Source organism: Xanthobacter luteus (assembly GCF_040049235.1).
Classification (GTDB): domain Bacteria; phylum Pseudomonadota; class Alphaproteobacteria; order Rhizobiales; family Xanthobacteraceae; genus Xanthobacter.
Window position 1 is genome coordinate 277,549 of record NZ_JBDZDO010000003.1, and the last position, 53,967, is coordinate 331,515.

Here is a 53,967-nt window from a genome sequence, read left to right on the forward strand (position 1 = left end):
TTCGACGCCGATCCGGAGGAGGTGCGCGACATCCTCGTGTCGTGCGCCTGCGACCATCCGCAGGTGCTGCCGAGCCCGCCGCCGCGCGTGTTCCTGTCGAAGTTCGCCGATGCCGGCATGGTGTTCGAGCTGCGCTGCGTGGTGGCGAACGTGGACTACGGCCTGACCGTGAAGAGCGACCTGCACTTCCAGCTGCTCTCAAGGTTCCGCAAGGCCGGCGTGGTGATCGCGTCGCAGCCGTGGGCGGCGCTCGCCCGCGCGCCGGCGGACATGGTGCCGCTCCCGCCCCCGCCGCCGCCGGCGGCCTGAGACGGCGCTAACCCTTCCTCAACCCGGACGGCGCCAGATGACCGCCCGCGAACCCTTTCCGGAACCCGCCATGCGCGCCCCCCTTGCCGGCCTTTGCCTCGTCCTCGCGCTCGCACTGGCGGGCTGCGGGACCACCGAGGACCTGTCCCAGCCGGCCTTCTACGTGAACCTCGCCCAGACCGGCCGGCCGGTGGACGCGGCGGCCGCCGCCTCGCTGCTCTCCGACTACCGCACCGCCCGCGGCCTGCCGGCGGTCAGCGTCGACCCGGCGCTCTCGCGCCTCGCCCAGGACCAGGCGAACGCCATGGCCAAGGCCGACAAGCTCGACCATGCGGTGGGCGGGCGCGACTTCATCTCGCGCATGAAGGCCTCCGGCTACGACGCCAAAGGCGCGGTGGAGAATGTCGGCGCGGGCTACCACACGCTCGCCGAGGCGTTCTCCGGCTGGCGCGATTCCCCGTCCCACAACAAGAACATGCTGGCGCCGGGCATGACCCGCATCGGCATCGCCACCGCCAATGCGCCGGGCTCCAAGTACAAGGTCTTCTGGGCGCTGATCCTCGCCGACCCCGACGCGCCGCCGGCGCGCTGAGCCGGATCGGCGCCGGTCGAACCGCCCGGGCGGTTCGCCGTCTCTATGGGCCGATCGCACGCCAAGCCGGCCTGCGTCGGCAAACGATCCCGTGGACCGCCGCTGCCGCCGGGGATAGCCTGCCGCCCGTCCGAGGGAGAGGTGGTATCGGGATGCTTCCGAACGTCGCCGACTATGACGGTCTCGTGCGCGCCTTCCGCTGGCGTCTGCCCGAGCGCTACAACATGGCGCGTCACGCCTGCGACGACTGGGCGGCGCGCGAGCCCGCCCGCCCCGCGCTCTACCGCCAGGCGGCGCAGGGGTGGGAGGCGGTGTCCTACGGCGCGCTGGCCGCGCTTTCCAACCGGCTCGCCCATGCGCTGGCGGCGAAGGGGATCGCCGCCGGCGACCGGGTGGCGATCCTGCTGCCGCAGTCGGTGGAGGTGCTGGCCAGCCACTTCGCGGTCTACAAGCTCGGCGCCATCGCCGTGCCGCTCGCCGGCGCGTTCGGCGTCGAGGCGATCGCCTACCGGCTCGAGGACAGCGGCGCCAAGGCGCTCGTCACCGACGACGCGGGGCTCGCCAAGCTCGCCGACCGCCCCGAGCGCCTGCGCCTCGTGGTGTGCGTGGACGGGCCGCGCGCCAGCGCGGACGGCCTCGCCGAGCTCCTCGCCGCCGCCAGCGACCGGCCGCACGCCGCCGGCACCGGCCCGGACGATCCGGCGCTGATGATCTACACCTCCGGCACCACCGGCCAGCCCAAGGGCGCGCTGCATGGCCACCGGGTGCTGCTGCCGCACGTGAGCGGGGTCGGCTTCACCCACGACTTCTTCCCCCGGCCCGGCGACCGCATGTGGACCCCCTCGGACTGGGCCTGGGCGGGGGGCCTGCTCAACACCGTTTTGCCGGCGCTCGCCTCGGGCGTGCCGGTGGTGGTGCAGCCCGCGGGCCGGTTCGATCCCGAGGCCGCCTTCGCGCTGATCGCCGCTGCCGGCGTGCGCAACGTCTTCATCCCGCCGACCGCGCTCAAGATGATGCGCGCGGTCGAGCGCCCCAAGGAACGCTTCGGCTTCGAGCTGCGCACCGTCGGCTCCGCCGGCGAGGCCTTGGGGGCCGAGACCTTCGAATGGGGCCGCGCGGCGCTGGGCGTGGCGGTGAACGAATTCTACGGCCAGACCGAGTGCAACTACGTCATCGGTTCCAACGCCGCGCTCGGCGTCGCCCGGGCCGGGGCCACGGGCAAGGCGGTGCCGGGCCACCAGGTGGCGGTGCTCGACGCCGACGGTCAACCCTGCGCGCCGGGCGTGATGGGCCAGATCGCGGTGCGCGCGCCGGATCCGGTGATGTTCCTCAACTACTGGAACCGGCCGCGGGACACCGCCGCCAAGTATGCGGGGGAATGGCTGCTGACCGGCGACCTCGCGCGCCAGGACGAGGACGGCTACTTCCACTTCCTCGGCCGCGACGACGACATCATCACTTCGGCCGGCTACCGCATCGGACCGGCGGAGATCGAGGACGTGCTGCTGCGCCATCCCGCGGTGCAGATCGCCGCCGCGATCGGCAAGCCGGATCCGCTGCGCACCGAGATCGTCAAGGCCTATGTGGTGCTGCGCCCGGGCTTCGCGCCAAGGGAGGCGCTGGTGGCGGAGATCCAGGAGTTCGTGCGCACCCGGCTTGCGGCCTACGAATATCCGCGCGAGATCGCCTTCGTCGAGGAGCTGCCGCTGACCACCACCGGCAAGGTGATCCGCCGCCTGCTGCGCGATCAGGGGTAGGGGGTCTCAGGAACCCCCGCGTCGGTCATCGTCACGTTCACTCCCGTCATGCCCCGGCTTGTCCGGGGCATCCACCGGCCCACCTGCGCCGTGCTGCGGGATCTGGACGCCAGCCCGGCCGCGAGGTGGATCCCCCGGACAAGCCGGGGGATGACGGCAAAGCCGCGCACCGGAACTTTCGCGGCGCTCCTTTGCCGCGTCGATTTGCGGTAAGCTCGCCGCGCCCCATCACGCGAGGAGCCGCAAGCTTGTGAGCCCGCCCCCCCGCCGTTCCCGCGGCCCGCGCCCGCTCGCCGACTTCGTCGCGCCGGGCATCGCCGAGATGTGCGGCAAAGCGGGCATCTCGGTGGTGGAGGTGGTCACCAATTGGGACGAGATCGTCGGCCCGGACCTCGGCCCGCGCTCGGTGCCGCTTAAGCTGCAATGGCCGCGCCGCGGCCCCGACGGCACGCCGCCCGAGCCCGCCACCTTGGTGGTGCGGGTGGAAGGCCCCTACGCCATCGAGATGCAGCACGCCGCGCCGGTGGTGCTGGAGCGCATCAACGCCTATTTCGGCTGGCGCTGCGTCGGCCGCATCGCGCTCCGGCAGGGTCCGGTGCCGGCGCGCGCCGCCCGCGCGCCCGCTCCCCCGCCGCCCGCCGCCGAGGCGGTCGCGGCGGTGCGCGGCGAGATGGGGCGGTTCGAGGACGAGGACCTCGCCGCCGCCCTCGCCCGGCTCGGCGCCCTGGTGCGGCGCGAGCGGCGGGGCTGAGCATCGGCCGGCCCGGCCGTTGACCAAGCCGTGATCGGCACCGCGTTTGCCGCCATGGATGCGCCATGCTAGAGGCCGAACATCCCATCCCGGAGCACACAGCGGCTCCCGAACCATGCTGAATTCGCCTCCAGGCCGCAGATGGAACGCCCCTCCCGATCCGCGGCCGGTGGCCGGCCGGACGGGGCGCCCGCCTTCGCCGCGTGCCCGGACCTGCCGGAGACCTGCCCGATGATGCTCACCCGCCGTCGCCTGCTCACCGGCGCCGCCGCCCTCGCCCTCGCCGCCGGCCTCGGCCTGCCGCTCGCGCCGCGCGGCGCATCCGCCCAGTCCGCGGAGGGGCGTCCCGTCGACCTGGCCAAGGTGATGGCGCCCGACGCCAGCGCGCTGCCGGTCAAGGCGCTCGGCGCGGCCAACGCGCCGGTGACCATCATCGAATACGCCTCCATGACGTGCAGCCACTGCGCCGCCTTCCACACCACCACCTTCCCGGAGCTGAAGAAGAAGTACATCGACACCGGCAAGGTGCGCTTCATCTTCCGCGAGCTCCCGTTCGAGCCGGTGGCCACCGCCGCCTTCATGCTGGCGCGCTGCATGCCGGACGACAAATACTTCCCCATGATCTCGACCCTGTTCGAGACCCAGAAGGTCTGGGCGTTCGGCAACGACCCCGCCGCCGGCCTGCTCCAGGTGGCGCGCCAGGCGGGCATGAGCCAGCAGGAATTCGAGAAGTGCCTGACCGATCAGGCGCTGGCGGAGAAGGTGCAGGCGAGCGCGCTCTACGCCAACAAGGAGCTGGGCGTGAACGCGACGCCGAGCTTCATCATCAACGGCAAGGTCTATTCCGGCGCGCTCTCGGTGGCCGAGATGGACAAGATCCTGGAGCCGCTCGTCGCTGCCAAGTGAAGCCGCGGGTCGGGCGGGCCGCTGGCGCCTCAGCTGAGCCGGCCGGCGCCGGCGTGCCGCAGGCGCCGTCTCCCTCGCCCGCGCTCGCGCTTGCCTCCTCGCCCTTCCCTCTCCCCGCCGGGAGAGGGTTTGTCCAATGCGCGCCGGGGCTCCCGGAGGGCGAGGGGCGGGGTGAGGGGGCGCCGCCGGGCGCAGTGCCGCAAGCGGACGCCGGCCGCGAGCTCAGGCCGCCGCCGCGCCCGCCGCGAGGCGCGATGCCTGATAGCGTGCCTCCTGGGTGCGCCCGCCATAGCCGTAGGCGTCGGCCTTCACCTCCCGCACCAGCACGTAGCTTTCCGCGTCGAGGCCCGGGACCAGCCGGCCCATGGCCGCGTGCACGGCCGCGAGATAGGCCGCCTTCTCGTCCTTGGTGTTGGTGCCATCGGTGACGATCACGTCGAGGGCGAAGGAGCGCGTGCCCTTGTCGGCGAGCGCGCGCCCGGCCGTGAACCAGTGCGCCTCGCTCACGAACGCGATCTGGACCGCGGTCACCGCCGGGTCCTTGTGGAGGATGTCGCGGGTGAGGGCGGCAAGGCGGCTCGCCACGGCGTGGGCCAGGGCGTCGTCCGGCGCGCCGGACAAGGTGACGTTGAGAAGCGGCATGGTGGGCTCTCCGTTGGGGCCGGGGCGTCGCCGCCGGCCGTCTCCCATTCCTACGCCGCAGGAACGCATCAGAAAAATTGAATTGAAGAATAGAAATATTTTGCAATACTCATAAAATGATCCGCAATCTCGACCTCGACCTCGTGCGCAGCTACCTCGCGGTGGCCGATCTCGGCTCCATCTCGGCGGCGGCGCGGCGCGTGGGCCGCACCCAGTCGGCGGTGAGCCTGCAGATGGACCGCCTCGCCGCGGCGCTCGGCTTCCAGGTGCTGGAGCGCAAGGGCCGCACCGTGGTGCCGACCCAGCGCGGCGGCGCCTTCCTCGACGACGCGCGGCGCCTGCTCGACCTCAACGACCAGGTGCTGGCGCAGCACGTGCACGGCACCTTCGCCCAGCCGCTGCGGCTCGGCTTCGTCCAGGACGTGGGCGAGGACGTGCTGGAGCGCATCCTGACCCGCATCAGCGCCCACTTCCCGCAGGCGCCGGTGTCGGTGCGGGTGTGCGCCACCTCGTCCATCCTGGATCAGCTGCGCGCCGAGGAGCTGGACGTGGGCGTCGGCTTCCGGATGGAGAGCGATCTGCCGGCGCGCCGGTTCCTGCGCGAGCCCATGCTGTGGATCGCCGCCCGCCACCTGCGGCTCGACCGCGACGCGCCGGTGCCGCTGGTGCTGTTCGAGCAGCCCTGCGTGTGCCGCAGCGCCGCCATCGCCGCGCTCAGCGCCGTCGGCCGCTCGTCTCGCGTCGCCTTCTCGAGCCCGAGCCTGCCCGGGCTGATGGCGGCGGTGGGGGCGGGCATGGGGGTGACGGTGCGCTCGCGCCGCGCGCTCCGGCCCGGGCTCGCGGTGATGGGCGACCTCTGCAGCGCGCCATTGCCGGATCTGGAATTCATGCTCTACGGCCGGCCCGGCGTGCGCCCGGCGGCGCTCGCCAAGGTGGAGGAGATCCTGGAGGAGGAGATCGCCCGCGAGCACCAGCTCCACGTCGCGGCCTGAACGGCGGCCGGCGCCGCGCCTGGCGCCATCTCGCCGCCTTGCGCGGCGGCGGGGACGGGGCTAAGCCTTGACCCCCTCCCGCGATCAGACCCGCCCGCCGCCTTGTCCCTCACCGTCTGCACCTGGAACATCAATTCGGTCCGCATCCGCCTTCCCATCGTCCGCGCGGTGGTGGAGCGGCTGAAGCCGGACGTCCTGTGCCTGCAGGAGACCAAGTGCCAGGACGACAAGTTCCCGCTCGGCGCCATCCGCGACATGGGCTTCGACCACATCGCGCTCAACGGCCAGAAGGGCTGGCACGGGGTCGCGACCTTCTCGCGCCATCCCTTCCTCGACATCGCGCGGGGCGAGTTCTGCGGCAAGGGCGATGCGCGCCATGTGAGCGTCACGCTCGGGCCGGAGGCCGGGCTCGGCAAACCGGTGACGATCCACAATTTCTACGTGCCCGCCGGCGGCGACGTGCCGGACCCGGAGCTGAACCCCAAATTCGCCCACAAGCTCGCCTTCCTGGACGAGATCACCCAGTGGCCGGCCCTGCGCGCCGACGCGGCCGACGCCGGGCGCCACGCGGTGGTGGTGGGCGACCTCAACATCGCGCCGCTGGAGACCGACGTGTGGAGCCACAGGCAGCTGCTCACCGTGGTCAGCCACACGCCCGTGGAGGTGGAGCGGCTCGGCGCCTTCCAGGCCTCCGGACCCTGGGTGGACGTGATGCGGGACATCGTGCCGCCGGCCGAGAAGCTGTTCACCTGGTGGAGCTACCGCTCGCCCGACCCGACCGTGAACGACCGCGGCCGCCGCCTCGACCATGTGTGGGCGAGCCGCAGCCTCGCGCCTTATGCCCGCGCCATGACGGTGCTGAAGGAGGCGCGCGCCTGGGACAAGCCCTCCGACCACGTGCCGGTGGCGCTGACCTTCGGGTGAAGGGGAAGCCCCTCAGCGCCGGCGCGGGCCGAGGCCCTCGCTCTCCAGCCGCTCGGCCACGCCGCCGAGGGCGCTGAGGGTCTCCTCCAGGCGGTCGGCGAACATCTTGCGCATGCGCTGCGCCACGTCCGGAAAGCCTTCGAGGGTGCGCACGAAGGTGGAGCGCGACAGCCGGATGAGGACGCTCGGCGCGGCGGCGATCGCGGTCGCGGGCCGCGTGTTGGCGAGGATCAGCGAGGTCTCGCCGATCAGCGCCACCGGTCCCACCTCGTGCAGCAGCTCCGGCGCGGCGTCCGGCTTCTCCTTGACGAATTGGATCCGGCCCGACGCCAGCACATAGCCGCAATCGGCCGCGTCGCCGGCCTTGAACAGCACCTCGCCCTCGGCCAGCACCTTCTGCTCCGAGCTGATGGCAAGGATCCGCAGCGCCTCGCCGTTCAGGATGTCGAAGGTGGGCACCTGCCGAAGCAGGGCGATGTCCGTCTCCAGGCTCAAGGGATGGTCTTTCGGCGGGCGGGCATCACGGGCGGCCTCTGCTCACGGGACGAGCTTGTACCCCCCGGCCTGGGTGGCGAGAAGCGTGGGGTTCGAGGGATCGGGCTCGATCTTCTGGCGCAGGCGGTAGATGTGGGTCTCGAGCGTGTGGGTGGTGACCCCGGAATTGTAGCCCCAGACCTCCTGGAGCAGGGTCTCGCGCGGCACCGGCGTCTTCCCGGCGCGGTAGAGATAGCGCAGGATCGCGGTCTCCTTCTCGGTCAGGCGGATCTTCGAGCCGCGCTCGGTGAGCAGCAGCTTGGCGCCGGGCCGGAAGGAATAGGGGCCGATGGCGAACACCGCGTCCTCGCTCGCCTCGTGGGAGCGCATCTGGGCCCTGAGGCGCGCCAGCAGCACCGCGAAGCGGAACGGCTTGGCGATGTAGTCGTTGGCCCCGGCCTCCAGACCCATGATGGTGTCGCTGTCGGTGTCGTGGCCGGTGAGCATCAGGATCGGCGCCTTGAAGCCGTTGCGGCGCATCTGCCGCACCGCCTCGCGGCCGTCCATGTCGGGCAGGCCCACGTCCATGATGACGATGTCGATGGCGCCGTTCCGCGCGGCGTCGATGGCACCCTGGGCGGTCTCGACCTGGACCGGCTCGAACTCTTCCTGGTGCGTCAGCTGCTCGACCAATGCGTCGCGCAGCTCCGGGTCGTCCTCGACCACCAGGATCTTCCAGGCATTGGCCATGACACTCCTCCTGCGCCCTTTCGGGCGCGCGAATCGCGCAAGTACAGCATGCCGGCGCGGGCATGCAAATTTCTCGACCCCCGCGGCGAGCTTTACAGGTAAATTGATGGGGCATGAAGGGTGAAACACCTGTGGGCATCTCCCGTATCCAGGTGCGCCGCCGTCCGGGCGGGCGCCATCGCGGCCTGCTGATCGCCGGCGGGCGGGCCATTCCCGTGGCGCTGGGCCGCGCCGGCCCGGGCGCGCGCAAGCGGGAGGGGGACGGCCGCACGCCGGTCGGCCGCTATCGCATCCTGAGGGCGCTCTACCGGCCCGACCGCATGGCGCGGCCCAAGACGCGCCTGCCGCTCGCCGCCATCCGCCCCGACGACGGCTGGAGCGACGACCCCGCCGACCGGCGCTACAACCGACCGGTCAAGCTGCCGGTTTCCACCTCCCACGAGCGCCTGTGGCGCGGCGACGCGCTCTACGACCTGGTGCTGGTGCTCGACCACAACACCCGCCCGCGCGTCGCGGGCCACGGCTCAGCGGTTTTCATCCACGCGGCGCGGCCTGGCTTGCGGCCCACCGAGGGCTGCGTGGCGCTCGGGCCGGCGGACCTGAAGCGCCTGGTGGCGCGCCTTGCGCCCGGCGCGGTGATCGAGATCGCCCCCTGACGGCGGCGCCGCTCGCTTTCCGCCGGCCGCCCTCCGGTGCTATAGGATCGTTCTAAGGAGCGGTCTGCCGCGCCGCAGCCGCCGCGCGTGTCTCCGGTCCGGCCTCAAAGGTCCCAGGTCCCCATGCATCCAGCTTCCCCGACCGAGACGGACGCAGGCAAGGCGCCCCGCGTCGGCCTGTTCTGCACCTGCCTCGTGGACACGCTGCGGCCGTCGGTGGGCTTCGCCGCGGCCAAGCTGCTGGAGGATGCCGGCTGCGAGGTGGACGTGCCGCGCCAGACCTGCTGCGGCCAGCCGGCCTTCAATTCCGGCGACCGCGCGACCGCCCGCGCGCTCGCCGAGCAGGTGATCGCCGGCTTCGAGAGCTTCGATTACGTGGTCGCCCCCTCGGGCTCCTGCGCCGGAATGATCAAGGTCCACTATCCCGAATTGTTCGTCGGCGACCCGGACTGGATGGGCCGGGTGGACCGCTTCTGCGCCAAGGTGTTCGAGCTCGTCTCCTTCCTCGTGGACGTGCGCGGCGTCACCGCCGTGGCGGCCGCCCATGAGGGCGCGGTGACCTATCACGACAGCTGCTCGGGCCTGCGCGAGCTGGGCGTCGAGCGCCAGCCGCGCGCCCTGCTCGCCTCGGTCGAGGGGCTGGCGCTGGTGGAGATGGAAGAGGCCGACACCTGCTGCGGCTTCGGCGGCACCTTCTGCGTCAAGTACCCGCAGGTGTCCGACGCCATCGTCGGCAAGAAGGCCGACCACATCGCCGCCACCGGCGCCGGGACCCTGCTCGCGGGCGACCTCGGGTGCCTCATGAACATGGCCGGCAAGCTCCAGCGCATGGGCAAACAGGTGCGCGCGCGCCACGTGGCGGAGGTGCTCGCCGGGATGGGCGACGGCCCCGCCATCGGCGAGCCGGCACCGGCCGGAAAGGCGTGACCCCATGAGCGTCGAGATCACCTCGCCCGCCTTCAAGGCCAACGCCGCCCACGCTCTGGCGGACGAGAACCTGCAGACCGCGCTCGCCAAGGTCGGGCCGGGCTTCACCGGCAAGCGCCGCGCGGCGGCGGACAAGCTGCCGGAGTTCGAGGCCCTGCGCGACAGCGCGCGGGACATCAAGGACCACACCCTCGCGCACCTCGACCTCTATCTGGAGCGCTACGAGGCCAAGGTGAAGGAGATGGGCGGCCACGTGCATTTCGCCGTGGACGCCGCCGAGGCGCGCGACATCGTCACCGGCATCTGCGAGCGCCTCGGCGCGCGGACGGTGACCAAGGGCAAGTCCATGATCTCCGAGGAGATCGGCCTCAACGACCACTTGGCGGCGCGCGGCATCGAGCCGGTGGAGACCGATCTCGGCGAATATCTGATCCAGATCCGCGGCGAGGCGCCGTCCCACATCATCGCTCCCGCCATCCACCTCACCAAGGCGCAGGTGGAGGCGGACTTCCGCCGGGTGCATTCTGATCTGCCGGCCGGGCGCGATCTGTCCGAGCCCACCTCGCTGCTCGCCGAGGCGCGCGGCAAGCTGCGCCAGCGGTTTCTCGCCGCCGACGTGGGGGTGACGGGCGCGAACTTCCTGGTGGCGGAGACCGGCACCTCCATCATCGTCACCAACGAGGGCAATGGCGACCTCACCCAGACCCTGCCCAAGGCCCACATCGTGCTCGCCTCGATCGAGAAGCTGGTGCCGACGCTGGAGGACGTGAGCCAACTCCTGCGCGTGCTGGCGCGCTCGGCCACGGGACAGGAGATGAGCGTCTACACCACCTTCTCCTCGGGCCCGCGCCGCGCCGCCGACGCCGACGGGCCGGGCGAGTACCATGTGGTGATCCTCGACAACGGCCGCTCCGGCATGCTCTCGGGCCAGCTGCGCGAGATGCTGCGCTGCATCCGCTGCGGCGCCTGCATGAACCATTGCCCGGTCTATCACGCCATCGGCGGGCATGCCTATGGCTGGGTCTATCCCGGCCCCATGGGCGCGGTGCTCACCCCCTCGCTAATCGGCATCGAGAAGGGCGCGAACCTGCCCAATGCCTCCACCTTCTGCGGCCGCTGCGAGCAGGTGTGCCCGGTGCGCATTCCGCTGCCGAAGCTCATGCGCCACTGGCGCGAGAAGGAGTTCGAGCGCCACCTCACCCCGGCGCCGCAGCGCTTCGGCCTCGGCGTCTGGGGTTTCTTCGCGCGGCGCGGCTGGCTCTACCGGCCGGCGACGCGGCTCGCCATGGGCGCGCTTTCGCTGCTCGGCCGCGGCAAGGGCCGCTTCACGACGCTGCCGCTCGCCGGCGGCTGGACCAAGTATCGCGACTTTCCGGCGCCCGAGGGCGACACCTTCCAGGCCCAATGGCGCCGCAGGAAGGAGCGCGAGGCGCTGGCGCGCGCCGAGGCCGCCGCCGGCCACGCTCCGGCCGAGGGAGGCGCGGCATGACCTCCTCGCGCGACACCGTCATCGCCTCCATCCGCCGGGCGCTGGGCGTCACCTCCCAGGAGGCGCCGCGCCGCTTCGAGGTCAGCCAGCGGCTCGCGGCGCATCCGCGCGGCGTGGTGCCGGCGCGGGCCCAGCTGCCGCCCGCCGAGCGGATCGCCCTGTTCAAGGAGATGGCGCTTTCCGCCGCCGCGAGCGTCGATCATCTGCCGACGACCGACGCGGTGCCCGCGGCCATCGCCGCCTATCTGCGGGCACGCAATCTGCCCGCCACCATCCTGCGCGGCGCCGACCCGCGCCTCGCCGATCTGCCGTGGCAGAACGAGCCCAATCTCGACGTCTGGATCGGCGCCTCGGACGGGCGCCAGCTGGTGGGCCTGTCCCACGCTTTTGCCGGGGTCGCCGAATCGGGCACGCTGGTGATGCTCTCGGGCGCCGACAATCCGAGCACGCTCAACCTCTTGCCGGACCACCATCTGGTGGTGCTCGACGCCGCGGACGTTGAGGCGGACTATGAAAGCGTGTGGACGCGCGTGCGCGCGCGGTTCGGGGAGGGCGCCATGCCCCGCACGGTGAATTGGATCACCGGCCCTTCGCGCTCGGCCGACATCGAGCAGACGCTGCTGCTGGGCGCCCACGGACCGCGGAGCCTGCACATCCTCCTGGTGGGCTGAGCGCCGCTCCGGCGGATCGGGCGCCCGCCGACCGGCGCTCCCTCGCGCGCGGAGGAGCTTTTCATGACTTTCCGCGCGCCGGTACCCCGGCGGCGTGCCAATGATGCAGAAGTGCCACGCCGCCGGTCGAAAATCGCGCTGCCGCAGGGGATTGTTGCGCCCGGCAAACACTCGCCTGTTGCCCCGCGCCCGGTTTGCCGGCAGAACTCGGACGCCATCTGGAACGGTGACCTCATGATGTCAGCCCTGCGCTCCGCCACCGCGCTGCTCGTCGCGCTCTTCCTTTCGGCCGGCCTCGCGGCCGGTCCCGCCGCGGCTCAGCACGTCGGCCACGTCTATCTGCTGCGCGGATTGGCAAACGTGTTCTCGTTCGGCATGGACGACCTCGCCGAGAAGCTCAACGCGCGCGGCATCACCGCCACGGTGCACGAATACGGCGTGTGGCCGCAGCTGGCCGACCAGGCCGCCGCCGAAAGCCGGGCGAACCGCAACGCGCCGATCATCGTCGTCGGCCATTCGCTGGGAGCCGACGCCGCCATCGAGATGGGCGAGCGCCTGACCGCGCTCGGCGCGGCACCGCGTTTGGTGGTGACGTTCGATCCGGTGGGAGTCACCGTGATCGGCAAGGCGGCCGGGCGGTACGTGAACTATTATCAGTCGACCAACGGCTACGGGAAGCGCCTCACCACCGGCCCGGGCTTCAAGGGGCGGCTCGACAATCGCAACCTCGACGCGGCGGGCGCCATCGACCATTTCAACATCGAGAAGTCGCCGCGCCTGCATGCCGAGGTGATTTCCGCCGTGCAGGCCATCACCGCCAAGCCGAAGCCGAAGCCGCGGCCGGTCGCGCCCGCCGCGACGCCCGAACCCGGCGCGGCGGCGCCCGCCCAGGCCAAGCCCGAGCCGGCCACTCCCGGCTCCGCCAACGCCAACGCGCCCACCGTGACCGGCAGCGCCAAGCCGCTCTGAAGCCGGCTCCGACGCCGGAGCGGGGCGGCGCGGCGCGCCAGGGGAACCGCCGTGCTCGAGACCGTCGTCCGCATCCTCGCTTATCTGGCGTCCTTCGGCGCCCTCGGCGGCGTGGTGTTCGCCGCCGTCGCCGCCGGTGCGCGCGCCAAGGCGCGCCGCGTCGCCGACTGGCCGAGGGTTCGGGGCCGCGTGGTCCAGCTGCCCGCGGCGCCGCGCCCGTTCGGCACGCTGGCGCCGGGGCTGCGCTACCGCTACCCGGTGGATGGCCGGCTCCATGAGAGTTCCCGGCTGACGCTGCTCGACTGGCCGGCCGGCGTGTGGCCCGACCCGGGCGCGTTCGCGCGGCGCTACGGCACGCCCGGCGACGTGGAGGTGTTCGTCAATCCCAAGCTTTCCGACGACGCGCTGCTGGACCGCGCCGTGCCGCCGGCGCGGGCGGTGCATCTCGGCCTCGCGGTGGCGCTCGCCTGCACCCTCCTGGTCCTGGCACGGCGGCTGCTGGCCTGAGGCGGCGGATCGGCCGCCGGAGCGCCGCGCTTGGTCAGTGGAAGGCGCGGATCGCCGCCGCCACCGCCATGGCGGCGATCACCGCCAGGAAGTCGCTGCGGGTGAGCTTGGCCACCGCCAGCGCCGCGGCGAGGCCGGACAGCATGGCGGCATCGCCTTTGACCGCGCTGGGCACCAGCAGCGCCACCAGCACCGCGCCCGGCAGCGCGTCCAGCACCCGGCGCACGCGCGGCGTCACCGGGACGAGGCGCATCAGAAAGAAGCCGGCGGTGCGGTTGAAGATGGTGGCGGCCGCCATGACGCCGATGGCGAGCAGCGTTCCCGGATCAATTGCGCTCATCGGTGAACCCGCCGACTAATGCGCCCGCCACGGCCCCGACGGCGATGAACCACCAGCCCGGCAGCACATAGGAGGCGACGAGCGAGGTCGCCGCCGCCGTGCCCCACCCCACCGCCTCGCGCCGGCCGCGCCAATTGGGCAGCAGCATGGCGATGAAGAAGGCGGGCACCACGAGGTCGATGCCGATCGCCTTGGGGTCCGGCACGCCGCCGCCCACCAGGTGTCCGGCCGCGGTCGAGACCACCCATAGCACCCAGGTGATGGCGCCGGCGCCGACGAAATAGCCCGCGTCCGCTCCGCCTTCGGCGCGGTAGCGCATGGCCGCCGCCCAATTGTTGTCGGCCAGCAGCAAAAGCGAGCCGTAGCTCTGCCAGGCCGGCAGCTGGCCGAGCCAGGGCCGCAGGGAGGCCGCCATCAGCACATGGCGCAGATTGATGGTGAAGGTGAGCAAGCCGAGGGCGAGCAGCGAGGAGAAGGTCCAGCTCCGCGTCCAGCCTTCGAGCGCCACCATCTGCGCGAGGCCGGCGAAGACCAGGCCGCTCGACAGGGCGGCCTCGGCCAGCGTCAGCCCCTTCTGCCCGGCGGCGGCGCCGAACGCCATGCCGAACGCCGCAAGGCCCGGCATGAAGGGGATGGTCTCGCGCGCGCCCTGCAGGGCGCCGGACCAGGTGAGGGTGGTGGGAGCTTTGGCGGCAGTCATGAGGACCGGCTTGTGAAAGAGCCTCCTTATGGCCGAGCGGCGGGAAAGGACCAACCCGATTTCCGCTGCGGTGCCCGCGCCTGCCATGCGTCCAGCGCAGGGCCGTCTCCCGGCCTTCCCGCCCCCCTCACGCCGCCGCGCGCGGGTCGAACAGGTGCTCCAGCCCCTCGTCCCAGGGCGGCACCGCGCCGTAGAGGCCGGCGAGGTGGTCGATGAACACGCGCACCTTCTGCGGCAGGAAGCGGCGCGAGGGATAGACCGCGAACAGCCCCACCCGGTGGGAGGCGCGCCAGCGCGGCAGCACCACCTTCAGCGCGCCCGAGCGCAGCTCCGGCCCGACGTCCCAGGTGGAGCGCAAGGCGATGCCGATCGAGGCGAGCGCCGCCTCGCGCACCACCTCGTTGGAATTGGTGCGCAGCGGCGAATGGGTGCGCAGGGTGATCGGCCCCTCCGGCCCCTCAAGGCGCCAGGGGTCCTGGCTGTGGGTGGCGAGCAGGGTGTGGCGGGCGAGGTCGGCGATGGTCTTCGGCTCGCCCGCCTCAAGCAGATAAGCGGGCGTCGCGCACAGCACCCGGTGCACCGGCGCGAGGCGGCGCGCCACCAGGCTCGAATCGTCGAGGTCGGCGATGCGCACCGCCACGTCGAAGCCCTCGCCGACGATGTCGACGAAGCCGTCGGACAGTTCGAGGTCGATCACGAGGTCGGGATTGGCGGCGAGCAGCGGGCCGAGATGGGGGGCGATGTGCATGCGCCCGAACGAGGTGGGCGCCGCCACCCTGAGCAGGCCGCGCACCTCGGAGGACTTGCGGGCGAGCTGGCTCTCCGCCTCCTCGAGGGAGGCGAGGATGGTGACCACCCGCTCGTAGAAGCCCTGGCCGGCCTCGGTGAGCGTGACCTTGCGGGTGGTGCGCTGGAACAGCCGCGCGCCGAGGCGCCCCTCCAGGCGCTGGATGCGCTTTGACACCACCGGCGGGGACAGGCCGAGCTCGCGCCCGGCGGCCGACAGGCTGCCCGCGGTGACGATGCGCGCGAAGATTTCCAGATCGCCCAGATTGCCGATCATCGCTCAGGTCCGCACGGGCCGGCCGCTTCCGCAACGCCGATCCTTTCCAATTTCGAAACGACTTTATCCCAACAGGCAACAATGAGCGACAGCTTTTGCCTCTGAACCGATTATAGTGGCGCCGAATAGAACCGTTAAAGGATGCCGCCATGACGGGCCTCAGGCTGCCGGAAGCGGATGAACGGGTGCTGGCCCGCCGGGAGGAAATCGTCGCCGATCTTCGGGCCATCGTGCCCGGCGAAGGGGTGATCGCCGGCGCGCGCGAGATGCGCCCGTACGAATCGGACGCGCTCACCGCCTACCGCCAGCTGCCGCTGGTGGTGGTGCTGCCCTCCACCACGGCGCAGGTGGCGGCGGTGCTCAAATATTGCCACGACAACGAGATCCGCGTGGTGCCGCGCGGCGCCGGCACGTCGCTCTCCGGCGGGGCGCTGCCGCTCGAGGACGCGGTGCTGCTCGGCATGGGCAAGTTCAACGCCATCCTGGAGGTGGACTACGCCAACCGCTGCGCCGTGGTGCAGCCGGGCGTCACCAATCTCGGCATCACCCGCGCGGTGGAAGCCGACGGCTTCTATTATGCCCCGGATCCGTCCTCGCAGATCGCCTGCACCATCGGCGGCAATGTGGGCGAGAATTCCGGCGGCGTGCACTGCCTGAAATACGGCCTCACCACCAACAACGTGCTGGGCGTCGAGCTGGTGCTGATCACCGGCGAGATCGTGCGGCTCGGCGGCAAGCATCTCGATGCCGGCGGGCTCGACCTGCTCTCGGTGGTGATCGGCTCGGAGGGCCTGCTCGGCGTCGTCACCGAGGTCACCGTGCGCCTGCTCAAGAAGCCCGACACCGCCCGCGCGCTGCTGGTGGGCTTTCCGACCTCCGAGGATGCGGGCGATTGCGTGGCGCGCATCATCGGCTCCGGCATCATTCCGGCCGGCATCGAGATGATGGACAAGGACGCCATCGCCGCCGCCGAGGCGTTCGTGAACGTCGGCTATCCGCTGGACGTGGAGGCGCTGCTCATCGTCGAGCTGGACGGGCCGGAGGCGGAATGCGCGCACCTGCTCGGCGAGGTGGAGGCGATCGCCCGCGACTGCCGCGCCTCGACCCTTCGCGTCTCCACCAGCGAGGAGGAGCGGCTCGGCTTCTGGGCCGGGCGCAAGGCCGCCTTCCCGGCGGTGGGGCGGCTGTCGCCCGATTATCTGTGCATGGACGGCACCATTCCGCGCAAGGAGCTGCCTTTGGTGCTGGCGCGCATGCGCGAGATGTCGGCGCGCTACCGGCTCAGGGTCGCCAACGTGTTCCATGCGGGCGACGGCAACCTGCACCCGCTGATCCTCTACGACGCCAACCAGCCGGGCGAGCTCGACGCCGCCGAATCCTTCGGCGCCGACATATTGCGCCTGTGCGTGGAGGTGGGCGGCGTGCTCACCGGCGAGCACGGCGTGGGCATCGAGAAGCGCGACCTGATGCCGGTGATGTTCAACGAGGTCGACCTCGCCCAGCAGCAGCGCCTCAAATGCGCCTTCGACGACAAGGGCCTGCTCAATCCCGGCAAGGTGTTCCCGACGCTGCACCGCTGCGCCGAGTTCGGCCGCATGCATGTGTCGGGCGGCGCATTGCCCTTCCCCGATCTGCCGCGCTTCTAGCGCGCGGCGTCCCTGCCTTCATCGAACCCCGGACGGCGCGGCTCGACCATGAGCGACACCAGTGGCGACATCATCACCCCCTATGACGAGGCCGGCGTCGCCGACGCGGTGCGCGCCGCGCGTGCCGAGCGCAAGAGCCTGGAGATCGCCGGGCGCGGCACGCTGCGCAGCCTCGGCCGCCCGGTCCAGACTGCGCGCACCCTCGATTTGTCGCAGCTCGCGGGCGTCACGCTCTACGAGCCGGAGGAGCTGGTGCTCTCGGCGCGGCCCGGCACGGCGCGCGCCGAGATCGAGGAAATGCTCGCCGCGCGCGGGCAGATGCTGGCCTTCGAGCCCGCCGATCTCGGTCCGCTTTTGGGCGGGGACGCAGGCGCCGGCACGTTCGGCGGGATGTTCTGCGTGAACCTTTCCGGCCCGCGGCGCATCAGCCACGGCGCGGTGCGCGATCACGCGCTGGGGGCGCGGGCGGTGTCGGGGCAGGGCGAGATCTTCAAGTCCGGCGGCCGGGTGGTGAAGAACGTCACCGGCTACGACTTGCCGCGGCTTTTGTGCGGCGCCTTCGGCACGCTCGCGGTGATCACCGAGATCACGCTGAAGGTTTTGCCGCGCCCGGCGACCCAGGAGAGCGTTCTGGTGGCGGGCCTGTCGCCCGCGCGCGCGGGCGAGGCCATGAGCGCGGCCATGGGCTCGTCCTGCGAGGTGTCGGGCGCCGCCTTCCTGCCCGCCGACGTGGCGGCCCGCGTGCCGGGGCTCGCCGGCGCCGCGGACGCCGTGGTGTTCCGGCTGGAGGGGGTGGCCCCCTCGGTCACGGCGCGGCGGGCGATGCTGCTGAAGGTGCTCGCCCCGTTCGGCGCCGGCGCGGTGATCGCCGAGGAGGCCTCGGTGGCGCTGTGGCGCGCGGTGCGCGACGCGGCGCCGTTCTGGGGCACCGGCGGGCGCGCGGTGTGGCGCATCTCCACCACCCCCACCGGCGGGCCGCTGCTGGGGGCCGCCCTGTCGCGCGCGCTGGGCGCGCAGACCTATTGCGATTGGGCGGGCGGGCTCGTCTGGGCCTGCCTTCCCGGCGCCGAGAGCCATGCGGACGCGGTGCGCGCCGCGCTCGCGCCCTTTGGCGGCCACGCCACCTTGATCCGCGCCGAGGCGGCGGAGCGGGCGCGCGTGCCGGTGTTCCAGCCGCAGGCGCCGACGCTCGCGGCGCTCTCCGGCCGCGTGAAGGAGAGCTTCGATCCGGCACGGGTGCTCAATCCCGGCCGCATGCATGCGGGGGTGTGAGATGGCGCGGAACATGGCGATCGCCGGGGCACCCCCCACCCCGTCCCTCCCCCGCAAGGGGGGAGGGGGTGCATCGTTCCAGCGGAGAGCTCTCGTCGCCATCCCGCACGCCGCGGAACCCTCCCCCCTTGTGGGGGAGGGCAGGGTGGGGGGTGCCGGCCCCGCCGCCCCCTCCGCGATCATCTCCACCGCTCCCTCGCGTCACGGCTGAGCCATGCAGACCCACTTCTCCCTCGCCCAGCTCGCCGATCCGCACGTCCAGGAGGCGAACGACATCCTGCGCAAGTGCGTGCATTGCGGCTTCTGCACCGCCACCTGCCCCACTTACGTGCTGCTCGGCGACGAACTCGACAGCCCGCGCGGGCGCATCTACCTGATCAAGGACATGCTGGAGAACGGCCGGCCGGCGACCGCCGAGGTGGTCAAGCACATCGACCGCTGCCTCTCCTGCCTGTCCTGCATGACCACCTGCCCCTCGGGCGTGAACTACATGCACCTGGTGGACGGGGCGCGCGTCCACATCGAGAAGACCTACCGGCGCCCGTTCGCCGACCGCATGATCCGCGGCCTGCTGGCCAAGGTGCTGCCCTATCCCGCGCGCTTCCGGCTGGCGCTGCTCGGCGCCGCCGTGGGCAAGCCGTTCGCAGGGCTCTTTGCAGGCGTGCCGGGCCTGAAGCCGCTCGCCGCCATGCTGCGCCTCGCCCCCGGTTTGCCGCACGGGCCGAGCGCGGCCGGGCAGCCCGGCACGACGCCGGCCCAGGGCCCGCGCCGCGCCCGCGTGGCGCTGCTGCAAGGCTGCGCCCAGCCGGTGCTGCGGCCGCAGATCGATGAAGCGGCAACCCGGCTCCTCACGCGCCTCGGGGTGGAGGTGGTGCGGGTCGCCGGCGAAGGCTGCTGCGGCGCGCTGGTGCACCATATGGGGCGGGAGGACGAGGCGCTCGCCTTCGCCCGCCGCAACGTGGACGCCTGGGTCGCCGAGATGGAGGGGCCGGGCCTCGACGCCATCGTCGTCACCGCCTCCGGCTGCGGCACGCCGATCAAGGATTACGGCCACATGCTGCGCCTCGATCCGGCCTATGCGGAAAAGGCGGCGCGGGTCTCGGCCATCACCCGCGACGTGAGCGAGGTGCTGGCCACACTGGACCTGCCCGCAGCGCCCGCGCCCCTCGGCCGCCGCGTCGCCTACCACGCCGCCTGCTCGCTCCAGCACGGACAGAAGGTGAAGGGTCCGCCCACCGCGCTGCTCAGGCGCGTCGGCTTCGAGGTGGCCGAGCCGTTCGAGAGCCACATCTGCTGCGGCTCGGCGGGCACCTACAACATGCTGCAGAGCGACCTCGCCGGCGCCCTGAAGGCGCGCAAGGTGGGCCACATCGAGGCGCTGAAGCCCGACATCATCGCCACCGGCAATATCGGCTGCATGACGCAGATCGGCTCGGGCACGGACATCCCCGTGGTGCACACGGTGGAACTGCTCGACTGGGCGACCGGCGGGCCGGCGCCCGAGGGGATCGGCGCGGGAGCCGGCGCGACGAAGGCGGCGTGAGCTTATGGTCCGTTTCGGCGAAAACCATGGGCGGCGGCGATTCGGGACTTTGGCCGCAAGCGACGTTTCATGCGGGCTCGGGTTCGGATAGAGCCGGACGTGATCTTCGCCCTCCCCGCCGGTGGGGAGCCGGGCGGTGCCGGGGAGAGCCCGCCGCCCTCGGGCAAGAAAGAACGAGGCGGGGCGCCGGTGAAGACCCTGCGCCGCGCCGGCCGCAAACCCAGGACCGAACGATGCCCCAGTCCTTCGACCTCACGCTCTATCTGGTCACCGATCCGCGCCAGGTGGCCGCCCGCGGGCTCGCGGCGACGGTGGACGCGGCGGTGGCCGGCGGCGCCACGCTGGTGCAGCTGCGCGATCCCGATGCCCATGGCCGCGACCTGGTGGCGCAGGCGCGCGCGCTGAAGGCGCTGCTGGCGCCGCGCGGCATCGCGCTGATCGTCAATGACCGGGTCGACGTGGCCCATGCCGCCGGCGCGGACGGCGTCCATCTGGGCCAGGACGACCTGTCGCCCCAGGCCGCGCGCGCGATCCTGGGACCGAAGGCCATCGTCGGCCTTTCCGTGGGCACGCCGGCGGAATTTTCCGCCTCCGATATGTCCGGCGTCGACTATCTCGGCGTCGGGCCGGTGCGCGCCACCGGCACCAAGGCCGATGCCGGCGCCGCCATCGGACCCGAGGGCGTCGCCGCCGTGCGCGCGCTCGCGACGCTTCCCATCGTCGGCATCGGCGGCATCGACGCGGATCTCGCCGGCGCCGTGATCCGCGCCGGGGCGGACGGGGTCGCCGTGGTCTCCGCCATCTGCGCCGCCCGCGATCCCAAAGCCGCCGCGGCGGCCCTCAGGGCGGCGATCTCCGCCGCGCGCCGCCCTCCGGGCGAATCCGCCTGAGGCGGCGGCGAGCCTCCGAACCAACCCGCTGGGCGAGCGCCGGGCGATGGCGCGCCTCACGCCGCCCGCGCCGCGCCGAGGCCCGCTTCGATCTCCCGCGTCATGGCGGCGATAGTGGCGCCATAGTCCGACGCGCCGAAGATGGCGCTGCCGGCGACGAAGGTGTCCGCCCCCGCCGCCGCGATGGCGGCGATGTTGTCCACCTTCACCCCGCCGTCCACCTCCAGGCGGATGTCGCGGCCGCTGGCGTCGATCCGCGCGCGGATGCGGGCGAGCTTGTCGAGCGCGCCGGGAATGAAGGCCTGCCCGCCGAAGCCGGGGTTCACCGACATCACCAGCACCAGGTCCAATTGGTCCAGCGTGTGATCCAGCACCGCGAGCGGCGTCGCGGGGTTCAGCACCAGGCCCGCCTTCAGCCCCCTGGCGCGGATCAGCTGGAGCGAGCGGTCCACATGCTCGCTCGCCTCGGGGTGGAAAGAGATCAGGTCGGCGCCGGCGTCCGCGAACGCCTCGATCATTCCGTCCACCGGCTTCACCATGAGATGCACGTCGATGGGCGCGCGCGTGAGCGGGCGCAGCGACTTCAGCACCAGCGGGCCGATGGTGAGGTTGGGCACATAGTGGTTGTCCATGACGTCGAAATGGATCCACTGCGCCCCGGCTGCGAGCACGGCGTCCACCTCGGCGCCGAGGCGCGCGAAGTTGGCCGAGAGGATGGACGGGGCGATGACGGGCGACTGGCGGGCCATGGGATTCTCCTGAACCACTGAACGGGCCGAGGCGGTACTTCGTGCCCCGGCCGACGGGAGCGATCGGCGCAAGGGTGCGCCGAAGGCGGCTCCTTCCGCGCGGCCCCGGAAAGAGCCGGCTTCGCCGACCTTTCCCCTGGACCCCGGCTCGGCGCTCCGGCTTTGCCGTCGCTGGTCCGGGGAACGGCGCCTCGGTGCGCCGCCTCTCAGTGCACCACCTGGCTCAGCGTGCCGGATGCGTAGCGCCGCGCCATGTCGTCGAGGTCGATGGGCCGGATCTTGTCCGCCTGCCCCGCCGCGCCGAACGCCTCGAAGCGGGCGACGCAGACCTTCTTCGCCTCGTCCATGGCGGCGGCGAGGAACTTGCGCGGGTCGAACTCGGATCGGCTCTTCGCGGCCACGCGCCGCATGCCGGCGGTCATGGCGAGGCGGATGTCGGTGTCGATGTTCACCTTGCGCACGCCGTGGCGGATGCCCTCCTGGATCTCCTCCACCGGCACGCCGTAGGTCTCCTTGATGTCGCCGCCATGGGCGCGGATCTCCTCCAGCAGCTCCTGCGGCACCGAGGAGGAGCCGTGCATCACGAGGTGCGTGGTGGGGATGCGCTGGTGGATCGCCTTGATGCGGTCGATGGCGAGGATGTCGCCGGTGGGCTTGCGGGTGAATTTGTAGGCGCCGTGCGAGGTGCCGATGGCGATGGCGAGGGCGTCGCACTGGGTCGCCTTGACGAACTGCGCGGCCTCGTCCGGATCGGTGAGCAGGTCCTCGCGCGCCAGCTTGCCCTCGGCGCCGTGGCCGTCCTCGGCCTCGCCTTGGCCGGTCTCCAGCGAGCCGAGGCAGCCCAATTCGCCCTCCACCGACACGCCCACCGCGTGCGCCAGCTCGGCGACGCGGGCGGTCACCTGGACGTTGTAGGCATAGTCCGCCGGGGTCTTGCCGTCCTCCTTCAGGGAGCCGTCCATCATCACCGAGGAGAAGCCGGACCTGATGGCGCCGATGCACACGGCGGGCGAGGCGCCATGGTCCTGGTGCATCACCACCGGGATCTCGGGATAGGCCTCCACCGCGGCCGCCACCAGGTGGCGCAGGAACGGCTCGCCGGCATATTTGCGCGCCCCCGCCGAGCCCTGCAGGATCACCGGCGAGGAGGTGGCGCGGGCCGCCTCCATGATCGCCTTGATCTGCTCCATGTTGTTCACGTTGAAGGCCGGCAGGCCATAAGAGCGCTCCGCCGCATGGTCGAGCAGCTGGCGCAGGGAAACGAGGGCCATTTTCCTCTCCTTCTGGATTCGATCGTTACCGTTGCTGTTCCCCGGACAAGCGACAGCGCAGCTGGAGCGCGGATCCGGGGAACAGGGCAGAAGTCGGCGCCGCCGGCTTCTGCCCAGAACGCTGCGGATCAAGGCGCCTTCGGCGAACTTCTGCGCTTGCGTCCCGGCTTTCCTTCCACTGCGCGTCCGCTCCGTTTCGGTCGGCCGGGAGACGAGGAGCCTCACCCCAGCGCCCGCTTCACCGCCTCCACCACCTTGTCCGCCGTCAGGCCGAACAGCGGCCACAGGTCCTTCTCCGGCGCGCTCTCGCCGAAGCGGTCGATGCCGAGCGCCGTGATGCCGTCGCCGCGGGTGCCGCACAGGCCGCGCCAGCCGCGGGTGACGCCGGCCTCCACCGTCACCACCGGCACGCCGCGCGGGAACAGGGCGGCGCGCGCGGTCTCGGGCAGCGCCTCGAATCGCTCGCGGCAGGGCATGGAGACGATGCGGGTGGCGATGCCTTTCAGCTCCAGCGTGTCGGCGGCGGCGACCGCCAGCGGCACTTCCGAGCCGGTGGCCACCAGCACGCAGCGCACGCAGCCCTCGCTCTCGCGCAGCACGTAGGCGCCGTCGGCGATGGCGGCCGCCTGTTCCGCCGTGCGCGGCTGGCCGGGCAGGTTCTGGCGCGACAGGATGAGCGCGGACGGCCCGTCTTTGCGCGCGAGCGCCGCGCCCCAGGCTTCGAGCGTTTCCACCGCGTCGCAGGGGCGCCAGACGTCGAGGCCCGGGATCAGGCGCAGGCTCTCCACATGCTCCACCGGCTGGTGGGTCGGGCCATCCTCGCCGAGGCCGATGGAATCGTGGGTCAGCACGTAGATCACCCGAAGGCCCATGAGCGCGCTCATGCGGATGGCGTTGCGGGCATAATCGGAGAACACCAGGAAGGTGGCGACGAAGGGGATGAAGCCGCCGTGCAGCGCCACCCCGTTGGCGATCGCCGCCATGGCGAATTCGCGCACCCCGTAGAACACCTGGTTGCCGGCGGGATCGCGCGTCACCGGCTTCGAGGTCGGGTAGGTGGTGAGGTTGGAATGGGCGAGGTCCGCCGAGCCGCCGAGCAGCTCGGGCACGATCGGCGCCAGCGCGGCCAGCGCGGCCTGGCTCGCCTTGCGGCTGGCCGTGGTCTCGCGCTTGTCCATGGCGGCATCGAGCGCCGCCGCGAAGACGCTGGCAAAGCCCTCCGCGAGGTCGCCCGACAGCCGGCGGCGGAAGTCCGCCGCCTCGGCGGGATAGGCGCGCGCATAGGCCGCCATGCGCGCCTCCCAGGCCGCCTGGCGGGCGGCGCCGGCCTTGCGCGCGTCCCATTGGGCATAGACCTCCGCCGGCACCGCGAACGGCGCGTGGTCCCAGCCCAGCGCGGCGCGGGCGCGGGCGATCTCGTCCGCCCCGAGCGGCGCGCCGTGGGTGTCCTGGTGGCCCTCTTTGGTGGGCGCGCCGCGGCCGATGGTGGTGCGGCAGCAGATGAGCACGGGCCGCGCGGGGTCGGCGAGCGCGGCGGTGATCGCCGCGTCGAGGGCGGCGGGGTCGTGGCCGTCGACGCCGCGCAGCACCTGCCAGCCATAGGCTTCGAAGCGGGCCGGGGTGTCGTCGGCGAACCATTCCTCCACCTTGCCGTCGATGGAGATGCCGTTGTCGTCCCAGAAGGCGACGAGCTTGCCGAGGCCGAGCCTTCCGGCGAGCGAGCACGCCTCGTGGCTGATGCCTTCCATGAGGCAGCCGTCGCCCAGGAACACAAAGGTGCGGTGGTCGACGATGGCAAGGCCGGGCCGGTTGAACTGGGCCGCCAGCGTCTTCTCGGCGAGCGCCATGCCCACCGCATTGGCGAGCCCCTGGCCGAGCGGGCCGGTGGTGGTCTCCACCCCCGGCGTCAGGCCGTATTCCGGATGGCCGGGGGTCTTCGCATGGAGCTGGCGGAAGCGCCGCAGCTCGTCCTTGGGCAGGTCGTAGCCGGTGAGGTGCAACAGCGCGTAGAGCAGCATGGAGCCGTGGCCGTTCGAGAGCACGAAGCGGTCGCGGTCGGGCCATGACGGATCGGCGGGATTGTGCCGCAGGTGGGAGCGCCACAGCACCGCGGCGATCTCCGCCATGCCCATGGGCGCGCCGGGATGGCCGGACTTCGCCTGCTCGACCGCGTCCATGGCGAGCGCGCGCAAAGCGGCGGTGACGGGCCAGCCGAGCGCGCCGGGGGCGCGGTCCACGGCGGCGGGCGGGGCCGCCAGGGGCTCGGCGGCGGCGCTCATCGGGGTCATGGCGGTCCTCCTCGTGCGGTTTCTGTGCGGCGGTCGGGGACATCCCCGCCCCCTGCCCCGCCCCGCAAGGGGGAGAGGTGTTTCATTGCGCCCCTCGCCGAAGCGGGAGGAATTCTCTCGCGGCCGCCCCTCCCGCGGGCGGGGCGGGGCGGGGGAGCGGGTGCCGCGCCGCTATGGCGCGCGCCCTCACCCGGCCCGGTGCTTCCTGTCCATGAGCTTCAGGATCAAGGGGGTGAGCAGGAGCTGCATGGCGAGGTCCTGCTTGTTGCCGGGGATGACGATGGAATTCGCCCGCGACATGAAGCTGTTCTGGATCATCGACAGCAGATAGGGGAAGTCGATCCCGCGCGGGGTCTTGAAGCGGATCACCACCATGGATTCGTCCGGCGTCGGGATCCACCGGGCGACGAACGGGTTCGAGGTGTCCACGGTGGGCACCCGCTGGAAGTTGATGTCGGTCTCGGTGAATTGCGGGCAGATGTAGCGCACATAGTCCGGCATGCGCCGCAGGATGGTCTCGGTGACATCTTCGGTGGAATAGCCGCGCGTCGCCTTGTCCCGGTGGATCTTCTGGATCCATTCGAGGTTGATGACCGGAACAACGCCGATCTTCAGGTCGGCGTGGCGGGCGACGTCGACGCCCTCGGTGATCGAGGCGCCGTGCAGGCCCTCGTAGAACAAGAGGTCGGTGCCCTCCTCGATGTCCGTCCAGGCGGTGAAGCGGCCGGGCTCGGCGCCGTAGAGCTTGGCCTCCTCCGCGTCGTGGACATAGTGGCGGGCGCGCCCCGTGCCGTGGGCGCCATAGTCGCGGAACAGCGCCTCGAGCTCGGGCAAAAGGTTGGTCTCGGGCGAGAAGTGGCTGAAGTTGCGGTTGCCCTTCTGGCCCTCCTCGGCCATCAGCTGGCGCATCTCATAGCGGTCGTAGCGGTGGAAGCTGTCGCCCTCCACGAACGCCGCCTTCACGCCCTCGCGGCGGAAGATCTGCTCGAAGGTGCGCTTCACCGAGGTGGTCCCCGCGCCGGACGAGCCGGTGACGGCGATGATGGGGTGCCGGACGGACATGGGTTTTTCCTTCCGGCTCAGATGAACAGGCCGCGCCGCGCGAACAACGGCGCGCGGTCGGCTTCGCCCGCGGGGGCGAGGTGATAGCGCACCACGCGCTCCACCTTGTCCTTGGAGCCGAACACCAGCGGCGTGCGCTGGTGCACCGCGCGCGCCGTCAGATCGAGGATGGGGCTCTTGCCGTCGCTCGCCGCCCCGCCCGCCTGCTCCATGAGGAAGGCGACCGGGAACGCCTCGTAGAGCAGGCGCAGCCGCCCCTGGCCGTAGCCCTTCCTGGCATCGCCCGGATAGAGATAGACCCCGCCGCGCCGGAAGATGCGGTGCGCGTCCGCCACCATGGAGGCGACCCAGCGCATGTTGAAGTCGCGCTCGCGCGGACCCTCGCGGCCGGCGATGCAGTCGTCCACATAGAGCCGCACCGGCGTGTCCCAATGGCGGTAGTTGGACATGTTCACCGCGAACTCCGCGGTGCCCTGGGGCACCTGCGCCGCGGCGTCCGCGAGGCGGAAGACGCCTTCGGCGTCGAGCGCGAACTGCCAGGTGCCGGCGCCCACCGTGAGCATCAGCGCCACGTGCGGGCCGTAGATCACATAGCCCGCCGCCAGAAGCGCGCGCCCGCTCTGGAGGAAGGCCGCGGGCGCCGCGCCGTCGAGGCCCTCGGGGCGCGGCAGCACGGCGAAGATGGTGCCCACCGACAGGCAGGTGTCGATGTTGGACGAGCCGTCCAGCGGATCGAGCGCCACCACGAGCGGGGCGTCCGCCTTCAGCGGCACCGGCAGCTCGTCCTCCTCGGAGGCGACCGCCGCCACCGGGGCGGCATGGAGCGCGGCGATCAGGATCTCGTCGGCGATCACGTCGAGCGCCTTCTGGCCCTCTCCCGCCTCGCCGGAAGAGAGCGTCGCGCCAAGATCGCCGGCGAGCGGCCCCTCGGCGATGCGCCGGGCGAGCGCCGTCGCGCCGCGCGCCAAGGCGGCAATGGTCGCGGCCACGTCCTGGCGCCGGGCGTCCATGCCGGCCCAGTCGTCGAGGGCGGCGTCAAGCGTGATGCCCCTGACGGGTCCTTTGGCGATAGCGTCGCGCAAGGCCGGCTCGGCCCGGGTTTCGGCGGTGTTCTCCAGCATGGCGGTCTCCCTGAGGGTTTTCCTCCGTGCGGCCCGTTGGCCGGGCCGTCCTGGTGTTTTTGTGCCGGCCGGGCTCAGCCCGGCCCGCTCGGGGCGTCGATGCCGCCCGTGAACACGCGGCTCGCGGTCACGTCTTCCGCGCGGATGGTGGACAACTGGCCGCGGTCGACGCTTCCGGCCGCCTCGAACAGCCGCAATGACTGGCGCAGGCGCATGCGGTCGAAGGCGTTGCGGATCGAACGGGCATTGGCGAAATTGGGCTGGCCCCGGCGCAGCCGCACATAGTCCGCGAGCGCGGCCTGCGCCTCCCCGTCGAAGGCATAGTCGGCGCCCGCCGCCATGGCGGTGGCGATCTGGACCAGTTCGCCGTCGTCATAGTCCGGGAAGTCGATGTGGTGGGCGATGCGCGAGCGGAAGCCGGGATTGCTCTCGAAGAAGCGCTCCATGCGGTCCTTGTAGCCGGCGAGGATCACCACCAGATCGTCGCGCTGGTTCTCCATCACCTGGAGCAGGATATCGATCGCCTCCTGGCCATAGTCGCGCTCGTTCTCGGGCCGGTAGAGATAATAGGCCTCGTCGATGAACAGCACGCCGCCCATGGCCTTCTTCAGGATCTCTTTGGTCTTGGGCGCGGTGTGGCCGATATACTGCCCGACCAGGTCGTCGCGCGTCACCGACACCAGGTGCCCGCGCCGCACATAGCCGAGCCGGTGGAGGATGCCCGCCATCTTCAGGGCCACCGTGGTCTTGCCGGTGCCGGGATTGCCGGTGAAGGCCATGTGCAGGGTGGGAGCGCCCGACGTGAGGCCCACCATCTCCCGCGCCCGGCCCACCACCAGGTGCGCCGCGATCTCGCGGATGCGGCGCTTCACCGGCCTCAGCCCGATCAGGTCGCGCTCGAGCTCGGCGAGGAATTGCGGCACCTCGCTGTCGGCAAAGAGAGCGCCGAGGTCGAGCCGCGCTTCTGCAACGCTCGCCGGCGCCGCAGCGGTCGGAGCGGAAAGAGTTGCGGTGGGCATGGCTCGAACCTCGGCAAGGTTGCGCGGTGGGAACAGCCGCGCTGGTGAAGCTCTCGGGTCAGGCGCCGGCGCGGTGGCGCAAGGCGTAGCGCTGGGTGCGCCCTTCGCCTTCGGTGCGGTCGAGCCGGAAGCCCTTCTCCTGCGCCGGGCGCTGGACGATGAAGGACAGGCGCACGCTCTCCCAGCCGCGGCTGGAATCGAACGCGTTGACCCGCACATAGTGCTCGGGGCTGGCGGCCTTGCAGGCCTCGATCTCGCCGACCACGCCGGCGGCGTCCCTGAGGTCGAACATGGGCGGGCCCCACATCTCCCAGAAGGTGTTGCGCGGGTGGGGGTCGTCCGTGTGCTCCACCGAGACCGCCCAGCCCTGGTCCAAGGCGTATTGAACCTGGGCCGTGACCTGGGCCGGCGTGAGGTCCGGCAGGAACGAGAAGGTGCCCTGGGTGATGCGCATGTTTCCCTCCTCAGGCGACGGACGCGGTGGGCACGAAATCGGACGTGTCGGTGGAGGCGTAGTCGAAGGTGATCTCGCCCCAGGTGTCGAGCGCGGCGCGCAGCGGCTGGCACCACTTGGCGGCGGCGATGAGGATCTCCGGGCCTTCCTTGGCGATGTCGCGGCCCTCGTTGCGGGCCAGCACCATGGCCTCCAGCGCCACGCGGTTGGCTGTGGCGCCCGCCTGGATGCCGTCCGGATGGCCGATCGTGCCGCCGCCGAACTGCAGCACCACGTCGTCGCCGAACAGTTCCAGCAACTGGTGCATCTGGCCGGCATGGATGCCGCCCGAGGCCACCGGCATCACCTTGCGGATGCCGGCCCAGTCCTGGTCGAAGAACAGGCCGCGCGCCAGGTCGCTGCGCGTCGTCGCCTCGCGGCAGACGTTGTAGAAGCCCTGCACGGTCATGGGGTCGCCTTCGAGCTTGCCCACGGCGGTGCCGGCGTGCAGGTGGTCGACGCCGGCGAGGCGCAGCCATTTGGCGATCACGCGGAACGAGATGCCGTGCGTCTTCTGGCGCGTGTAGGTGCCATGCCCCGCCCGGTGCATGTGCAGGATCATGTCGTTCTCGCGGCACCAATTGGAGATCGACTGGATCGCGGTCCATCCGACGATCAGATCCACCATGACGACGCAGGAGCCGAGCTCCTTGGCGAACTGGGCGCGGCGGTACATCTCCTCCATGGTGCCGGCGGTGATGTTGAGATAGTGCCCCTTCACCTCGCCGGTCTCGGCCTGGGCCTTGTTGACCGCCTCCATGCAATAGAGGAAGCGGTCGCGCCAGTGCATGAAGGGCTGGGAATTGATGTTCTCGTCGTCCTTGACGAAGTCGAGCCCGCCTTTCAGCGCCTCATAGACCACGCGGCCATAGTTCTTGCCGGAAAGACCCAGCTTCGGCTTGGTGGTGGCGCCGAGCAGCGGGCGGCCGAACTTGTCGAGCCGCTCGCGCTCCACGACGATGCCGGTCGGCGGGCCGCGGAACGTCTTCACATAGGCCACCGGCAGGCGCATGTCCTCCAGGCGGCACGCCTTCAGCGGCTTGAACGAGAACACGTTGCCGATGATCGAGGCGGTGAGGTTGGCGATCGAGCCTTCCTCGAACAGATCGAGGTCGTAGGCGACCCAGCAGAAATGCTGCCCGCTCTGCCCCGGCACCGGCTCCACCTTGTAGGCCTTGGCGCGGTAGACGTCGGCGGCGGTGAGGCGGTCGGTCCACACGACCGTCCAGGTGGCCGTGGAGCTTTCGCCGGCGACCGCCGCGGCGGCCTCCACCGGATCGACGCCCTCCTGGGGCGTGATGCGGAACAGCGCCAGGACGTCGGTGTCCTTCGGCTGGTAGTCGCCGTCCCAATAGCCCATCTGGGCGTATTTCAGCACGCCGGCGGCGTACCTCTTCTTGGCGTCGGTGATCTGCCCGATGGCGGCGTCGGCACCCATAAGGCGGCCCTCCCTCGTTCGTTTCCGGTTTGTTGAACGAAGGTTGCAGACCGCAGGGCTTCAGGTAAATTTCAATGATGTGAAGACACCATTCAGGAAACCTGAATTTGCCCGCCCACTGGACCCTCCGGCAACTGAAGATCGTGGCGCTGGCCGCGCGCTCCGGCTCCTATGCCAAGGCCGCGCAGGACATGGGTTTGAGCCCGCCCGCGGTGACCGCGCAGATGAAGCAGCTGGAGGCGGATCTCGGCCTGCCGCTGTTCGAGCGCCGCGCGGGGCGCCTGCGACCGACTGCCGCTGGGCGCGAGCTGGTGGCGGCCTATGGCCGGGTGGAGCTGGCGCTGGCGGAGGCGGAACGCTCCATCGAGGCGATCCGCAAGCCCGGCGAGGGCTCGGTGGTGGTGGGGGTGGTCTCCACGGCGAAATACTTCGCCCCCATGGCGCTCGCCGCCTTCCGCGCGCGCCAGCCGAGGATCGAGCTGAAGCTGGTGGTGGGCAACCGGGAGGACATCCTCGCCGGCCTCGAGAGCCTGGAGCTGGACCTCGCCGTGATGGGCCGCCCGCCCGCCGCGCTGGAGGCCGAGACGCTGGTGATCGGCGACCATCCGCACATCGTCATCGCCCCGCCGGGCCACCGCCTGGTGGCGCGGCGGCTGAAGCCCGCGCACCTCTCGCGCGAGCCGTTCCTGATGCGCGAGGCCGGCTCGGGCACGCGCATGCTCATGGCGCGCCTGTTCGAGGAGCATGGCGCCGCCCATCCGCCGCGCGCCATGGAGATCGGCTCGAACGAGACCATCAAGCAAGCGGTGATGGCGGGGCTCGGCCTCGCCTTCCTCTCGGCCCACACGGTGGCGGCGGAGATCGCCGACGGGCGCCTGGTGGCGCTCGAGGTCGAGGGCCTGCCGATCGTGCGGCAGTGGCTCTGCGTGCGGGCGAAGGAGAAGCGCCTGATGCCGGCGGCGCTCGCCCTCATGGATTTCCTGGCGCGCGAGGGCGGCAGCTTCCTGCCGAAGGTGCCGTAGGGCGCGCGCCGCGCCCTTGGACCTGCCGCGCCCTTGGACCTGCCGCGCCGATGGTCCGCCGGGCGCGGCCCGGCGCCGGCTCAGGCGGCCGAGACGATGGCCCGCCCGGCTTCATCGAAGAACGGGAACGGGCCGGGATAGGCGGCGATCTGGCTCACATGGCTCACCAGCCGGTCGCCGGTCCACAGATGCAAGGCGAGCGCGGGCGGCTCCATGTGGAAGGTGGCGGGGCCATCCGGGGAGAGGTCGAGGCTCACCACATGGGCCGGCGCCGGCGCGATGGTGGCGGCGATGCCGGCGAACGTGGTGGTGATCGCCCGGTGCACATGGCCGCAGGCGAGGCCCACCACCTGGGGATGGCGGCGCAGGATCGCCTCCAGCGCCGCGCCGTCGCGCAGGTTCTGGGCGTCCATGTGGGCGATGCCGGTCGTGAACGGCGGATGGTGCAGGAGGACCAGCGCCGGCCGGTCCCGGCCGCGCTCCAGCGCCGCCTCCAGGAAGGCGAGGCCGTCCGCGCCGAGCGCGCCGTGCGCGGCGCCGGGGACCGAGCTGTCGAGCATCACGAGGCTGAGGTCGAACGCGTCCACCACCTGGTGGGCGCGCGGACCGCCTGCGCGCGCCGCCACCTCGGGGAAGGCGGCGAGCAGCCCGGCGCTGGAATCGTGGTTGCCGGGAATGGGCAGCACCGGCATCGGCAGGCGCGCGGCCAGCGCCCGGAAGCGGGCATATTCCTGCGGCAGATCGAGATCCGTGAGGTCGCCGGTGACCACCACCACGTCCGGGCGCGGGTCGAGCGCGAGGATGTGCGAGACCGCCGCCTCCATGTGGCGGGCGGTGTCCACCCGCCCGTAAGCGAGCGCGCCCTCGGGGCGGATGTGGGTGTCGGTGAGCTGGGCGATGAGCATGAGGGTCACACCAGGCTGAAGCGGTCGGGATAAAGGGTGAGGCCGAGGAGCATGCCCGGTGCGAGGTCGACATCGGGCGGCGTCTCCACCACCACGCGGGTGCCGTCGGGGGCGCAGAGCGTCACCTTCTGGCGCGCGCCCTGGAACTGCACCTGCTCCACCTTCAGCACCAGGCCGGAGGGCGGGTCGCGCACCAGGCTCGCCGCCTCCGGGCGGAACACCAGCGCCGCCGCGGCCTGGTCCGGCGCGGCGGACGGCAGCGCCAGGGCACCGGCGGCGCATTCGAAGCGTCCCGCCCGCACCGCGCCCTCGAGCCGGTTGGTGGTGCCGACGAAGGAGGCGACGAAGGCCCCCGCCGGCCGCTCATAGACCTCGCGCGGGGTGCCGATCTGGGCGATCTCGCCCTCGCGCATGACGACGATGCGGTCGCCCAGCGCCAGCGCCTCCGCCTGGTCGTGGGTGACGTAGACCGCGGTGATGGAGAGCCGGCGCAAGAGCGCGTCGATCTCGCCGCGCAGATGCTCGCGCAACGCCGCATCGAGCGCCGCCATCGGCTCGTCGAGCAGGATCGCCTTGGGCCGCACCGCGAGCGCGCGGGCGAGCGCCACCCGCTGGCGCTGGCCGCCGGAGAGCTGGGTGACGCGGCGGGTGGCGAGCGCCTCGATGCGCATCATCTCCAGCACCTCGCCGGCGCGGCGCGCGCGCTCGGCCCGGCCGACGCCGCGCACCCTGAGGCCGTAGGCCACGTTCTCCAGCACGTTCATGTTGGGGAACAAGGCGTAGGACTGGAACACCATGCCCACGTTGCGCTTCTCGATCGGCAGCGCGGTCACGTCGGTGCCGTCGAACAGAATGCGCCCGCCCGCGTCGGGCGACTCCAGGCCGGCGACGATGCGCAGCAGCGTGGTCTTGCCGCAGCCGGAGGGGCCGAGCAGCACCAGGGTCTCGCCCGCCGCCACCGTGAGGTCGAGCCGGGCGAGGGCGCGGGTGCCGTCGGCGAAGGTCTTGCCGCAGGCGGACAGGGTGATGGCGGCGCCGGTCCGGCCGCTCATGGCCGGGCTCCTTTGACGGGCGCGTCGACGAGCGGGCGCCCGAACATCTGCAGCGCCACCAGCAGCGGCACGATCAGCACGAAGAAGATCAGCGTGTAGGCGCTGGCGATCTCGAGCCGCATGGAGGCATAGCTGTCGGCGAGGCCGACGGGCAGGGTCTTGGTGAGCGGGGTGTGCAGCATCCAGGTCAGATTGAACTCGCCGATGGACAGCGTCACCACCATCAGCGCGCCGGCGAGAATGCCGCCCTTGGCGTTGGGCACCACCACGTGGAGGAAGCGCTGGAGCGGCGAGGCGCCGAGCGAGGCCGCGCCCTCCTCCAGCGCCTTCACGTCCACCGCCGCGAGCACCGCCATCACCGAGCGCAGCATGAAGGGCAAAGTGTAGAGCACATGGCCGACCAGGATGAAGAGCGGGCTCATGCGGAACTCGCGGATGCCGCCATAGGCGAGCAGCAGCGCCAGAGCGAGCGCGAGGCCGGGGATGGCGACCGGCAGCGTCACCACCTCCTCCACCAGCCGCGAGAGGCGCGAGGGCTTGCGCGCCAGCGCCCAGGCGGCGGGCACGCCGATGGCCAGCGTCACCGCGAGCGTGCCCAGCGCGATGGCGATGGACAGGCCGATGGTGGACGAATAGAGCGCCAGCACCTCGTCGATCCAGCGCAAAGTGAGGCCCGAGCGCACCCCCTGGAAATAGTTGACGGTGACGCCCGCCAGCAGCGAGGCGAGCGCCGGCACCAGCAGGAAGGCGGCGCAGGCGAGCGTCACCAGCAGCTGCAAGGCGAAGGTGAGGCGGTGCGGCGCCATGGCGCTCACCCCGCCGCCGCGACGCCGGAGCCGGCGAAATTGCGCGTCAGCGCCAGCACGCCCCAGGTGATGAGGCCGAGCGCCAGCGACAGCGCGCAGGCGGTGGCGAAGTTCGCGTTGAGGGTGAACTCGGTGTAGATCGTCATGGCCAGCACGTCGATGCGGGTGGCGAGCGTGAAGGCGGTGCCGAACGCGCCCATGGCGGTGGCGAAGGCGATGGCGCCGGACGCGATCAGCGCCGGAGAGAGACCCGGCAGGGTCACGTCGCGCAGCACCGCGAGCCGGCCCGCGCCGAGCGAGCGGGCGGCCTCCTCCAGCGCCGGATCGAGCTTCTCCGCCGCCGCCATCAGCGTCACCAGCACCCGCGGCAGCGAGAAATAGAGATAGCCCGCGAACAGCCCGCCCATGGAATAGGCGAACACGATCTTCTCCAGTCCGGCCGACTGGGACAGCCCGCCGATGAGCCCCTGCCGGCCGGCCAGAAGGATGATCATGAAGCCCACCACCACGCCGGGAAAGGCGAGCGGCAGCGTGAGCAGGGAGACCAGCAGCGCGCGGCCGACGAAGCGCGTGCGCGAGAGGAACAGCGCCACCACGGTGCCGAGCGCCAGCGTCGCCAGCGTCACCCCGGCGGACAAAGCGAGGGTGGAGACGAGGGTGCGGAAATGACGCGGATTGGTGAGGATCGCGAGATATTCCGCCGTCCCGTTCGGCCCCGATCCCGCCACCAGCACCAGCTGCGCCAGCGGCAGCACGAAGAACGCCGCCGCGAACGCCAGCAGTGGCATCAAGAAGACGAAGGCGAGGCGGTCGGCACTGGGCATGGGCACTTCCGATGGGGCTTCGGGCCTTTCCGTCCGCGGCCGGGCGCGGGCATCGCGCGGGGGGCCTTGGCGTCTCCCCTCCCCCTTGTGGGGAGGGGCGCGGAGGGGTGTCGTATCGCTGGGGAACCGCCGCGCCGGCGCGCCCCCCGCTCGAGCCCTCCCCCGCAAGGGGGAGGGGACACCGTTGTGCGGGCGCAGCCTCACTTCACCTCGTTGAGATACGCCTCGGCGAAGCCCTTCTGGGCCTGCTCCATCTTGGCATAGTCCACCGGCTTGGCGCGGGCATAGTCGGCGGCCGGCAGGAATCGCTCGGCGACATCCTTCGGCAGCTCGATGGCCCGCGCCGGGCGCAGATAGGCCTTCGCCCACATGGCCTGGCCCTTGTCGGAGAGCACATAGTCGAGGATCTTTTTGGCCGCCTCCGGATGGGGGGCGCCCTTCACCATGGACATCACGTAGGGCACCACCACCGTGCCCTCGCAGGGGATCACGAAGGCGAAATTGCCCATGTCCGAATAGCGCGCGCGATAGGCGTTGAAGTCGTAGTCGAACAGGATCGGGATCTCGCCCGAGATCACGCGGGCGTAGGAGGTCTGCTTCGGCACGATCGGCTGGTTGGCCTGCAGCTTCTTGAAGAAGGCGACGCCCGGCTTGAAGTCGTCGAGCGAGCCGCCCAGGGCGCCGTTCACCGCCACCGCGCCCACATAGCCCACGAAGGCGGAGGTGGGGTCGAGATAGCCGACCAGGCCCTTGTATTCCGGCTTCAGCAGGTCCGCCCAGCAGGCCGGCACCGGGGTCTTGCCGAGCGCGTCCTTGTTGATGAACAAACCGAGCGTGCCGGAATGGATGGTGAACCAGTGGCCCTCGGGGTCCTTCAGGCCCGCCGGGATCTCGGCAAATCCCTTGGGCTGGTAGGGCTGGGTGACGCCGGCGTCCTTGGCCTTGATGCCGAAGGTGACGCCGAGATAGGTGACGTCCGCCACCGGGCTCGCCTTCTCGGCGATGATCTGGGTCAGCGACTGGCCGGAATTCTTGTTGTCCTGCGGCACGTCGATGCCGGTGTCGGCCTTGATGGCCTTCAGCATGGCGCCCCAGTCGGCCCATTCGGGTGGGCAGTTGTAGCAGATGGCGTCGGCGGCGCGGGCGGGCGCGGCGGCCAGCAGCGCGCTCGCCAATGCGCCGGCGATGACGGCGGGGGTCACGAGGCGAAGCATGTGCGTTGTCCTCATTCGGATGGCGTTGCAGGTGACGCGGAGGGTGACGCGGAGGGGGACGGGCACGCATCGTCGGTCCGGCGCGGGGGCGCGCCGGGCAAGGCGCCTGGGACGGCACCGGGTGCGGCGGCCAGCGTGCCGCCCGGGCGCAGCTTGAAGGGCAGCCGTTCCGGGGTCGGGCCGGCCGCGCCTTCCAGCATCTCGAAGATCTTCTCCACTGCCCGCTCGCCCATGCGGCGGGTGGGGGTGTCGACGGTGGCGAGCGTGGGAAAGACCGCGCCCGCGAGGGCGATGCCGTCGAAGCCCGCCACCGAGACGTCCTCGGGCACCTTGAGCCCGAGGCCGCGCAGCGCCCCCATCACCGAGAGGGCGAGCAGATCGTTGGAGCACAAGGCGGCGGTGGGCCGCCGGGGGGTGGCGAAGACGTGCGCCAGCGCCGCGCCGTGGCCGGCGGGATCGGCGAGGTAGTCGAGCTCCAGCGGCGGCTCGGCGGGCAGGCCCGCCTCGCTCATGGCGGCGAGATGGCCGAGATAGCGCGCGCGGGCGCGATCGGAGGTGGCGAAGCGCCCGGCCACATAGACCAGGCGGCGGTGGCCCGCGGCGATGGTCGCCTTGGTGAGGGCGAAGGTGGCGGCGGCATTGTCCACCGAGACCGCGGCGCGCTCGGCCCGGCGCGGCTCGTTGTAGATCAGCACGTAGGGGATGCCCCCGGCGTCCAGGCGGTCGAGGGTGGGGTTGTCGTCGGCGTCGGTGACGGTGAGAACCAGGCCGGCGACGCTCTGCGCCACCAGGGTCTCCACCACCTCGGGCTCGCGCGCCGCGTCGTAGTCGGTGGCGGTCAGCAGCAGCGTGTGGTGGCGCCGGCGCGCCTCCGCTTCCATGCCGGCCACCGATGCGGCGAACACCGGGTTGGTGAGGCTCGGGATCACCACGCCGAGGGTGCGGGTGCGCAGCGTCTTCAGCGAGCGGCCGATCTCGCTCGGCCGGAAGCCCAGTTCCTCGACCGCGGCGCGCACCCGCGCCTCCACCTCGGCGCTGGTGCGCGCCGAGCCGTTGATGACGCGGCTCACCGTGGCGATGGAGCAGCCTGCGCGTTCGGCGACGGTGCGGATGGTGACGATGCGCGGCAACGGTCGCTCCCTCGGGCGCGCGCTCGACGGCGCGCCCGGCCCCTGTGGTCGCAAGCCGGGGTGAAGGCAAGCGCCAAGGCGCCTGAAATCGTTTTCACTACCGTTGTAGACACCGCTTGCTACGCCAGTGTGACAGGGGAGGGGAGGACCGAAACGCAGGACGGCGGACGCCCGGAGGCGCCCGCCGTGGGGAAGGGAAGATCAGGGCGGCGAGTCTTCCTTCCTTTCGCGCGCCTCGGGGAAGCCGAGGCGATGGGGTGGCCGCTCCGCCGCGTCAGCCGCGCGGGCGGGGACCGAAGGGCGCGCCGTCCGGCGCCGGACCGTGGCCCCCCTGGGGCGGCGGCGGGGGCACCAGAAGCGGCTCGATGCGCGCAAGACGCGCGAGCTGGTCCGGGGAAAGGCGGGCCTTGAGGACCTCGACCGCGGCGGCGAGCCTGCTGCCGGCTTCGCCGACCGCCTTGGCGCGCGCCGCCATCTCGGTCGACACGGCGAGCGGCGCCAGCGCATCCCGGGGCGCCGGCGGGACCGGCGGGGGAGGCAGCCAGAGCGCCGCCTGCAGGGCGTCGGTATAAGCGCGCCAGGCGTCCAGCTGGTCGGCGCGGATGCCCACGGCGGTCTCCGCCACCGCCAGGTCGCGGGCGAGGCGAAGCGGGTCGGGCGGACCCATCGGCGGGGCGCCGAACGGCGGCTCCAGGAGCGCGCCGGCGAAAGGACCCGCCAGCGGCCGTGCCATCGGGCTGCGCCCGGGGGACGATGCTTCCGCTGGCGCGCCCTCCAGCCAAGCGACCTGGACCGCGCGGCCCGGCGCGGCCGGCCGCTCGGTCTGGGGCCTGCGGTCCTGGATCTTGCCGGCGGGGCTGCCGGCTCCGACCGCGGCCGGCACGCAGAGGGCGAGCACGGCACCGGCGAGCAGGGCCGCCATGAGCATGTTGCGCGACATCGGGTATCCTTCCGGGCGGTTTCGATGCCGCCACCTTGGGCCACCCGTGTTGCCGGCGTAGGTCGACATGTGTCGGAACATCACGGCCGGACCGGCATTTGTATCTTAGTGTTGCTGGATCGGTCGGGGAAACCCGCCGTCACACGTTCGGGTGCTCCCGCGCGCGCGGGATGTGTAATGTGGTCGACAACGGAGCATGAACGCGTGGAGAGTGGGCCCCACATTCTGGTCGTCGACGACGACCAGGAAATTCGCCGGTTGCTGGGACGTTATCTGGTGTCCCAGGGGTTTCGCGTGACCACCGCCGCGAGCGGGCGCGAGATGGAGGAGATGCTTGCCGTCCACCGCATCGAGTTCGTGGTGCTCGATCTGATGCTGCCGGACGCTTCCGGGCTCGATCTGTGCCGGGCGCTGCACGCCCGCTCGCCGATGCCGATCATCCTGCTGACGGCGCTGAAGGAGGATGTGGACCGCATCATCGGCCTCGAGATCGGCGCCGACGACTATCTCGGCAAGCCCTTCAACCCGCGCGAGCTGGTGGCCCGCATCCGCGCCGTGCTGCGGCGCACCGCCGGGGGCGAGCAGAAGGCCGGCCAGACGCGCGCATTCCTCTTCGCCGGCTTCCGCGCCGAGCCGCACGCCCGCCGCGTCACCGATGCCACGGGCGCGGAGGTGCCGCTCACCGGCGCCGAGTTCGATCTGCTCACCGCCTTCCTGGAGCGGCCGGGCCGCATCCTGTCGCGCGACCAGCTGCTCGACATCACCCGCGGCCGCGAGGCGGGGCCGTTCGACCGCTCGGTGGACGTGCTGGTGAGCCGCCTCAGGCGCAAGCTCGGCGACGGCGCCTTCCAGGTGCTCAAGACCCTGCGCAACGGCGGCTACCAGCTCTCGGTGAAGGTCGAGACCGAGGAGGAGCCGTGAAGGCTTTCCGCTCGCTGCGGGCGCAGGTCGCCGGCCTTCTGGCGCTCGCCATGCTGGCGGTGGTGCTGGTGGCGAACGGCGCCCTGTTCTTCCTCTTCGGTCCGCCCGGCCCGCCGCCGGACGCGGGGACCGACCTCGCCGCACGGCTCGTCTTCACCGCCGGCCTCGCCGCGCGCGCGCCCGGCCTGGCCGAGGACGCCGCCCGCCGCAATGGCGTGCATGCGGCCCCGCCTCCCGGCCGCGAGGACCACGAGGCGACGCGCCGGCTCGCCGAGGCGATGGCGCGCATCGGCGCCACCAATGCGGTGCGGGTGATCCAGCCCGATGCCGGCGGGCCGCTGGCTCTGGCCGTGGCGCTGCCGGACGGGCGCTGGCTGGTGCAGCACGGCGGCGCCATGGCGCTGTTCGGTCCCGGCTCCGGCGCGGCGCCGCCGGGCTTCACGCTCGGCATCGCCACCTGGATCGCGCTCATCGCCGCCGGCACCACCCTCGCCGTGGTGCTGGCGGTGCGGCGCCTCATGAAGCCTTTGGCGCTGATCGAGGAGGCGGCGGCGCGCATCGGCCCGGACGGCGAGCCGCCCATGCTGCCCGAGGAGGGGCCGGCGGAGGTGCGCGCCGCGGCGGTCGCCATCAACCGGCTCTCGGCGCGCCTCAAGGGCGCCATGGACAGCCGCATGCGCATCGTCGCCGGGGCGGCGCACGACCTGCGCACCCCGCTCACCCGCATGCGCCTGCGCGCCGAGTTCATCGCCGAGGACGAGGAGCGCGCCCAGTGGCTGTCCGACCTCGCCGAGCTGGACCGCATCGCCGACAGCGCCATCCGCCTGGTGCGCGAGGAGGTGGAGGGCACGCCCCAGGAGCCGGTGCGGCTCGACGACCTCGCGCGCGCGGTGGTGGGCGAGGCCTGCGAGATGGGCCTGCCCGTGCGCCTCGTGGCGACGGAACCGGCGGAGGTGGCGGGGCGCCCGCTCTCGCTCAAGCGCGCGGTGCGCAATCTGGTGGTGAACGCCGCCACCCACGGCGCCGGCGCGCGGGTGGCGGTCCAGCGCGCCGGCGGCTGCGCGGTGCTCGCCATCGAGGATGACGGCCCGGGCATTCCCGACGCCTTGATGGGGCAGGTGTTCGAGCCGTTCTTCCGGGTCGATCCGGCGCGCCAGGCCAAGATCGCCGGCGCCGGGCTGGGGCTCGCCATCGCCCACGAAATCATCTCGCGCCACCGCGGCCGCCTCATCCTCGCCAACCGCCCCGGCGGTGGCCTGCTCCAGCGCGTCGAGCTGCCGCTCGCCGGGACGGAGGCGGACGAGGCGCCGTAAGCCGGCCCGAGCGGGCCCGAGCCGGCCCGAGCCGGACCTTGGCCGCCGCCGTCCACAGGCCGCCGTGACAGCGCCCGGAGGCTGCGCTATGGCCAGCGGCCCCGCATCGCGGGGCGCGCAGCAGGAGGAGCCGCCATGGCCGAGGAGATCGCCCGCATCATCGCCGCCGAGATCGGTGCGCGGCCCGCCCAGGTGACCGCCGCCGTCTCGCTCATCGACGAGGGCGCGACCGTCCCCTTCATCGCGCGCTACCGCAAGGAGGCCACCGGCGGGCTCGACGACACCCAGCTGCGCACCCTGGAGGAGCGCCTGTCCTATCTGCGGGAGCTGGAGGCGCGGCGCGCCAGCGTCATCGCCTCCATCGCGGGGCAGGGCAAGCTCACCGACGACTTGCGCGGCAAGATCGCCGGCGCGCTCACCAAGGCCGAGCTGGAGGACCTCTACCTCCCCTACAAGCCCAAGCGCCGCACCAAGGCGGAGATCGCCCGCGAGAAGGGCCTCGGCCCGCTCGCCGAGGCGATCCTCGCCGACCGGTCCATCGCCCCGGCCGCGCGCGCGGCGGCGTTCCTCGGGGAGCAGGTGCCGGACCTCAAGGCCGCGCTCGACGGCGCCCGCGACATCCTCGCCGAGGCGTTCGCCGAGAATGCCGATCTGGTCGGCCGCCTGCGCGCCCATCTGAAGGCCAACGCGGTGCTCAATGCGAAGGTCGCCGAGGGCAAGGAGGAGGCGGGCGCCAAGTTCCGCGATTATTTCGACCATTGCGAACCGTTCGCCACCGCCCCCAGCCACCGCGTGCTCGCCATGCTGCGCGGGCGCAACGAGGAGATGCTGACCCTCGATCTGGTCGTCGACGAGGACGCGACCGGCCCGGTGAAGCCCGCCGAGCGCATCGTCGCGGAGGCGTTCGATATCCCGCTCGGCGCGGGCGCGCCGGCCGACCCGTTCCTGCTGGAGGTGGCGCGCTGGGCGTGGCGGGTGAAGCTCTCGCTGCACCTCACGGTGGAGCTGATGGGCGAGATCCGCGAGCGGGCGGAGGACGAGGCGATCCGCGTCTTCGCCCGCAACCTCAAGGACCTGCTGCTGGCGGCGCCGGCCGGCTCGCGCGCCACCATGGGCCTTGATCCCGGCATCCGCACCGGCGTGAAGGTGGCGGTGGTGGACGGCACCGGCAAGCTCATCGCCACCTCCACCGTCTATCCGTTCCAGCCGCGCAACGACGTGCAGGGGGCAAGCGCGGAGCTCGCCAGCCTCATCCGCCGGCACAAGGTGGAGCTGATCGCCATCGGCAACGGCACGGCGAGCCGAGAGACCGACCGGCTGGCGGCGGACGTGATCGCGATGCTGCCGCCCGACGCCGCGGGCAACAAGCCCATCAAGGTGGTGGTGAGCGAGGCCGGCGCCTCGGTCTATTCCGCCTCGGCCGCCGCCGCCGCCGAGATGCCGGACATCGACGTGTCCCTGCGCGGCGCGGTCTCCATCGCCCGCCGGCTGCAGGACCCGCTGGCCGAGCTGGTGAAGATCGAGCCCAAGGCGATCGGCGTGGGCCAGTACCAGCACGACGTGGACCAGTCGCGCCTCGCCCGCGCCCTCGACGCGGTGGTGGAGGATGCGGTGAACGCGGTGGGCGTCGACCTCAACACCGCCTCCGCCTCGCTGCTCGCCCGCGTGTCCGGCCTCGGCGCGTCGCTCGCGGAGGCCATCGTCGCCCACCGCAACCAGACGGGGCCGTTCAAGACCCGCAAGGACTTGCTGAAGGTCGCCCGGCTCGGCCCACGCACCTTCGAGCTTGCCGCCGGCTTCCTGCGCATCCCGGACGGGTCGGAGCCGCTGGATGCCTCCGCCGTGCATCCGGAAGCCTATGAGGTGGCCAAGAAGATCGTCGCCGCCTGTGGGCGGGACGTGCGCCAGCTCATGGGCGACACGGCGGCGCTGAAGGCGCTCGACCCGCGCGCCTTCGTGGACGAACGCTTCGGCCTGCCGACCGTGCGCGACATCCTCGCCGAGCTGGAGAAGCCGGGCCGCGACCCGCGCCCGGCGTTCAAGACCGCGACCTTCGCCGAAGGGGTGCACGAGATGAGCGACCTCAGGCCCGGTATGGTGCTGGAGGGCACGGTGACCAACGTCGCCGCGTTCGGCGCCTTCGTGGACATCGGCGTGCACCAGGACGGGCTGGTGCACGTCTCGGCGCTGGCCGACCGGTTCGTGAAGGACCCCCACGAGGTGGTCAAGGCCGGCGACGTGGTGAAGGTGCGGGTGATCGAGGTGGACGTGAAGCGGAAGCGCATCGCCCTCTCCATGCGCAAGGACGATGCCGGCGCCCGGCCGCCGGGCGCGCGCGGCGAGGCCCCGCGCGGCGACGGCCCGCGCGGTCCCCGGCCCGGCGGCGGCGCGCCCGGTGGCGATCGCGGTCCGGGCGGCGGCAAAGGCGGTGGTCCTGGGGCCGGGCAGGGCGCCTTCGGCGCGGCGCTGGCCGACGCCTTGCGGCGCAAGGGCCAGTAGCGCCGCCCGGCGCGGGGCCATCCCGCCCGCCGGAAGACGCCCCGCGGGAGGCGACATCTGCCGCTTGGGCTCCCCTCCCCCACAAGGGGGGAGGGAACAGCTCCGTCCCGCAGGCGCGGGACCATTCCCTCCTGCGCGTCCCGCAGGCGCGGGACGAGTCCCTCCTGCGCGTCCCGCAGGCGCGGGACGCGATGCCGCGCGCGCGGCACCATTCCGGCGCCCCGGCGGAAGTGCTAGCCTGCCCTGCGGACAACAGGAGGCTGCATCCATCATGAGGCGGCACGGGCACATGCGGGGCGTGATCGGCCTGCTGGCGGCCTATGGCCTCGTGGCGCAGGCGTTCCTGCTGGCGCTCATGCTCGGCGCCAGCGCCACGCCCGCCTCCTTCGCGGCGCTGTGCGCTCCGTCCCGCGCGCTCTCCGCCGATGGCGACACGCCTTTGGACCGGCCCGCGCACCTGCCGGACTGCTGCCTGGTCGGAAGCTGCGGCGTCTCCGGCGCGCTCGGCGGGGCGCCGGCCGCCGCTCTTCCCGCGCCGGCCGCCTTCGCGCCCGCACTCTATTCGGCGCCGGACCGCGCCGATGCGCCGCGCGCCGCGCGCGCGGGCGATGCCCGGGCCCGCGCGCCGCCTTCCGCCTGAGATCCTGCTGAACTGCACCCGGCGGCCTCGGCAGATGCCGCCGCGCCCGCGGTCCATGCCGTGCGGCCATCCGGCGCCGCCGCGCGCGCCGCCCAGCAGACGTCCGGCCGTGCCCCGGCCGGGAGCGCATCCATTCCTCAAGGAGACAGTCCCATGAAGCTGTTCGAACGCTCCGGCGGCTCCGCCGCCAAGACGCTCGCTACCAAGACACTCGCAGCCAAGACGCTCGCCGCCGAGGCCCCCGCCGCCAGGACGCCCGCGGCCAACGCCCGCCGGGCGCGCATCTTCGGCTCGTTCGAGGAGAAGCTCGGCCTCGCGGTGTTCGCGGCGGCGCTCGCTTTGTTCTCGGCCCAAAGCGTGCGCGCCGACGACGTGAAGATCGGCTCCCTCGAGATCGACGCCCCCTTCACCCGCGCCACGCCCGCGGGCGCCAAGGTGGGCGCCGGCTACATGGTGGTGAAGAATGCCGGCCCCGCCGCCGACCGCCTGGTCTCCGCCACCGCCGACGTGGCCGGCCGGGTGGAGATCCACGAGATGGCCATGAAGGACGGCGTCATGATCATGCGCCCGCTGCCGGACGGCCTTCCGGTGCCCGCCGGCGGCGCGGTGACGCTGAAGCCGGGCGGCTACCACATCATGTTCCTGGACCTGAAGGCGCCCATCGCCCTCGACAAGCCGGTCACCGGCACGCTCACCTTCGAGAAGGCGGGCACCGTGACCGTGACCTACAAGGTGATGCCGGTGGGCGCCGCGTCCGCGGGCGAGGGCGGCCATTCCGGCGGCCACGGCCAATAGCCGGCCATGGCCACGGCCCCCCGCGCGGGAGCCGCGCGGGGGTGGCGCTGCGCCGGGGCGATCGGGGCGAAACAGAGGGCGGGAGCACCCCCGCCCTCCCCCCATGCCGAGGCCCTGCCAGGCAAGGAGGCGCTTTCGCGCCGCGCCGCTTCAGGCGGATGGACAGGACGCGGGCGCGGTTTCGAGCGGACCGCAAACCGGTTCGCGGGAAGAGAGCGGGTGAATTGAAACACCTGGAACGGTCCCGCTTTCATCGAAAGCCGGACATGCTCCAGGCGGACCAGGCCGACGCAGGAATGCGTCCGCCGCGCCTCAGCGGCGGGCGCGCACCCGTACCGGGATGAGCTTCAGAGCGGCGCGGGGCGCGCGGCGGCCCTTGGGCGGCTCGTCGTCCTCGCCCATCAGCATCACGGCGAAGCCCATCTGCACGCTGCCGAAGGTGATGCCCAGCGCTCCGGTCAGCACCGCGAGCGCCAGCAGGCCGTCCGGCGAGCCGCGCATGAGGGCGCCGAGATGGAACACGTCGAAGGCCGCGAGCGCGCCCACGAATACGGCCGCCACGGCGACGCCGATGGCGGCGTGGCGCAGCAGGAAGCGGATGAGAACGGGCATGGCCTCAACTCCTCCAGCCCGACGGGACGGGCTCAAACGGCCGCGCCGACGCACGGCGGCAGTCATTGAAATCGTCTCACGCGCCGGGGCCCGCGGCAATATGGGACCCAAGGTCAAGGCGTCGCATTTCCGCTCCGGAACCCGCGCGCCCTTGCGCGTGGGCGATCGCCACACACTTTAAGGAAGGGAGGGCCGGTTGACCGGCCGCAAGGCGCCCGGCGCGCCGGGAGGCCACGCTGACGCATTCGCCCGGCGGTTTGTGGCCGGCCTTCGGGAACCGTCCCGGGACCGTCCTGCGCGGTGGGATGCGGCCCCCCGGGCCTAAGAGGAGACGCTCATGCCGAACGCGGACAAAGCCAATCGCCTGGTGCTGGTGTGCGACGGGGCGAAAGCCCTCCTGTTCGCCGACAGCGGCATCGCGCCGAAGCCGCGTCTCAAGGTGCTGGAGACCATCAGCGAACCCAGCCCGCCGACCTCGGAGCTGGGCACCGAGCGTCCGGGCCGGGTGCACGAATCGAAGGGGGCCTCCCGCAGCGCGGTCGAGACCACGGACTATCACGCCGCCGCCGAGGCGGACTTCCTGCGTCGCCTCGCCGGCCGGCTCGCCGAGCTGGTGCAGGGCGGGGTCAGCCGCATCCTCATCGTCGCCCCGCCCAAGGCGCTCGGCACGCTGCGCGAGGCGCTGAGCGCGCAGGTGAAAGCGGCGGTGGACGGGGAGCTCGCCAAGGACCTCGTGAAGCTGCCGGTCGACGAGATCGAGCGGCACATCGCCGCCTGAGCGGCTCTGGCGGAATGAGCGGAACGCCATGAGCGTGCCTCCCCCCTCGCCCCGGCCGGGGGCGCCCCCGGCGGCGCCGGCCGAGGCGCCCGCGCCCTGGCCGGTGCGCCTGCTGGGGGCCGCGCTCCTGGTGGCGGCGGTGGCGGCGCTCGGCTCGGCGGCGACCGCGCCGGAGATTCCGGGCTGGTACCAGGGCCTCGCCAAGCCGGCCTGGACCCCGCCCAACCAGGTCTTCCCCATCGCCTGGACCACGCTCTACGCGCTCATGGCGGTGACCCTGTTCCGCCTGTGGGGCCGTCCGCCCGGAACCCCCGGCCGCAAGCGCGCCATCGCCCTGTTCCTGGCGCAGCTGGCGCTCAACGCGGTCTGGTCGCCGGTATTCTTCGCGCTCCACGCGCCGTGGCCGGCGCTCGTCATCGTCCTGGCGCTGCTCGTCACGCTGGCCATGGCCATGCGCGCGGCGCTGGCGGTGGACAAGGTGGCGGGATGGCTCCTGCTGCCCTATCTTGCCTGGGTGTGCTACGCGTCCACCCTCAATGCGGCGATCGCGGTGATGAACTGACGGCGCGCCGCCTACGGGTATTCCATGCTCCACTGGTCCATCTATCTGTTCATTCCGGTCGCGCTGTTCCTGGTGGCGGGGGTGCTGCTGCTCGGCCTGTTCAATTTCGCCTCGGGCGGCTCGCCGCAGCGCTCGCAGACCCTGATGCGCCTGCGCGTGCTGTTTCAGTTCCTGGCGTTGGTGCTGGTGCTGGTCACCGTCTACGCCATGCAGCGCTGAGCCGGCGGCGATGGTGAAGCTCAACAAGATCTACACCCGCACCGGCGACGACGGCACCACCGGGCTCGGCACCGGGGCGCGGGTGCGCAAATACGACCTGCGGGTCGCCGCCTATGGCGCGGTGGACGAGGCCAACGCCGCCATCGGCCTCGCCCGGCTGCACCTTGAAGGCGAGCCCTTGCTCGGGCCCATGCTGGAGCGGGTGCAGAACGATTTGTTCGACCTCGGCGCCGATTTGTGCACGCCGCCCGCGTCCGGCGAGGCGGAGGGCGCCGCGCTGCGCATCGTGCCGTCCCAGGTCGCGCGCCTGGAGGCCGACATCGATCGGCTCAACGCCGAACTCGCCCCGCTCACCTCCTTCGTGCTGCCCGGGGGCAGTCCGGCATCCGCCTATCTGCACCTGGCGCGCACCATCTGCCGGCGCGCCGAGCGCGACATGGTGCAATTGTCCCACACCGATCCGCACGCCGTCGGCGGGCCCGCCATCGCGTTCGTCAACCGCCTTTCGGACCTGCTGTTCGTCGCCAGCCGCTACGCCAACGACCGCGGCAAGGCCGACGTGCTCTGGGTGCCCGGCGCCAGCCGGTAAGGCCGGGCGCGCGGCGCTTGGCGCGTCGCCCGCGGTTCCGATAGATTGCGACAGGGCGCGATGCCGCCGCCCGGCCGGGCTCGAAGGCGCGCCATGTTCGTTCCCCTGCACGACATCAATCCGCTGGAGCACGTGGTGCGCCCCTACGTGACCTGGGCGCTCATCGGCGCGAACCTGTTCGTGTTCCTGGTGCTGCAGCACGGCGGCCTGGGCGCGGTGAGCGAGGCCGGGGTGCTGTCCTACGGCACCATCCCGGCGGTGGTGACCGGGGCGGCGGTGCTGCCCGAGGGCTATGAGCGCCTGCCGGCTCCGCTCACCCTCCTCAGCTACATGTTCCTGCATGCCGGCTGGCTGCACCTCATCGGCAACATGGCCTTCCTGTTCGTGTTCGGGGACAATGTGGAGGACGCGCTGGGCCATGTGCGCTTCCTCGCTTTCTACCTGCTGTGCGGCGTCCTCGCCGGCGTCGCCCACGTGGTCGCCCAGCCGGGCTCGGAGGCGCCGCTCATCGGCGCCTCGGGGGCGGTGGCGGGGGTGATCGCCGCCTATCTCGTGCTCCACCCGCACATCCGCCTGTGGGCGCTGGTGCTCATGAAGCTGCCGCTCAGGGTGCCGGCCTCCTGGGTCATCGGCCTGTGGGTGGCGCTCCAGGTCTATCAGGTGGTGACGTCCGCGGACGAGGAGACCGCGTGGTGGGCCCATCTCGGCGGATTTGCCGCCGGCGCGGTGCTGGTGGCGCTCATGCGCCGGCCCGGCGTGGCGCTGTTCGACCGCGATCCCTCGGGCGTGCCGACGCCGCGCGGGATGCGCGAAGGCGAGCGTTGACACTCATTCTGCCCCCTCCTACGTTGCCGGCCCCGAGGTTTTGCTGCATTGCAGGGAACCTTGAGAATACGAGGGTTCCGCCCTGGAGCGCGGGCCCCTCGGGCGCCGGAGCGACGACCGGCGTCCGAAGGTTTGGCCCGCCTCCTTCCCGAGACCAGACGACCGCCCCGGCCCGCTGACGCCGGACGCAGCGGGCGCGCGGCCTCGAGGGCGCGACCCCCGGCGGGCCTCCGGCCCGCAAAACAGCACGTTCGGCGCCATGCGCGCAGCCGGACCTCAGGTCGGGAGATGGGGAGCACGCCTCGATGAAGATCCTGGTGCCCGTGAAGCGGGTGGTGGATTACAATGTAAAGGTCCGGGTCAAGTCGGACGGGTCGGGCGTCGAGCTCGCGAACGTCAAGATGTCCATGAACCCGTTCGACGAGATCGCGGTCGAGGAGGCTTTGCGCCTCAAGGAGGCCGGCAAGGCCACCGAGGTGGTGGTGGTCTCCGTCGGCCCGGCCCAGGCGGCCGAGACCCTGCGCACCGCGCTCGCCATGGGGGCCGACCGCGGCATCCTGGTGAAGGTGGACGGCGTGGTGGAGCCGCTGGCGGTGGCCAAGATCCTGAAGGGCGTGGTGGGCGAAGAGGCCCCCGGCCTCGTCATCCTCGGCAAGCAGGCGATCGACGACGACTGCAACCAGACCGGCCAGATGCTGGCCGCGCTGCTCTCTTGGCCCCAGGGCACGTTCGCCTCCAAGATCGAGGTGGAGGCGGCCGGCTTCGCGGTCACCCGCGAGATCGACGGCGGCCTGCAGACCGTGAGCCTCAAGGGCCCGGCGATCGTCACCACGGACCTGCGCCTCAACGAGCCGCGCTACGCCTCGCTGCCCAACATCATGAAGGCGAAGAAGAAGCCCATCGACGAGAAGACCCCGGAGAGCTACGGGGTGGACGTCGCCCCGCGCCTCACCGTGCTCAAGACCGCGGAACCCGCGGGCCGCAAGGCGGGCGTGAAGGTGGGCTCGGTGGCCGAGCTGGTGGCGAAGCTCAAGGACGAGGCGGGGGTGATCTGATGGCGACTTTGCTTCTCGCCGAGCACGACAATTCGGCTCTCAACGGCGTCACCGCCAAGGCGCTGACCGCCGCCGCCGCCCTCGGCGGCCCGGTGCATGTCCTCGTCGCCGGCCAGGACGCCAAGGCGGTCGCCGACGCGGCGGCCAAGCTTTCCGGCGTCGAGAAGGTGCTGCTCGCCGACGACGCGCTCTACGCCCACCGGCTCGCCGAGCCGCTGGCGGCGCTGATCGTGGCGCTGGCGCCCTCCTACGACGCCATCGTCGGCCCCTCCACCGCCATGGTGAAGAACGTGCTGCCGCGCGTCGCGGCGCTGCTCGACGTGATGCAGATCTCCGACATCATCAAGGTGGACGGCCCCGACACGTTCGAGCGGCCGATCTATGCGGGCAACGCGATCCAGACCGTGAAGTCGGCCGACGCCAAGAAGGTGATCACCGTGCGCACGGCCTCCTTTTCCGCCACGCCCGAGGGCGGCGCCGCCCCGGTGGAGGCGGTCCCGGCCGCCGCCGATCCGGCCCTGTCCGGCTTCGTCGGCGAGAGCATCGCCGCCTCCGACCGGCCGGAGCTGACGGCGGCGAAGATCATCGTCTCGGGCGGCCGCGCGGTCGGCTCGCGCGAGAAGTTCGCGGAACTGATCGAGCCGCTCGCCGACGCGCTCGGCGCGGCGGTGGGCGCCTCGCGCGCGGCGGTGGATGCGGGCTACGCCCCCAATGACTGGCAGGTGGGCCAGACCGGCAAGGTGGTGGCGCCCGAGCTGTACATCGCGCTGGGCATTTCCGGCGCCATCCAGCATCTCGCCGGCATGAAGGATTCCAAGGTCATCGTCGCCGTCAACAAGGACGAGGAGGCCCCCATCTTCCAGGTGGCCGACTATGGCCTCGTGGGCGACATCAACACCGTCGTCCCCGAGCTGAAGGCCGAGATCGCCAAGGCGAAGGGCTGAAGCGTCCCGGCCGGGCCCGCCCGGCCGGACCCCCGGCTCACAAAGGCAGAACGAGAGAACCATGCCGCTCGAGATCAAGAAGGTCGGGGTCATCGGCGCAGGCCAGATGGGCAACGGCATCGCGCATGTCTGCGCGCTGGCCGGCTACGACGTGGCGCTCCACGACGCCGACCCGGACCGCATCCGCTCCGGCCTCGCCACCATCAATGGCAACATGGCCAAGCAGGTGTCCAAGGGCACCGTCTCGGAGGAGGACCGGCACCAGGCGCTGGCCCGCATCCAGATGGCCGAGGCGATCGACGACCTTTCCGCCTGCGATCTGGTGATCGAATCCGCCACCGAGCGCGAGGAGGTCAAGCGCAAGATCTTCGCCGCGCTCTGTCCGGTGCTGCGGCCGGACGCGATGGTGGCCTCCAACACCTCGTCGATCTCCATCACCCGGCTCGCGGCCTCCACCGACCGTCCCGAGCGATTCATCGGCATCCACTTCATGAATCCGGTGCCGCTGATGGAGCTGGTGGAGCTGGTGCGCGGCATCGCCACCGACGACGACACCTTCGAGAGCTCCAAGCAGTTCGTCACCCGCCTGCACAAGACCTATGCGGTGGCCGAGGACTTCCCGGCCTTCATCGTCAACCGCATCCTTCTGCCCATGATCAACGAGGCGATCTACACGCTCTATGAGGGCGTCGGCTCGGTGGATTCCATCGACCGCGCCATGAAGCTCGGCGCCAACCATCCCATGGGCCCGCTGCAGCTCGCCGACTTCATCGGCCTCGATACCTGCCTTGCGGTGATGCAGGTGCTGCACGAGGGCCTCGCCGATTCGAAGTACCGGCCCTGCCCGCTGCTGGTGAAGTATGTGGAGGCCGGCTGGCTCGGCCGGAAGACCCAGCGCGGCTTCTACGACTATCGCGGCGACAAGCCGGTCCCCACCCGCTGAGGCTCGGCGCCCGCAAAAGCGGGCTTTGACTTTCGAATGGAGACGGTTCGGCTCTGATCCGAACACGCGAAGCCCTTTCCTCCGACCGGAGGGAAGGGCTTTTGCCTTTTCTGGGATCCCGCGGCCCTCCGGGATCGGCCAGCCCCATCCCTGCGGCCACCCCTCCCCCTTGTGGGGAGGGGCAGGGGAGGGGGTGTCGGGAATGGCTCCGGAACGACCGGCTGCGTCAGCCGATGGCGCGCCACCCCCACCCCCTCTCCCCTCCCCACAAGGGGGAGGGGAGGCGCCGGGCCGTCTGGCGATCCTCCCGCTGGACGGCGAAGGGCCTTGCCCGGCCGTCCTCACCGCTTCAGGATCGCCGCGAGCGCGTCCACGAACTGATCCGCCTGCTCCAGCGAAAGGCACAGCGGCGGGCGCAGCTTCAAGGTGTGGCCGCGCGGGCCGGCGGCGCCGATGAGGATATGGGCGGCGCGCAGGGCATTGATGAGCGCGTCGGCGCCGTCCGGATCGGGGCTGCCGTCGGCGGGCGAGACGATGTCGATGCCGCGATAGAGCCCCGCCCCGCGCACCTCGCCGATCGCCGGGCAGGCGGCGCGCAGATCGGCGAGCCGCGCGGCGATGTGGGCGCCCACCCGGAGCGCGTTGTCCTTCAGCCCATCCTCGGCGAGCGCGTCGAGCACCGCGAGGCCGGCGGCGCTTGACACCGGATTGCCGCCGAAGGTGTTGAAATAGCCGAAGGCGGCGGCGAAGTCCTCCAGCAGGCCCGGCCGCGTCACCACCCCGCCGAGCGGCATGCCGTTGCCCATGGGCTTGCCCAGCGTGACGATGTCCGGCACCACGCAATGGCGCGCGAAGCCCCACATATGGGTGCCGGTGCGGGCAAATCCCGGCTGCACCTCGTCGGCGATGAGAAGGCCGCCCGCCGCGCGCGCCGCCGCCGCCGCCGGGGCGAGGACGCCCGGCGGGTCCGCATGGACCCCGTCGGACGAGAAGATGGTGTCCACCAGCAGCGCCGCGAAGCGGTGGCCGTCCGCTTCCATCCGCGCGATCGCGCCGCGCACCGCATGGGCGAAGCCGCCGGCCACGTCCGCCCCGTAATAGGCCGGATGGGGCGGCGGCACGGTGCGCACGAAAGCGGGCGGGCCGCCCGTGCGGTAGGAGGAGGGCGAGACCTCGGTCACGGCGGCGGTGTTGCCGTGATAGGCGCTCTGGGTGACCACCACGCCGGTGCCGCCGGTGGCGCGCCGGGCGAGGCGCAGCGCGAGGTCGTTGCTCTCCGACCCCGTGCAGGTGAAGGCGACCTTGGTGAGCGGCGCCGGGAAATGGGCCAGCAGCCGCTCGGCATAATCGTGCACCACGTCGAACAGGTAGCGGGTGTGGATGTTGAGGCGGCCCACCTGGTCGCGCACCGCCGCCACCACCTTGGGGTGGCAGTGCCCCACCGAGGGGACGTTGTTGTAGAGATCGAGGAAGGTTTCGCCGTCGGCGGTGGTGAGCGTCGCCCCGCGCGCGTGCACCACGTGGAGCGGGCGGGCGTAGAACAAAACCGAGGTGGCGCCGAAGCTGCGCTGCCGCCGCTCCACCAGCCGCGCGACGTCCAAGGGCAGGGCGGCGCCGGGCGCGCCGGCGAAGGCGTTGAGCGCCAGGATCTCCTTCTTGCCGGTCGGGTCCATAAGCTCTCCTGCCGCCACCGCGCCGCTCAGCCGTGCCGGCCGAGGAAGGCGTCCGCCAGCGCGAGCGTTCCTTGGGTGTAGGGGAGGCCCATGGCCCTGGCCGTGGGCGTCTCGGCGTGGGAGGCGATCCAGGCGGTGAGCAGGATGCGCCGCAGCATCACGAACAGGTCGAGCTGGCCCTCCGCCTCCGCCGCGAGCGGCGCCACCGCGCGGTAGCCCTCGAGCCAGGCGGCGCGCAGCGCCGGCACATAAGGCTCGTGCTCGATGAAGGAGATGGCGGCGGCGAAATCGTAGAGGAACCAGGAGAAGCCGCAATCGTCGAAGTCGATCAGCGCCAGCCGGCCCTCCTCCACCAGCAAATTGGCGAGGCGCAGGTCGGCATGGATCAGGCCGAAATTCCCCGGCGCCTCGAGCGGCGCGAGCCGCGCCTGAAGCACCCCCGCCGCCCGCTCCAGCAGCGCGCGGCCCTTTTCGTCGAGCCCGAGGCCGGCGCGGTAGTCGCCCCACAGCGGCGCGGCGCCGAGCGTGCTGTCGAAATTCCACACCTTGCGGGCAAAGCCCGCCGGCCGGCGCCAGCGCCGGGCATGCTCGTGCAGCCGCGCATGCACGGCGCCGAGCGCGCGGAACCAGGCGTCGAGGCCCGCGCCCTCGTCCGGCGCGGCGCCGGGGAAGAATTCGAACGCCACCACCTGGCGCGTGGCGCCGCCGTCTTCGATGTCGGCGATCAGGCCGCCGTCGGCGAGCGGGATCGGGCGCGGCGTCGTCACCACGCCGTCCGCCCTGAGCGCCGCGATCCAGGCGAGCTCGGAGGCGATCTCGGTGCGCGTGTGGTAGCCCGGCCGGTGGACCCGCAACACGAGGTCGCCCAGCCCCGTGCCGGTGGCGCGGAAGGTGGCGTTCTCGGAGATGGTGAGGAGGTCGAGGCGCGTGTCCGGCGCCAGGCCCCACAGCGGCAGCGCCTGCGCGAGGCCAGCCTCCAGGCGCGCCAGGAAGGCGGCGTCATAGAGCATGGCGCGGCCCTGCGCTGCGCGCCGTCCGAGGCGGGGCGTCCGGGGCCGGCGCGCGCGGCGGCGGCGTCATGCTCTCTCCTTCCCAAGACCGGTGCGGCGAGGCACTCTTGAGCTTGCCCAATATCGCGCCAGGGCGGGGGCTTGCACAAGAACCGACCGGCACAGAAGAGGAGCAAATCGCATGCTGAAGCCGCTGGAAGGGCGGACCGTGGTGGTGACCGGCGCCAGCAAGGGCATCGGCAAGGGCATCGCCAGGCGCTTCGGCGCCGCCGGGCTCAACGTGCTGGTGGTGGCGCGCAATCTCGCCGAGGCTGAGGCGGCGGCGGCCGAGATCGGCCCCAACGCCTCCGCCTTCGCCGCCGACGTGTGCGAGCGCGCCGCGTGCGAGGCCTTCGCCGCCGCGGCGCTGGAGCGCTACGGGCGGCTCGACATCCTGTGCGCCAATGCCGGCATCTTCCCGGCCGCGAAGCTCGACGTGATGACGA

56 protein-coding genes (2 of these 56 cut by a window edge) are annotated in these 53,967 nt (G+C 72.0%); 32 read left to right on the top strand and 24 right to left on the bottom strand.

Going from position 1 to position 53,967, the window contains the following annotated elements:
• The 5 genes from ABLE88_RS12320 to ABLE88_RS12340 form a co-directional block, all read left to right on the top strand.
• Positions 1-309, top strand: the 3' portion of a protein-coding gene (locus ABLE88_RS12320; RefSeq protein ID WP_348831978.1) for a DUF3772 domain-containing protein. The gene continues 2,298 nt to the left of window position 1, outside the view; the window shows 309 of its 2,607 coding nt (coding positions 2,299-2,607); its start codon lies off the left edge, out of view; the stop codon is at positions 307-309.
• A 70-nt stretch (positions 310-379) separates the two neighbouring features.
• Positions 380-901 (top strand): CAP domain-containing protein, encoded by a 522-nt coding sequence (locus ABLE88_RS12325; RefSeq protein ID WP_348831979.1) that lies wholly within the window; start codon positions 380-382, stop codon positions 899-901.
• Positions 902-1,053: 152 nt separating this feature from the next.
• Positions 1,054-2,658 (top strand): AMP-binding protein, encoded by a 1,605-nt coding sequence (locus ABLE88_RS12330; protein ID WP_348831980.1) that lies wholly within the window; start codon positions 1,054-1,056, stop codon positions 2,656-2,658.
• Between the two features lie 250 nt (positions 2,659-2,908).
• Entirely contained in the window at positions 2,909-3,409 is a 501-nt protein-coding gene (locus ABLE88_RS12335) for a DUF721 domain-containing protein (RefSeq protein WP_348831981.1), read from the top strand.
• A 234-nt stretch (positions 3,410-3,643) separates the two neighbouring features.
• The gene (locus tag ABLE88_RS12340) at positions 3,644-4,315 is read left to right on the top strand and encodes a DsbA family protein (protein ID WP_348832186.1); all 672 of its coding nucleotides are present in this window, start codon (positions 3,644-3,646) and stop codon (positions 4,313-4,315) included.
• 222 nt (positions 4,316-4,537) lie between these two features.
• On the opposite strand, the gene ABLE88_RS12345 is transcribed toward ABLE88_RS12340, so the two are convergent.
• A complete protein-coding gene (locus ABLE88_RS12345) occupies positions 4,538-4,957 on the bottom strand; it encodes a 4-oxalocrotonate tautomerase (RefSeq protein WP_348831982.1) in 420 nt (139 codons plus the stop codon).
• Positions 4,958-5,073: 116 nt separating this feature from the next.
• Between ABLE88_RS12345 and ABLE88_RS12350 the strand changes: the two genes are divergently transcribed.
• Entirely contained in the window at positions 5,074-5,949 is an 876-nt protein-coding gene (locus tag ABLE88_RS12350) for a LysR substrate-binding domain-containing protein (protein ID WP_348831983.1), read from the top strand.
• A 102-nt stretch (positions 5,950-6,051) separates the two neighbouring features.
• Complete coding sequence (locus ABLE88_RS12355) at positions 6,052-6,873, top strand: exodeoxyribonuclease III (protein WP_348831984.1); 822 nt, start codon at positions 6,052-6,054, stop codon at positions 6,871-6,873.
• 12 nt (positions 6,874-6,885) lie between these two features.
• Here ABLE88_RS12355 and ABLE88_RS12360 read toward each other — a convergent pair whose 3' ends face one another.
• The gene (locus ABLE88_RS12360; RefSeq protein WP_348831985.1) at positions 6,886-7,368 is read right to left on the bottom strand and encodes a cyclic nucleotide-binding domain-containing protein; all 483 of its coding nucleotides are present in this window, start codon (positions 7,366-7,368) and stop codon (positions 6,886-6,888) included.
• A 42-nt stretch (positions 7,369-7,410) separates the two neighbouring features.
• A complete protein-coding gene (locus tag ABLE88_RS12365) occupies positions 7,411-8,097 on the bottom strand; it encodes a response regulator transcription factor (protein ID WP_348831986.1) in 687 nt (228 codons plus the stop codon).
• Between the two features lie 113 nt (positions 8,098-8,210).
• Between ABLE88_RS12365 and ABLE88_RS12370 the strand changes: the two genes are divergently transcribed.
• The 6 genes from ABLE88_RS12370 (at position 8,211) to ABLE88_RS12395 (ending at position 13,316) form a co-directional block, all read left to right on the top strand.
• Positions 8,211-8,753, top strand: a complete 543-nt coding sequence (locus ABLE88_RS12370; protein WP_348831987.1) for a L,D-transpeptidase family protein — start codon at positions 8,211-8,213, stop codon at positions 8,751-8,753.
• 123 nt (positions 8,754-8,876) lie between these two features.
• Entirely contained in the window at positions 8,877-9,680 is an 804-nt protein-coding gene (locus ABLE88_RS12375; RefSeq protein ID WP_348831988.1) for a (Fe-S)-binding protein, read from the top strand.
• Positions 9,681-9,684: 4 nt separating this feature from the next.
• Complete coding sequence (locus tag ABLE88_RS12380) at positions 9,685-11,169, top strand: lactate utilization protein B (protein ID WP_348831989.1); 1,485 nt, start codon at positions 9,685-9,687, stop codon at positions 11,167-11,169.
• Positions 11,166-11,840 carry a LutC/YkgG family protein gene (locus ABLE88_RS12385; protein WP_348831990.1) on the top strand — a complete coding sequence of 225 codons (675 nt, stop codon included), beginning with the start codon at positions 11,166-11,168 and terminating at the stop codon, positions 11,838-11,840. The genes ABLE88_RS12380 and ABLE88_RS12385 overlap by 4 nt, the downstream gene beginning before the upstream one ends.
• Before the next feature lie 234 nt (positions 11,841-12,074).
• Positions 12,075-12,809 carry an alpha/beta hydrolase family protein gene (locus tag ABLE88_RS12390; protein WP_348831991.1) on the top strand — a complete coding sequence of 245 codons (735 nt, stop codon included), beginning with the start codon at positions 12,075-12,077 and terminating at the stop codon, positions 12,807-12,809.
• Positions 12,810-12,860: 51 nt separating this feature from the next.
• Positions 12,861-13,316, top strand: coding sequence for a DUF3592 domain-containing protein (locus ABLE88_RS12395; RefSeq protein WP_348831992.1), 456 nt, complete (start codon positions 12,861-12,863; stop codon positions 13,314-13,316).
• Between the two features lie 34 nt (positions 13,317-13,350).
• Here ABLE88_RS12395 and ABLE88_RS12400 read toward each other — a convergent pair whose 3' ends face one another.
• The 3 genes from ABLE88_RS12400 to ABLE88_RS12410 all read right to left on the bottom strand — a co-directional run bounded on the left by ABLE88_RS12400 (position 13,351) and on the right by ABLE88_RS12410 (position 15,419).
• Positions 13,351-13,656: a branched-chain amino acid transport AzlD family protein gene (locus tag ABLE88_RS12400; RefSeq protein WP_348831993.1), complete on the bottom strand. Its 306-nt coding sequence runs from the start codon at positions 13,654-13,656 to the stop codon at positions 13,351-13,353.
• Positions 13,643-14,356, bottom strand: coding sequence for an AzlC family ABC transporter permease (locus ABLE88_RS12405; protein ID WP_348831994.1), 714 nt, complete (start codon positions 14,354-14,356; stop codon positions 13,643-13,645). The genes ABLE88_RS12400 and ABLE88_RS12405 overlap by 14 nt, the downstream gene beginning before the upstream one ends.
• 127 nt (positions 14,357-14,483) lie before the next feature.
• Positions 14,484-15,419 (bottom strand): LysR family transcriptional regulator, encoded by a 936-nt coding sequence (locus ABLE88_RS12410; RefSeq protein WP_348831995.1) that lies wholly within the window; start codon positions 15,417-15,419, stop codon positions 14,484-14,486.
• Between the two features lie 149 nt (positions 15,420-15,568).
• Here ABLE88_RS12410 and ABLE88_RS12415 point away from each other — a divergent pair, with 149 nt between their 5' ends.
• The 4 genes from ABLE88_RS12415 to thiE all read left to right on the top strand — a co-directional run bounded on the left by ABLE88_RS12415 (position 15,569) and on the right by thiE (position 20,770).
• Entirely contained in the window at positions 15,569-17,065 is a 1,497-nt protein-coding gene (locus ABLE88_RS12415; RefSeq protein WP_348831996.1) for an FAD-linked oxidase C-terminal domain-containing protein, read from the top strand.
• Positions 17,066-17,113: 48 nt separating this feature from the next.
• Positions 17,114-18,337, top strand: coding sequence for a glycolate oxidase subunit GlcE (gene glcE, locus ABLE88_RS12420; RefSeq protein ID WP_348831997.1), 1,224 nt, complete (start codon positions 17,114-17,116; stop codon positions 18,335-18,337).
• Between the two features lie 214 nt (positions 18,338-18,551).
• A complete protein-coding gene (glcF, locus tag ABLE88_RS12425; RefSeq protein ID WP_348831998.1) occupies positions 18,552-19,880 on the top strand; it encodes a glycolate oxidase subunit GlcF in 1,329 nt (442 codons plus the stop codon).
• Positions 19,881-20,113: 233 nt separating this feature from the next.
• On the top strand, positions 20,114-20,770 hold the full coding sequence (gene thiE, locus ABLE88_RS12430; protein ID WP_348831999.1) for a thiamine phosphate synthase: 657 nt from the start codon (positions 20,114-20,116) through the stop codon (positions 20,768-20,770).
• A 56-nt stretch (positions 20,771-20,826) separates the two neighbouring features.
• Here the strand turns inward: thiE and rpe are convergent, their stop codons facing one another.
• From rpe to ABLE88_RS12470, 8 genes are all read right to left on the bottom strand, one after another.
• Complete coding sequence (rpe, locus tag ABLE88_RS12435) at positions 20,827-21,519, bottom strand: ribulose-phosphate 3-epimerase (RefSeq protein ID WP_348832000.1); 693 nt, start codon at positions 21,517-21,519, stop codon at positions 20,827-20,829.
• A 206-nt stretch (positions 21,520-21,725) separates the two neighbouring features.
• On the bottom strand, positions 21,726-22,790 hold the full coding sequence (gene fba / locus ABLE88_RS12440; RefSeq protein ID WP_348832001.1) for a class II fructose-bisphosphate aldolase: 1,065 nt from the start codon (positions 22,788-22,790) through the stop codon (positions 21,726-21,728).
• A 221-nt stretch (positions 22,791-23,011) separates the two neighbouring features.
• Positions 23,012-25,069: a transketolase gene (gene tkt, locus ABLE88_RS12445; RefSeq protein WP_510182894.1), complete on the bottom strand. Its 2,058-nt coding sequence runs from the start codon at positions 25,067-25,069 to the stop codon at positions 23,012-23,014.
• A gap of 195 nt (positions 25,070-25,264) precedes the next feature.
• Positions 25,265-26,140 (bottom strand): phosphoribulokinase, encoded by an 876-nt coding sequence (locus ABLE88_RS12450; RefSeq protein ID WP_348832003.1) that lies wholly within the window; start codon positions 26,138-26,140, stop codon positions 25,265-25,267.
• 17 nt (positions 26,141-26,157) lie between these two features.
• Positions 26,158-27,261 carry a class 1 fructose-bisphosphatase gene (locus ABLE88_RS12455; RefSeq protein WP_348832004.1) on the bottom strand — a complete coding sequence of 368 codons (1,104 nt, stop codon included), beginning with the start codon at positions 27,259-27,261 and terminating at the stop codon, positions 26,158-26,160.
• Between the two features lie 74 nt (positions 27,262-27,335).
• The gene (gene cbbX / locus ABLE88_RS12460; RefSeq protein ID WP_348832005.1) at positions 27,336-28,280 is read right to left on the bottom strand and encodes a CbbX protein; all 945 of its coding nucleotides are present in this window, start codon (positions 28,278-28,280) and stop codon (positions 27,336-27,338) included.
• A 58-nt stretch (positions 28,281-28,338) separates the two neighbouring features.
• A complete protein-coding gene (locus ABLE88_RS12465; RefSeq protein WP_348832006.1) occupies positions 28,339-28,734 on the bottom strand; it encodes a ribulose bisphosphate carboxylase small subunit in 396 nt (131 codons plus the stop codon).
• 10 nt (positions 28,735-28,744) lie between these two features.
• Entirely contained in the window at positions 28,745-30,211 is a 1,467-nt protein-coding gene (locus tag ABLE88_RS12470) for a form I ribulose bisphosphate carboxylase large subunit (protein WP_348832007.1), read from the bottom strand.
• Between the two features lie 107 nt (positions 30,212-30,318).
• On the opposite strand from ABLE88_RS12470, the gene ABLE88_RS12475 reads away from it, so the two are divergent.
• The gene (locus tag ABLE88_RS12475; RefSeq protein WP_348832008.1) at positions 30,319-31,233 is read left to right on the top strand and encodes a LysR family transcriptional regulator; all 915 of its coding nucleotides are present in this window, start codon (positions 30,319-30,321) and stop codon (positions 31,231-31,233) included.
• Positions 31,234-31,313: 80 nt separating this feature from the next.
• Here the strand turns inward: ABLE88_RS12475 and ABLE88_RS12480 are convergent, their stop codons facing one another.
• From ABLE88_RS12480 to ABLE88_RS12510, 7 genes are all read right to left on the bottom strand, one after another.
• Entirely contained in the window at positions 31,314-32,138 is an 825-nt protein-coding gene (locus tag ABLE88_RS12480; protein ID WP_348832009.1) for a phosphodiesterase, read from the bottom strand.
• Positions 32,139-32,143: 5 nt separating this feature from the next.
• Positions 32,144-33,190: an ABC transporter ATP-binding protein gene (locus tag ABLE88_RS12485; protein ID WP_348832010.1), complete on the bottom strand. Its 1,047-nt coding sequence runs from the start codon at positions 33,188-33,190 to the stop codon at positions 32,144-32,146.
• On the bottom strand, positions 33,187-33,996 hold the full coding sequence (locus ABLE88_RS12490; RefSeq protein ID WP_348832011.1) for an ABC transporter permease: 810 nt from the start codon (positions 33,994-33,996) through the stop codon (positions 33,187-33,189). Before ABLE88_RS12490 ends, ABLE88_RS12485 begins: the two co-directional genes overlap by 4 nt.
• A gap of 5 nt (positions 33,997-34,001) precedes the next feature.
• A complete protein-coding gene (locus ABLE88_RS12495) occupies positions 34,002-34,820 on the bottom strand; it encodes an ABC transporter permease (protein ID WP_348832012.1) in 819 nt (272 codons plus the stop codon).
• A 200-nt stretch (positions 34,821-35,020) separates the two neighbouring features.
• The gene (locus ABLE88_RS12500) at positions 35,021-36,034 is read right to left on the bottom strand and encodes an ABC transporter substrate-binding protein (RefSeq protein ID WP_348832013.1); all 1,014 of its coding nucleotides are present in this window, start codon (positions 36,032-36,034) and stop codon (positions 35,021-35,023) included.
• Positions 36,035-36,045: 11 nt separating this feature from the next.
• On the bottom strand, positions 36,046-37,164 hold the full coding sequence (locus tag ABLE88_RS12505; RefSeq protein WP_348832014.1) for a LacI family DNA-binding transcriptional regulator: 1,119 nt from the start codon (positions 37,162-37,164) through the stop codon (positions 36,046-36,048).
• Positions 37,165-37,438: 274 nt separating this feature from the next.
• Positions 37,439-38,104, bottom strand: a complete 666-nt coding sequence (locus ABLE88_RS12510) for a hypothetical protein (protein ID WP_348832015.1) — start codon at positions 38,102-38,104, stop codon at positions 37,439-37,441.
• A gap of 204 nt (positions 38,105-38,308) precedes the next feature.
• Here ABLE88_RS12510 and ABLE88_RS12515 point away from each other — a divergent pair, with 204 nt between their 5' ends.
• The 5 genes from ABLE88_RS12515 (at position 38,309) to ABLE88_RS12535 (ending at position 44,272) form a co-directional block, all read left to right on the top strand.
• Positions 38,309-39,025, top strand: a complete 717-nt coding sequence (locus ABLE88_RS12515) for a response regulator (RefSeq protein WP_348832016.1) — start codon at positions 38,309-38,311, stop codon at positions 39,023-39,025.
• Positions 39,022-40,338 carry an ATP-binding protein gene (locus ABLE88_RS12520; RefSeq protein WP_348832017.1) on the top strand — a complete coding sequence of 439 codons (1,317 nt, stop codon included), beginning with the start codon at positions 39,022-39,024 and terminating at the stop codon, positions 40,336-40,338. Before ABLE88_RS12515 ends, ABLE88_RS12520 begins: the two co-directional genes overlap by 4 nt.
• A 135-nt stretch (positions 40,339-40,473) precedes the next feature.
• The gene (locus ABLE88_RS12525) at positions 40,474-42,837 is read left to right on the top strand and encodes a Tex family protein (RefSeq protein ID WP_348832018.1); all 2,364 of its coding nucleotides are present in this window, start codon (positions 40,474-40,476) and stop codon (positions 42,835-42,837) included.
• Between the two features lie 271 nt (positions 42,838-43,108).
• Positions 43,109-43,477, top strand: coding sequence for a hypothetical protein (locus tag ABLE88_RS12530; protein ID WP_348832019.1), 369 nt, complete (start codon positions 43,109-43,111; stop codon positions 43,475-43,477).
• 153 nt (positions 43,478-43,630) lie between these two features.
• Complete coding sequence (locus ABLE88_RS12535; protein ID WP_348832020.1) at positions 43,631-44,272, top strand: copper chaperone PCu(A)C; 642 nt, start codon at positions 43,631-43,633, stop codon at positions 44,270-44,272.
• Positions 44,273-44,584: 312 nt separating this feature from the next.
• Here ABLE88_RS12535 and ABLE88_RS12540 read toward each other — a convergent pair whose 3' ends face one another.
• The gene (locus ABLE88_RS12540) at positions 44,585-44,884 is read right to left on the bottom strand and encodes a hypothetical protein (RefSeq protein ID WP_348832021.1); all 300 of its coding nucleotides are present in this window, start codon (positions 44,882-44,884) and stop codon (positions 44,585-44,587) included.
• A 337-nt stretch (positions 44,885-45,221) separates the two neighbouring features.
• Between ABLE88_RS12540 and ABLE88_RS12545 the strand changes: the two genes are divergently transcribed.
• The 8 genes from ABLE88_RS12545 to ABLE88_RS12580 all read left to right on the top strand — a co-directional run bounded on the left by ABLE88_RS12545 (position 45,222) and on the right by ABLE88_RS12580 (position 50,799).
• Positions 45,222-45,662 (top strand): host attachment protein, encoded by a 441-nt coding sequence (locus tag ABLE88_RS12545; protein ID WP_348832022.1) that lies wholly within the window; start codon positions 45,222-45,224, stop codon positions 45,660-45,662.
• A gap of 28 nt (positions 45,663-45,690) precedes the next feature.
• Positions 45,691-46,224, top strand: a complete 534-nt coding sequence (locus ABLE88_RS12550) for a TspO/MBR family protein (RefSeq protein WP_348832023.1) — start codon at positions 45,691-45,693, stop codon at positions 46,222-46,224.
• A 24-nt stretch (positions 46,225-46,248) separates the two neighbouring features.
• The gene (locus tag ABLE88_RS12555) at positions 46,249-46,443 is read left to right on the top strand and encodes a twin transmembrane helix small protein (RefSeq protein ID WP_348832024.1); all 195 of its coding nucleotides are present in this window, start codon (positions 46,249-46,251) and stop codon (positions 46,441-46,443) included.
• Positions 46,444-46,453: 10 nt separating this feature from the next.
• Positions 46,454-47,032: a cob(I)yrinic acid a,c-diamide adenosyltransferase gene (locus ABLE88_RS12560; protein ID WP_348832025.1), complete on the top strand. Its 579-nt coding sequence runs from the start codon at positions 46,454-46,456 to the stop codon at positions 47,030-47,032.
• A gap of 93 nt (positions 47,033-47,125) precedes the next feature.
• The gene (locus ABLE88_RS12565) at positions 47,126-47,857 is read left to right on the top strand and encodes a rhomboid family intramembrane serine protease (RefSeq protein ID WP_348832026.1); all 732 of its coding nucleotides are present in this window, start codon (positions 47,126-47,128) and stop codon (positions 47,855-47,857) included.
• A gap of 305 nt (positions 47,858-48,162) precedes the next feature.
• A complete protein-coding gene (locus ABLE88_RS12570) occupies positions 48,163-48,912 on the top strand; it encodes an electron transfer flavoprotein subunit beta/FixA family protein (protein ID WP_348832027.1) in 750 nt (249 codons plus the stop codon).
• Positions 48,912-49,856, top strand: a complete 945-nt coding sequence (locus ABLE88_RS12575) for an electron transfer flavoprotein subunit alpha/FixB family protein (RefSeq protein WP_348832028.1) — start codon at positions 48,912-48,914, stop codon at positions 49,854-49,856. Before ABLE88_RS12570 ends, ABLE88_RS12575 begins: the two co-directional genes overlap by 1 nt.
• A 61-nt stretch (positions 49,857-49,917) precedes the next feature.
• Positions 49,918-50,799 carry a 3-hydroxybutyryl-CoA dehydrogenase gene (locus ABLE88_RS12580; protein ID WP_348832029.1) on the top strand — a complete coding sequence of 294 codons (882 nt, stop codon included), beginning with the start codon at positions 49,918-49,920 and terminating at the stop codon, positions 50,797-50,799.
• Positions 50,800-51,140: 341 nt separating this feature from the next.
• On the opposite strand, the gene ABLE88_RS12585 is transcribed toward ABLE88_RS12580, so the two are convergent.
• Both ABLE88_RS12585 and ABLE88_RS12590 read right to left on the bottom strand, forming a co-directional pair.
• Positions 51,141-52,472 carry an aspartate aminotransferase family protein gene (locus tag ABLE88_RS12585; RefSeq protein ID WP_348832030.1) on the bottom strand — a complete coding sequence of 444 codons (1,332 nt, stop codon included), beginning with the start codon at positions 52,470-52,472 and terminating at the stop codon, positions 51,141-51,143.
• A gap of 26 nt (positions 52,473-52,498) precedes the next feature.
• Positions 52,499-53,482, bottom strand: coding sequence for a phosphotransferase enzyme family protein (locus ABLE88_RS12590; protein ID WP_348832031.1), 984 nt, complete (start codon positions 53,480-53,482; stop codon positions 52,499-52,501).
• A 181-nt stretch (positions 53,483-53,663) separates the two neighbouring features.
• Between ABLE88_RS12590 and fabG the strand changes: the two genes are divergently transcribed.
• Positions 53,664-53,967, top strand: partial view of a 3-oxoacyl-ACP reductase FabG gene (gene fabG, locus ABLE88_RS12595; protein WP_348832032.1) — the 5' portion only. It continues 470 nt past the right edge of the window; 304 of the gene's 774 nt are visible here — the first part of the coding sequence; the start codon lies at positions 53,664-53,666; its stop codon lies off the right edge, out of view.

Coding starts and splice junctions, on each gene's coding strand:
- ABLE88_RS12485 (WP_348832010.1), bottom strand. CDS start 33,190: ATGAGCGGCCGGACCGGCGCCGCCATCACCCTGTCCGCCTGCGGCAAG.
- ABLE88_RS12555 (WP_348832024.1), top strand. CDS start 46,249: ATGCTCCACTGGTCCATCTATCTGTTCATTCCGGTCGCGCTGTTCCTG.
- ABLE88_RS12370 (WP_348831987.1), top strand. CDS start 8,211: ATGAAGGGTGAAACACCTGTGGGCATCTCCCGTATCCAGGTGCGCCGC.
- ABLE88_RS12450 (WP_348832003.1), bottom strand. CDS start 26,140: ATGTCCGTCCGGCACCCCATCATCGCCGTCACCGGCTCGTCCGGCGCG.
- ABLE88_RS12495 (WP_348832012.1), bottom strand. CDS start 34,820: ATGCCCAGTGCCGACCGCCTCGCCTTCGTCTTCTTGATGCCACTGCTG.
- ABLE88_RS12410 (WP_348831995.1), bottom strand. CDS start 15,419: ATGATCGGCAATCTGGGCGATCTGGAAATCTTCGCGCGCATCGTCACC.
- ABLE88_RS12500 (WP_348832013.1), bottom strand. CDS start 36,034: ATGCTTCGCCTCGTGACCCCCGCCGTCATCGCCGGCGCATTGGCGAGC.
- ABLE88_RS12590 (WP_348832031.1), bottom strand. CDS start 53,482: ATGCTCTATGACGCCGCCTTCCTGGCGCGCCTGGAGGCTGGCCTCGCG.
- ABLE88_RS12545 (WP_348832022.1), top strand. CDS start 45,222: ATGCCGAACGCGGACAAAGCCAATCGCCTGGTGCTGGTGTGCGACGGG.
- cbbX (WP_348832005.1), bottom strand. CDS start 28,280: ATGCCCACCGCAACTCTTTCCGCTCCGACCGCTGCGGCGCCGGCGAGC.
- ABLE88_RS12510 (WP_348832015.1), bottom strand. CDS start 38,104: ATGTCGCGCAACATGCTCATGGCGGCCCTGCTCGCCGGTGCCGTGCTC.
- ABLE88_RS12530 (WP_348832019.1), top strand. CDS start 43,109: ATGAGGCGGCACGGGCACATGCGGGGCGTGATCGGCCTGCTGGCGGCC.
- ABLE88_RS12385 (WP_348831990.1), top strand. CDS start 11,166: ATGACCTCCTCGCGCGACACCGTCATCGCCTCCATCCGCCGGGCGCTG.
- ABLE88_RS12340 (WP_348832186.1), top strand. CDS start 3,644: ATGCTCACCCGCCGTCGCCTGCTCACCGGCGCCGCCGCCCTCGCCCTC.
- rpe (WP_348832000.1), bottom strand. CDS start 21,519: ATGGCCCGCCAGTCGCCCGTCATCGCCCCGTCCATCCTCTCGGCCAAC.
- glcF (WP_348831998.1), top strand. CDS start 18,552: ATGCAGACCCACTTCTCCCTCGCCCAGCTCGCCGATCCGCACGTCCAG.
- ABLE88_RS12330 (WP_348831980.1), top strand. CDS start 1,054: ATGCTTCCGAACGTCGCCGACTATGACGGTCTCGTGCGCGCCTTCCGC.
- ABLE88_RS12565 (WP_348832026.1), top strand. CDS start 47,126: ATGTTCGTTCCCCTGCACGACATCAATCCGCTGGAGCACGTGGTGCGC.
- ABLE88_RS12415 (WP_348831996.1), top strand. CDS start 15,569: ATGACGGGCCTCAGGCTGCCGGAAGCGGATGAACGGGTGCTGGCCCGC.
- ABLE88_RS12325 (WP_348831979.1), top strand. CDS start 380: ATGCGCGCCCCCCTTGCCGGCCTTTGCCTCGTCCTCGCGCTCGCACTG.
- ABLE88_RS12535 (WP_348832020.1), top strand. CDS start 43,631: ATGAAGCTGTTCGAACGCTCCGGCGGCTCCGCCGCCAAGACGCTCGCT.
- tkt (WP_510182894.1), bottom strand. CDS start 25,069: ATGAGCGCCGCCGCCGAGCCCCTGGCGGCCCCGCCCGCCGCCGTGGAC.
- fba (WP_348832001.1), bottom strand. CDS start 22,790: ATGGCCCTCGTTTCCCTGCGCCAGCTGCTCGACCATGCGGCGGAGCGC.
- ABLE88_RS12585 (WP_348832030.1), bottom strand. CDS start 52,472: ATGGACCCGACCGGCAAGAAGGAGATCCTGGCGCTCAACGCCTTCGCC.
- ABLE88_RS12490 (WP_348832011.1), bottom strand. CDS start 33,996: ATGGCGCCGCACCGCCTCACCTTCGCCTTGCAGCTGCTGGTGACGCTC.
- ABLE88_RS12380 (WP_348831989.1), top strand. CDS start 9,685: ATGAGCGTCGAGATCACCTCGCCCGCCTTCAAGGCCAACGCCGCCCAC.
- ABLE88_RS12560 (WP_348832025.1), top strand. CDS start 46,454: ATGGTGAAGCTCAACAAGATCTACACCCGCACCGGCGACGACGGCACC.
- ABLE88_RS12575 (WP_348832028.1), top strand. CDS start 48,912: ATGGCGACTTTGCTTCTCGCCGAGCACGACAATTCGGCTCTCAACGGC.
- ABLE88_RS12465 (WP_348832006.1), bottom strand. CDS start 28,734: ATGCGCATCACCCAGGGCACCTTCTCGTTCCTGCCGGACCTCACGCCG.
- ABLE88_RS12405 (WP_348831994.1), bottom strand. CDS start 14,356: ATGACTGCCGCCAAAGCTCCCACCACCCTCACCTGGTCCGGCGCCCTG.
- ABLE88_RS12480 (WP_348832009.1), bottom strand. CDS start 32,138: ATGCTCATCGCCCAGCTCACCGACACCCACATCCGCCCCGAGGGCGCG.
- ABLE88_RS12345 (WP_348831982.1), bottom strand. CDS start 4,957: ATGCCGCTTCTCAACGTCACCTTGTCCGGCGCGCCGGACGACGCCCTG.
- ABLE88_RS12400 (WP_348831993.1), bottom strand. CDS start 13,656: ATGAGCGCAATTGATCCGGGAACGCTGCTCGCCATCGGCGTCATGGCG.
- ABLE88_RS12540 (WP_348832021.1), bottom strand. CDS start 44,884: ATGCCCGTTCTCATCCGCTTCCTGCTGCGCCACGCCGCCATCGGCGTC.
- ABLE88_RS12570 (WP_348832027.1), top strand. CDS start 48,163: ATGAAGATCCTGGTGCCCGTGAAGCGGGTGGTGGATTACAATGTAAAG.
- ABLE88_RS12525 (WP_348832018.1), top strand. CDS start 40,474: ATGGCCGAGGAGATCGCCCGCATCATCGCCGCCGAGATCGGTGCGCGG.
- ABLE88_RS12470 (WP_348832007.1), bottom strand. CDS start 30,211: ATGGGTGCCGACGCCGCCATCGGGCAGATCACCGACGCCAAGAAGAGG.
- thiE (WP_348831999.1), top strand. CDS start 20,114: ATGCCCCAGTCCTTCGACCTCACGCTCTATCTGGTCACCGATCCGCGC.
- glcE (WP_348831997.1), top strand. CDS start 17,114: ATGAGCGACACCAGTGGCGACATCATCACCCCCTATGACGAGGCCGGC.
- ABLE88_RS12350 (WP_348831983.1), top strand. CDS start 5,074: ATGATCCGCAATCTCGACCTCGACCTCGTGCGCAGCTACCTCGCGGTG.
- ABLE88_RS12375 (WP_348831988.1), top strand. CDS start 8,877: ATGCATCCAGCTTCCCCGACCGAGACGGACGCAGGCAAGGCGCCCCGC.
- ABLE88_RS12390 (WP_348831991.1), top strand. CDS start 12,075: ATGATGTCAGCCCTGCGCTCCGCCACCGCGCTGCTCGTCGCGCTCTTC.
- ABLE88_RS12365 (WP_348831986.1), bottom strand. CDS start 8,097: ATGGCCAATGCCTGGAAGATCCTGGTGGTCGAGGACGACCCGGAGCTG.
- ABLE88_RS12455 (WP_348832004.1), bottom strand. CDS start 27,261: ATGCTGGAGAACACCGCCGAAACCCGGGCCGAGCCGGCCTTGCGCGAC.
- ABLE88_RS12550 (WP_348832023.1), top strand. CDS start 45,691: ATGAGCGTGCCTCCCCCCTCGCCCCGGCCGGGGGCGCCCCCGGCGGCG.
- ABLE88_RS12580 (WP_348832029.1), top strand. CDS start 49,918: ATGCCGCTCGAGATCAAGAAGGTCGGGGTCATCGGCGCAGGCCAGATG.